Here is a 56,417-nt window from a genome sequence, read left to right on the forward strand (position 1 = left end):
AACCTGCTCAAACAACACCGCGCCATGGCCACCCGCTACGACAAACTCGCCGTCCGCTACCAAGCCACCACCACCATCGCCGCCATCAACATCTGGCTACGCCACATCTGAAACACGGCCTAGCTCACCCATGCTGCCGAGCGAAGGAAACCCCAGCTCCACCGATGAACACGCCCCATCAGCCATCGGAGCGGCCCGCTGCGCGGACCGGGCGCGCGGCGCCCGACAGGCAACCCTCCTCCCCGTGGGAACATCACCACCGACTCCACCGAGCTGCGGACGCCACGATGGCTGAGCCGTTCCGGCGTCCGTGGGCCCCTCACCACGCCGCCCCCGAGACCACCGATGACCACGCGCCAGCCATCAGAGCCGCCCGCTGCGCGGGCCGGGCGCGCAGCGCCCGGCAACACCAACCCGGCGCGAACACAGGCACCGAGCTGACCTGCACAACCGCGACCACGAGGCCGCGCCAACCGGTCAGCTGCCCGACTCGAGGTCGCCCTCCGTCTTCAGGTACAGCGCTTGCACGGCCCGCAGGGTCTCCTCGTCCGGCGCTGCCCACAGCTCGCGCTCCGCGGCCTCGAGCAGTCGCTCCGCGATGCCGTGCATGGCCCACGGGTTCGACTCGGCGAGGAACTTCTGGTTCTCCTCGTCGAGCAGGTACGTCTGCGCGAGCTGCTCGTACATCCAGTCCGCCACCACCCCGGCGGTGGCGTCGTAGCCGAACAGGTAGTCGACCGTCGCGGCCAGTTCGAACGCGCCCTTGTAGCCGTGTTCGCGCATCGCGGCGAGCCAGCGCGGGTTGACCACGCGGGACCGGAACACCCGCGCCGTCTCCTCGGTCAGCGACCGGGTGCGAACCGACTCCGGCCGGGTGCTGTCGCCGATGTACGCCGCCGGGGCGCGGCCGGTCAGCGCGCGGACGGTGGCGATCATGCCGCCGTGGTACTGGAAGTAGTCGTCCGAGTCGGCGATGTCGTGTTCGCGGGTGTCGGTGTTCTTCGCCGCCACCGCGATCCGGCGGTACGCGGCCTCCATGTCCTCCCGCGCCGGGGCGCCGTCGAGCGAACGGCCGTACGCGAAGCCGCCCCACACGGCGTACACCTCGGCGAGGTCCTTGTCGTCGCGCCAGTTGTGGCTGTCGATCAACGGCAGCAGGCCCGCCCCGTACGAGCCCGGCTTCGAACCGAAAACCCTTGTGGTGGCACGGCGTTCGTCCCCGTGGGTGTCCATGTCGGACCGGACGTGGGCGCGGACGTAGTTGTCCTCGTCGGGCTCGGCCAGCGCGGCGACCATGCGCACGGCGTCGTCGATGAGGTAGACCACGTGCGGGAACGCGTCGCGGAAGAAGCCGGAGATCCGCACGGTCACGTCGATCCGGGGCCGGCCGAGCTCATGCAGCGGCACGACCTCCAGGCCGCTCACCCGCCGGGACGCCTCGTCCCACCGGGGCCGGACCCCCAGCAGCGCGAACACCTCCGCGATGTCGTCGCCCGCGGTGCGCATGGCCGACGTGCCCCAGATGGACAGCCCGACCGACCGCGGCCACTCGCCGGTGTCCGTGCGGTAGCGCGCCAGCAGCGACTCCGCCATCGCCTGGCCGGTCTCCCACGCGAGCCTGCTGGGGATCGCCTTCGGGTCGACGGAGTAGAAGTTGCGGCCCGTCGGCAGCACGTTCACCAGGCCCCGCAACGGGGAACCGCTCGGTCCCGCGGGCACGTAGCCGCCGTCGAGCGCGTGCAGCACGTGGTCGATCTCGTCGGTCGTGCGACCGAGCCGGGGCACGATCTCGGTGGCGGCGAACGTGAGCACGTCGGCGACCGCGGGTTCGACGCGGCCCAGCACCTGCTCGCACACCTCGGGAACCGCGTCCGGTGACCACCCGCGTTCCTCCATGGTGGACACCAGCGACATCGACACCGCTTCGACCGCGTCCACATCGGACCGTGTGGCGGACCCGTCCTCCGCCAGCCCCAGCGCCTCCCGCAGGCCGGGCAGCGCGTTCGCCGTGCCACCCCACACCTGCCGGGCCCGCAGCATCGACGAGACCAGGTTCACCCGCGCCGCACCGGCCGGTGCGGCGCCGAGCACGTGCAGGCCGTCGCGGATCTGGGCGTCCTTCACCTCGCACAGCCAGCCGTCGATGTGCAGCAGGAAGTCGTCGAACTCCGCGTCGTGCGGGCGATCGGTGACACCGAGGTCGTGGTCGAGCTTCGCGGCCTGGATGAGCGTCCAGATCTGCGCGCGGATCGCGGGCAGCTTCGCCGGGTCCATGGCGGCGATCGACGCGTACTCGTCGAGCAGCTGCTCCAGCCGGGCCAGGTCGCCGTAGCTCTCGGCGCGGGCCATCGGCGGCACCAGGTGGTCGACGAGCACGGCGTGTGCGCGGCGCTTGGCCTGCGTGCCCTCGCCGGGGTCGTTGACGAGGAACGGGTAGATCAGCGGCAGGTCACCGAGCGCGGCGTCGGTCGCGCACGACGCGGACATGCCGAGGTTCTTGCCGGGCAACCACTCCAGGTTACCGTGCTTGCCGAGGTGCACCATCGCGTGCGCGCCGAACGTGTCGCGGATCCACCGGTACGCGGCCAGGTAGTGGTGGCTCGGCGGCAGGTCCGGGTCGTGGTAGATGGCGACCGGGTGCTCGCCGAACCCACGCGGCGGCTGGACGATCAGCACGACGTTGCCCGCGGGCAGCGCGGCGAGCACGATGTCGTCACCGTCCACGAACAACTCGCCGGGCGGCGGCCCCCAGTGCCGCTCGATCGACGCGCGCAGGTCTTCGGGCAGCGTGTCGTACCACGCGCGGTACTCGGCTGCCTTGATGCGGACGGGGTTCCGCGCGAGCTGCTCCTCGGTGAGCCAGTCCGGGTCCTGCCCGCCCGCCTCGATCAGCGCGTGGATCAACGCGTCGCCGTCGCCGTTCGCCATGCCGGGGAGGTCGCCGACGTCGTACCCGTTGTCCCGCAGGGCGTTCAGCAGCGCCAGCGCGCTGGCCGGCGTGTCGAGGCCGACCGCGTTGCCGATCCGCGCGTGCTTGGTCGGGTACGCCGACAGCACCAGCGCGATCTTCCGCTCGGCGGGCGGGGTGTGCCGCAGGACGGCGTGCCGCACGGCGATCCCGGCGACGCGGGCCGCGCGTTCGGCGTCCGGCACGTACACCGACAGCCCGTCGGCGTCGAGTTCCTTGAAGGAGAACGGGACCGCGATGAGGCGGCCGTCGAACTCCGGCACCGCCACCTGCGTCGCGGTGTCCACAGGCGACAGACCGTCGTCGCTGTCCGCCCACGCGGCGCGGCTGGAGGTGAGGCACAGGCCCTGGATGACCGGCACGTCGAGGGCCGCGAGCGCGCCGACGTCCCACGCGTCGTCCGCGCCGCCCGCGCCGACGGCGGCCGGGGTGGTGCCGCCGGCCGCGAGCACGGTCACGACGAGCGCGTCCGCGGTGCCCAGCAACGCGATCAGGTCGTCGGGTGCGGTGCGCAGCGAGGCGCAGAACACCGGCAGCGCCTGCCCGCCCGCGTCCTCGATCGCGTCGGACAGGGTCTCGACGAACGCGGTGTTGCCCGCCATGTGGTGCGCGCGGTAGTACAGCACCGCGACGGTCGGGCCCTCGGCGCGCCGCGGTGTGCGCGCCAGCCGCCCCCACACCGGTGTCGGCGCGGGCGGCGCGAAGCCGTGCCCGGTCAGCAGGACCGTGTCGGACAGGAAGTGCGCCAGCTCACGGAGGTTGTCGCGACCGCCGTGCGCGAGGTAGGCGTGCGCCTCGGCCACCACCCCGCCCGGCACGGTGGACAGCTCCATCAGTTCCGCGTCCGGCGCCTGCTCACCACCGAGCACGACGACCGGCCGCGGTCCGGCGAGCAGCGCGTCGAGGCCGTCCTCCCACGCGCGGCGCCCGCCCAGCAACCGCACGACCACCAGATCGACGCCCTCGACGAGGGCAGGCAGGTCGGCCGCGGTGAGCCGCGCCGGGTTGCCGAGCCGGTAGCCCGCGCCACTCGCGCGTGCGGAGAGGAGGTCGGTGTCGGAGGTGGAGAGCAACAGGATCACGGGATCCGACCTTATAGTCGGTCCGTGCCACCACGGAACCGTCAGACGGATGCCTGTCCCGGCGTGCTCGCCGTACACCGAGCGGCGGATGGCGGTGTGGCGCGGATTCGTGTACCGGGCGGGCAGCTGTCCTCGGCCGCGTTCCGCGTGATCGCCGAGGGCGCGGCCGAACTCGGCGACGGCACCGTCGAGCTGACCTCGCGCGCCAACCTCCAGGTGCGCGGGCTCGCCGACGGCGCGGAGACCGAACTCGCCGCCCGGCTGTTCGCCGCCGGGCTCCTGCCGTCCGCCACGCACGACAAGGTGCGCAACATCCTCGCGTCCCCCCTCACCGGCCGCGACCGGCGCGGACTGGCCGACGTGCGGCCGTTCGTGTCCGAACTGGACGCCGCGCTGCGGGCGAACGCCCGGCTGGCGGCGCTTCCCGGCCGGTTCCTGTTCGCGCTGGACGACGGCCGGGGGGACGTGGCGTGGCTCGGTGCGGACGTGGCCGCGCTCGCGACCACACCGGACACCGCCGCGATCCTGTTGGGTGGCACCGACAGCGGTCTGCGCGTGCCGCTGGCCGACGTGATCCTTCTCATGCTCGCGTGCGCGGAGGCGTTCCTGACCGAGCGTGCCGACGAGTGGCGACTCGCCGAGCTGGACGAGCGCGCCCGTCGGCGTGTCGCGGCCCGGCTCGGCGCGTCGGTCGCCGAACCCGTTCCCCCGCAACCGGTTCAGCCCGGGCCGCTCGGGCAGGTCACCGGCACCGCACTGGTCGCGGGCGCCCCGCTCGGCTGGCTGGACCGCGTGCAGGCCGCCGCGCTCGCGGACACCGGCGCGCCGCTGGTGGTGACGCCGTGGCGCGCGATCGTGGTCGCCGACCTGGCCGATACCGCGGCTGTGTCAGATGATCGCTACGCAAGCTCCGCGAACGTGGCGCAGCGGCTACGGTCTGCCGGGCTGCTGCTCGACCCGGACACGCCGAGGGTCACCGCGTGCGTGGGACGGCCGGGCTGCGCGAAGGCGCTGTCCGACGTGCGTGCCGACGCGCGCCCGGTGCCCGGGGCCGACGTGCCGGTGCACTGGTCGGGGTGCGCGCGCCGGTGCGGGCGGCCGCGTGGTGAGGTGGTGGACGTGGTGGCGAACGGGGCCGGGTACGTGACGACACGAGGTGATCGATGACCGACTACGTCCGCGACGGCGCCGAGATCTACCGGCGCTCGTTCGCGACCATCCGCGCGGAGGCGGACCTGGCCGCGTTCCCGCCGGACGTCGAACGGGTGGTCGTCCGCATGATCCACTCGTGCGGCATGGTCGACCTGACCGCCGACGTCGCGTACTCCCCCGGCGTCGTCGCCGCGGCCCGCGCCGCGCTGCTGGCGGGCGCACCGGTCCTGTGCGACGCGCACATGGTCGCGTCCGGCATCACCCGCGGCAGGCTGCCCGCGGCCAACGAGATCGTCTGCACGCTGTCCGACCCGCGCGTCCCGGAACTGGCGGCGTCGCTGGGCACCACGCGCAGCGCCGCCGCGCTCGACCTGTGGGGCGACCGGCTCGACGGGGCGGTCGTGGCGATCGGCAACGCCCCGACCGCGTTGTTCCGGCTGCTCGAGCTCCTCGACGCGGGCGCACCCCGGCCCGCGGCCGTGCTGGGGCTGCCGGTCGGGTTCGTCGGCGCGGCGGAGTCCAAAGTGGCCCTGGCGGAGTCCGGGGTGCCGCACCTGGTGGTGCACGGCAGGCGCGGCGGCAGCGCGATGGCCGTGGCCGCCGTCAACGCGATCGCGAGTGAGCGGGAGTGAAGTCGATGACGGGCACCCTCTACGGCGTCGGCCTCGGGCCCGGCGACCCGGAACTGATCACGCTCAAGGCGGCGCGGCTGATCGCGGCCGCGGACGTGATCGCCTACCACAGCGCGCGGCACGGCCGGAGCATCGCCCGCGGCGTCGCCGCGGCGCACCTGCGTGGCGACCAGATCGAGGAGCAGCTGGTCTACCCGCTGACCGTGGAGACGACCGACCACCCCGGCGGCTACCGCGGCGCGATCGAGGACTTCTACACCGAGAGCGCCGCCAAGCTCGCCACGCACCTCGACGCCGGGCGCGACGTGGTGCTGCTGTGCGAGGGCGACCCGCTGTTCTACGGGTCCTACATGCACATGCACACCCGGCTCGCCGGCCGCTACCCGACCGAGGTGGTGCCGGGCGTGACCTCGGTGAGCGGCGCCGCGGCGGTCACCAGGCGGCCGCTGGTCGAGGGCGAGGAGGTGCTGACCGTGCTGCCCGGCACGCTCTCGCCCGAGGCGCTGGCGGAGCGGCTCGCGGGGCCGGGGCCCGCGGCGGTGCTGAAGCTGGGCCGCAACTTCGAGAAGGTGCGCAAGGCGCTCACGGACGCGGGCAGGCTCGACGAGGCCGTGTACGTGGAGCGGGCGACGTGGGCGGCGCAGCGGGTGGCGCCGCTGTCCGAAGTGGACCCGGACACGGTGCCGTACTTCGCGCTGGCGCTGCTGCCGAGCGGGCTGGCCGTCGACCCGGCGCCCGCGCCGGTGCGGCCAGGCGGGCCGGGTGAGGTGGCGGTGGTGGGACTCGGCCCGGCGGGCAGGCCCTGGCTGACACCGGAGGCGCAGGAGGCGCTCGCGTGGGCGGACGACCTGGTCGGGTACGGCCCGTACCTGGACCGGGTGCCGCCGAACCCGCGGCAGCGCAGGCACGCGTCGGGCAACACGGTGGAGGCCGAACGGGCGGCGCTCGCGCTGGAACTGGCCCGCGGCGGGTCGCGGGTGGTCGTGGTGTCGTCCGGTGACCCGGGGGTGTTCGCGATGGCCAGCGCCGTGCTGGAGGTGGCGGACGACCCGAGGTGGGCGGACGTGCCGGTGCGCGTGGTGCCGGGGTTGACGGCGGCGCAGGCGGTGGCGAGCCGGGCCGGTGCGCCGCTGGGGCACGACTTCTGCACGATCTCACTGTCGGACCGGCTCAAGCCGTGGGACGTGATCGCGGCCAGGCTGGCGGCGGCCGCGGCGGCGGACTTCGTGATCGCGATCTACAACCCGGCGTCCCGCACGCGCAGGGAACAGCTGGTGGCGGCGCGGGACCTGCTGCTCGAGCACCGCGGCGGCGACACCCCGGTGATCGTCGGCCGCGACGTGGGCGGCCCGGCGGAGACCATCGAGATCGTGCGCCTCGCCGCCCTCGACCCATCCACTGTGGACATGCGCTGCCTGCTCATCGTGGGGTCGTCGCAGACCCGTCTCACCGAGCTGCCCGACGGCACGCGACGGGTGTTCACGCCCCGGCACTACCCAGCCAGCTGAGCACCTCGTCGACGGTCGCCACGACGGGCACGTCCGGCAGGGCGGGCCTGCGCACGACCACGACCGGGACGCCCAGCTCGCGGGCCACGGTGAGCTTGGCCGCGGTGTGGTCGCCGCCGGAGTCCTTGGTGACGAGCAGGTCGATGTCGTGGCCGGTCATCAGCGCGCGCTCGCCGTCCACTGTGTACGGTCCGCGGGCGAGGACCAGCACCTTGCGTGCGGGGAGCGGCAGGCCGGGCGGGTCGACGCAACGGATGAGGAACCACCGGTCGGACCGGGCGAACGCGGCGAGGCCCTGGCGGCCGGTGGTGAGGAAGACCCGCGTGCCGAGGCCGGGCAGCATGGCGGCGGCCTCGGGGAGGGAGTCGGCCCAGTGCCAGTCGTCCCCCGGCTGTGGTGTCCAGCCGGGGCGGCGCAGGAGCACGTGCGGGATCCCGGCATAACGGGCGGCTTTGGCGGCGGCGGCACTGATCCGCTCGGCGAACGGGTGGGTGGCGTCGACCAGGTGGGTGACCTGTTCCGCGGCCAGCCAGTCGGCGAGTCCCTGCGGACCGCCGAACCCACCGACGCGAACCTCCCCGGCGGGCAACCGGGGGCGCTCGACCCGCCCGGCGAGGGTGGAGATCACGCGGTGGCCGCGCCGCCCGGCCAGCTCGGCGGCGAGGTCGCGAGCCTCCGAGGTGCCGCCGAGGATGGCAACGCAACGGTTCACCGGCCGGCCCCCGCCCCGCTGAGCCGGACGAAGGCTCCCTTCATCACACCCGGCGGCCCGTCTCCCGTCGGCGTGTCCCGCAGCGGCCGGAATTGTCGGTGCCCGCCGGTAGCATGAAAACCGGGGGTCCCCCTGGCCGATTGAATGGACCGTTCAATCGGCTGCGTCTGGCAGGCCGGGTGTCCTGACAGGCGCGTCGAGGACACCGCAGCCGGGTGGGTGGGGCGGCAGGCGGGCCGAGGGGGTGGCAGGCTGGGCCCGTGAGCACTCCCCTGCGCCGTGGCTGGACCACCGGCGCCTGCGCGACAGCGGCCGCGAAGGCCGCGTGTGCCGCGCTGCTCACCGGTGAGTTCCCCGACCCCGTCCGGATCGTGCTCCCCAAGGGCCACACGCCCTCCTTCGCGCTCTCGCAGACCGACCTCACCGCCGACGCCGCCATGGCCGCCGTGGTCAAGGACGCCGGGGACGATCCCGACGTCACGCACGGCGCCACCATCCGCGTGACCGTCCGGCACGGGCCGCCGGGCAGCGGCGTGACCTTCCGCGCCGGTCCCGGCGTCGGCACGGTCACCAAACCCGGCCTGCCGCTCCCCGTCGGCGAGCCCGCCATCAACCCCGTGCCGCGGCAGCTGATCCGGGCGGCGATCGCCGAGGTGGGCGGCACCGACGTGGTCGTCGAGGTGTCCGTCGACGACGGGGCGGAGCTGGCGCGGCACACCTGGAACCCGCGCCTCGGCATCCTCGGCGGACTGTCCATTTTGGGCACGACCGGGGTGGTGATCCCGTACTCGTGCTCCGCGTGGATCGACAGCATCCGCCGCGGGGTCGACGTCGCCCGCGCGGCCGGGCACCGGCACGTCGCCGCGTGCACCGGCAGCACGTCGGAGAAGGCCGTCGCGGAGCTGTACGGGCTGCCCGAGGACGCCCTGCTCGACATGGGCGACTTCGCGGGCGCCGCCCTGAAGTACCTCCGGCGCCACCCCGTCGACCAGCTCACCATCGCGGGCGGGTTCGCGAAGCTGTCCAAGCTCGCCGACGGGCACCTCGACCTCCACTCGGGACGGTCGCAGGTCAACCTCGACCGCCTCGCCGAACGCGCGGGCCTGCCTCATCTGGCCACCGCCAACACCGCGATGGAGGCGCTGCAGCTCGCGCGGGCCGCCGGGGTGCCGCTCGCCGACCGGGTCGCCGAGGCCGCCCGCCACGAGGCCGGGAAGGTCCTCGCGGGGGCGCCTGTCGAGGTCGAGGTGCTGGTCATCGACCGGTCTGGGCGCCTGGCCGGACGCGCGCCGTCGAGTAGAGGTGCGAGTCCGGGAAGCCCTCCGCCGTGAGCACCTCGCCCACGATGATCACCGCGGTCCGCCGCACGCCCGCCTCGTGGACCTGCGCCGCGATGGTCGCGAGCGTGCCGCGCAGCACCACCTCCTCCGGCCGCGACGCGTACGCCACCACGGCGACCGGGCAGTCCGGCCCGTAGTTCGGCAGCAGCTCCTCGACGACCTGGTCGATCCGCTGCACGGCCAGGTGCAGCACCATCGTCGACCGCGACCGGCCCAGCGACGCGAGGTCCTCCCCGGGCGGCATCGCGGTGGCACGCGCCGAGATCCGCGTCAGCACCACCGTCTGGCCCACCCCGGGCACGGTCAGCTCCCGGCCGAGCGTCGCCGCCGCGGCCGCGAACGCGGGCACGCCGGGCACGATCTCGTACGGCACACCCTCGGCGTCCAGCCTGCGTGCCTGCTCGGCGACCGCGCTGAACACCGACGGGTCGCCGGAGTGCAGCCGCACCACGTCGTTGCCGCGCCGGTGTTCCGCCACCAGCTCCGCGACGATCCGGTCCAGCGTCAGGTCCGCGGTGTCCACGAGCCGCGCGCCGGGCGGGCAGTCGGCCAGCACCGACGGCGGCACGAGGCTGCCCGCGTACAGGCACACCGGCGTCGTCGCGATCAGCCGCTGCGCCCGCACCGTGATCAGGTCCGCCGCGCCCGGTCCCGCCCCGACGAAGTGCACCGTCATGTGCCCGTCCCCTCTCTCGTCACCTGCCACTGCGTCACCGGCATCATGGGCTTCCAGCCGGTGAACCCGCCCACCAGTGCGGCGCGGCTCACCTCGATCCGGGTCAGCGTGCCACCGACCGCGGCCCGCCACCGCGTCAGCACAGCCTCCGACTCGAGCGTCACCGCGTTCGCCACGAGCCTGCCGCCCGTGCGCAGCGCCGCCCAGCACGCCTCGACCACGCCGTCGCCGGTCAGCCCGCCGCCGACGAACACCGCGTCCGGCCGCGGCAGGTCCGCGAGCGCGGCCGGTGCCCGGCCCTCGACGACGCGCAGGCCCGGCACGCCGAGCAGGCCCGCGTTGCGGCGGATCCCGTCGGCGCGGTCCGCCCGTGACTCCACGGCCACCGCCGCGCAGGACGGGTGCGTGCGCATCCACTCGATCGCGACGCTGCCCGCGCCCGCGCCCACGTCCCACAGCACCTCGCCGGGCAGCGGCGCGAGCGCGGCGAGGGTGATCGCCCGGACCTCGCGCTTGGTGAGCTGCCCGTCGTGGTCGTACGCGTCGTCGGGCAGGCCGGGCGTGCGGCCGAGCGGGACGACACCGGGGGTGGCGCGGCAGTCGAGCGCGATCACGTTCAGCGGGCCCGCGGTCGCCGACCAGGTCGCGGCGGTGCCGTCCTGCCTGCGTTCGCCGGGGCCGCCGAGATCGTCGAGCACGGTCATCGCGGTCGGCCCGAACCCGCGGTCGGTCAGCAGCGCGGCCACCTGTCCCGGCGTGTCCGCACCGGCCGACAGCACGAGCACCCGCCGGTGCGGCACCACGAGCAACGACGTCACCGGCCGCCCGACGAGGCTCACGACGTCGACGTCCTCGACCGGCCAGCCCAGCCGCGCGCACGCGAGCGACACCGACGACGGGTGCGGCACCACCCGCACCCGGTCCGCGCCGAGCAGCCGCACCAGCGTGCCGCCGATGCCGTGGCACATCGGGTCCCCGCTCGCCAGCACGCACACGCGCCGCCCGGCGTGCTCGGCGAGCATTGGTTCGACGGCGGGCAGCAGCGGCGACGGCCACGTGACACGCGTCGCACCGCCGTCCGGCAGCAGCGCGAGCTGGCGCGCGCTGCCGATGACGACCTCGGCTCCGGCCACGGCGTTCCTGGCCTGCTCGGCGAGCCCGGCCCAGCCGTCCGCACCGATGCCGACCACGGTGATGGGTTCCACGACCGGGCACCGTAATCGACTTTCGGCGCGGTGTCTGACACGATGCGAGGGAACCAACAGCGAGGTGTGCGAGGAAACCAGCGCGAATCTGGTGCGGTCCCGCCACTGTGAGCCGGAGAAAACCGGTGAGCCAGACACTCGGCCCCCGCTGCAGACCGATCTCGGGCGCGGACCCGGGGAAGGATCGCGCATGACCGCGGGCTACCCGTTCTCGGCCGTCGTCGGCCACGACGACCTGCGCCTCGCCCTCCTGCTCAACGCCGTCCACCCCGCCATCGGCGGGGTTCTCGTGCGTGGTGAGAAGGGCACCGCGAAGTCGACCGTCGTGCGTGGACTCGCCGCGTTGCTGCCCGCCGTCACGGTGGTCGACGGCTGCCGGTTCAGCTGCGATCCCGCCGCCCCCGACCCCGCCTGCCCGGACGCACCGCACGACGGTGCCGCCACGACGAGGCCCGCGCGGCTCGTCGAGCTGCCGGTGGGCGCCACCGAGGACCGGCTCGTCGGGTCGCTCGACCTGGAACGCGCGCTGACCGCCGGGGTGCGCGCCTACCAGCCCGGTCTGCTCAGCGCGGCGCACCGCGGCGTGCTGTACGTCGACGAGGTCAACCTGCTGCACGACCACCTGGTGGACCTGCTCCTCGACGCTGCGGCGATGGGCCGGGCGCACGTCGAACGCGACGGGGTGTCGGTGTCGCACGCGGCGTCGTTCCTGTTGGTGGGCACCATGAATCCCGAGGAGGGCGAGCTGCGGCCGCAGCTGCTCGACCGGTTCGGCCTCACCGTCGAGGTGGCGGCGGCGCGGGACGTGGAGGTGCGCACCGAGGTCGTCCGGCGGCGGCTCGCGTTCGAGGCCGACCCGGCCGGTTTCGCCGCGCGGTGGGCGCCCGAGGACACCGCGCTGGCACAGCGGATCGCCACCGCGCGCGCGGCACTGCCGTCGGTGCGGCTGCCGGACGCCGAGGTCCGCCGGATCGCCGCGCTGTGCGCGTCGTTCGACGTGGACGGCATGCGTGCCGATCTCGTGGTGGCCCGCACGTCGGTCGCGCACGCGGCGTGGCGCGGCGCCGAGGAGGTCACGGCGGCCGACGTCGAGGCCGCCGCGCGGCTGGCGCTGCCGCACCGCAGGCGCCGCGACCCGTTCGACGAGCCGGGCATCGACGAGGAGCAGCTCCAGCAAGCCTTGCGCGACGCCGATCCCGGTCCGCCGCCACCGGACGACGACCCCGGCGGTGGCCCCGGTTCCGGCGGCGCGCCCCTCAAGTCCGACGTGGACACCGCGGACGGTCCGCCCGCCGGGAACGGCGGTGCCGCGCCACAACCGGCAGGGGTGCCGGATCCGGCGTTCCGTGCGCGGCTCCTGTCCGTCGACGGCGTCGGCGAGGGCGCGCCGGGCCGGCGGTCCCGCGCCCGCTCGGGGTTCGGCCGCACGCTCCGCGCCGCGCAGGGCCGGGGTCATGGCCTGCACCTCGCAGGCACGCTCGCCGCCGCCGCGCCGCACCAGCTCGCGCGCGGCAGGAGCGGGCCGGGCATCGTGCTGCGGCGCGACGACGTGCGCCGTGACGTGCGGGAAGGCAAGGAGAGCAACCTCGTGCTGTTCGCCGTGGACGCGTCCGGGTCGATGGCGGCGCGAAAGCGGATGTCGGCGGTCACGGGCGCGGTGCTCTCGCTGCTGCTCGACGCCTACCAGCGCCGCGACAAGGTCGGTCTCGTCACCTTCCGCGGCGACTCGGCGGACCTCGTGCTGCCGCCGACGTCGTCGGTCGAGGCGGCCGTGGCACGACTGCGCCGCCTGTCCACCGGCGGCCGCACGCCGCTCGCGACCGGGTTGCTCCGCGCACACCGGACCCTGGCCACGGAACGGTTGCGGGATCCGCGACGACGGCCGCTGCTCGTGGTCGTCACCGACGGCCGGGCCACCGTGCCGCTGCGTGCCGACCCGGTGGCGGACGCCCTGCGCGCCGCCGGTTTGCTGGCGGCGGACGGGGTCGCGAGCGTGGTCGTCGACTGCGAACGCGGCCCGGTGCGGCTCGGCATCCCCGCGCGGCTCGCGGTGGCGTTGCGGGGCACGCACGTGCGGCTCGACGAGCTGTCCGCCGGCCACGTCACCGGCGTGGTGCGTGCCGCGCGGAGCGCTGCCTGATGCCGCGGGGGAAACCGGAGGCGGTCCCCGACGACGGGCTCACCACGCGTCAGCGCCGCAACCGCCCCCTGCTGATCGTCCACACCGGACCGATGAAGGGCAAGTCGACGGCCGCGTTCGGGCTCGCGTTGCGGGCGTGGAACCAGGGCTGGCCGATCGGCGTGTTCCAGTTCGTCAAGTCCGCCAAGTGGAAGGTCGGCGAGGAGACCGCGCTCCTCGCGCTCGCCGAGACGCACGCACGGACCGGGCAGGGCGGGCCCGTCGAGTGGCACAAGATGGGCGCGGGCTGGTCGTGGTCCCGCAAGCAGGGCACCGAGGTCGACCACGCCGAGGCGGCGCGCGAGGGCTGGCGGGAGATCACCCGCCGTCTGCGCGAGGAACGTCACACCCTGTACGTGCTCGACGAGTTCACCTATCCCATGACGTGGGGCTGGGTCGACGTGGGCGAGGTCGTCGAGGTGCTGGCGAACCGGCCGGGGCACCAGCACGTGGTGATCACCGGCCGGGACGCGGCGCCGGAACTGGTCGCGGCCGCCGACCTCGTCGTCGAGATGACGAAGGTCAAGCACCCCATGGACACCGGCGCGAAGGGGCAGAAGGGGATCGAGTGGTGACAGCGTGGTGACACCGGCGATCGTGATCGCCGCACCGTCGTCGGGCAGCGGGAAGACCGTCGTGGCAACGGGTCTGATGGCCGCGCTGCGCAGGGCGGGGCACCGGGTGGCGCCGTTCAAGGTCGGCCCCGACTACATCGACCCCGGCTACCACACGCTCGCCGCCGGGCGGCCCGGCCGCAACCTCGACCCGGTGCTGGTCGGCGAGTCCCTCGTGGGAGCGCTCTTCGCGCACGGGTCCGCAGGCGCGGACATCGCGGTCGTCGAGGGCGTGATGGGGTTGTTCGACGGGAAGGTGGGCGCGGACGGCTTCGGCTCCACGGCCCACGTGGCGGAGCTGCTCGGCGCGCCGGTGGTGCTGGTCGTCGACACGCGCGGGCACAGCTCGAGCATCGCCGCGCTGCTGCACGGGTTCCGCACGTGGCGGCCCGGGGTGCGGCTCGCCGGGGTGGTCCTCAACCAGGTCGGGTCCGACCGGCACGAGGCGGTGCTGCGTGACGCGTGCGAGGACGTCGGGCTCGCCGTGCTCGGTGTGCTGCGCAGGAACGCGGCGGTCGACGTGCCGTCCCGCCACCTCGGCCTGGTCACCGCCGCGGAACACGGCCCGGCCGCGGTGCGTGCCGTCGACGCGATCGCCGACCTGGTGGCCTGCGGGGTGGACCTGTCCTCGATCGTCCACTTGGCACAGTCGGGTGCCGGGTTCCCGCCGTGGGAACCGGACATCGAACCGGTGCCGGGCAGGCCGGTCGTCGCGGTGGCGGGCGGACCCGCGTTCACGTTCGGCTACGCGGAGCACGTCGAGCTGCTGCGCATCGCGGGCGCGGAGGTCGCGGTCGTCGACCCGTTGCGGGACGCGGACCTGCCCGACGGCACCGCGGGTCTCGTGCTGCCGGGTGGTTTTCCCGAGCAGTACGCGGCGGAACTGTCCGCCAACAGGGCGTTGCGGCAGGCGGTGGCGGCCGCGGCTCTGCCCGTGCACGCCGAATGCGCGGGCATGCTGTACCTCACGCGGTCGCTCGACGGTCACCCGATGTGCGGGGTGCTGCCGGCGGACGCGACGATGACGAGCCGCCTCACCCTGGGCTACCGGGACGTGGTGGCACCGCACGACTCCGTGCTGCACCCGGCCGGTACACGGCTCACGGGGCACGAGTTCCACCGCACCACCGTCACCCCGGCCCACGGCGACCAGCCTGCGTGGCGGTGGCGTGGCGGCGCGGACGGGTTCGCGGGTCCGCGCCTCCACGCGTCCTATGTGCACACTCACCCGGCGGCGAGCCCGACCTCCGTCGCCCGTTTCGTTGCGCGCTGCGCCATGCGCTCCAGCAGCACCGCGAACGCGACGCCGAGCCCCACCCACAACACGGCCTGAGTGCCGAGCGAGGCGACGCGGAAGTCCCACAGCGTCCGCGCCGGGAAGCCGGCGGGGAGCTCGTCGAACCGCGGCAGCAACGCGGCGACGACGGCCACCGCGACGACGTATCCCGCGCAGGCGCCGACCCGTGCGAGCCACCAGGAACGGGCGGCGGCGCGGACCGCGACCACCGCGAGCGCCAGCGACAACGTCATCATCGCGAAGTACGCGGCGGTGCGGTCGCCGATCGTCTCGGCGCGCCCGACCGCGGGCGGGTTGGGCGGGTAGACGAGGAACGGCACGAACGCGACAGCCACGAAACCGATGGCGGTCAACGCGAACGCGGTCGCGCGCGGTGTCGCCGTGCCGATCCGCCCGTGGGCGAAGGCGAACGCGAGCGAGAACAGCCCGCCGAGCGCGGCGCCGAACGCACAGGTGGCGATGGCGAGCCCGACGGTGCTCTGCACGTCCCGGCTGACCTCGGCGGCGCCGTGGTCGTGGCTGTGCTCGCCGGATTCCTCGATCGAGATGGCGACCTCGACCGGCGGTTCCCCGGCCACGGCGGCGAATCCGAACGCGAACACCCCGCCGATCAGCCCGGCGAGGAGGCCCCAGACCAGCAGGGAGCGCATCAGTGGCACGGGAAGCCGAGCAGGTGGCGACCGTCGTGCACGAGTTCGTGCAGGTAGGTGCCGTCGAACACGGACAGGGCACCCTGTTCCGTGCTGACGAAGTACATCACGATGACGAACAGCAGTCCCGCGAACACCGCCCACGGCAGGATCTGCCGGACCGGGATGACGGGGATCTGAAGGGGGACGGGCGCGTGCGCGGCCTGCGTCATGTCGCCTCCTCGGGCTCGTGCGGCCCGGTCAGTGGAGCGTTTCGACGGCGGAGGGTCTGACTCGTGGCCCGGGGGACACATACAGCGGCGCGACCGTGCCGGGTTCTCACCGGCTTCCTCGTACCATCAGGTCCCTCGCAACGTATTCAGCCCGGTCGTCCCTTGTCAACAGGAGAACGATGACGATGCGTCTCGTCCTGGTCTGCCACGGCGCCACGTCGGCGACACGCCGTGCCGCGTTCCCCGCCGACGAGCCACTGGCGGAGCCGGACGTGGTCCTCGACCCGCTGCGCGCCGACGTGACGTTCTGCACGCCCGAGCTCCGGTGCCGCCAGACCGCGGCCGCGCTGGGCCTGGACCCGGTGCCGGACAACGGACTGCGCGACCTGGCCCACGGCGACTGGCGCGGCCGCACCCTCGACGAGGTGGCCGCCGACGACCCGGCCGCGGTACACGCGTGGCTGACCGATCCCGACGCCGCACCCCACGGCGGTGAGTCCATTCGGGACTTCCTCGACCGCATCGCCGCGTGGCTGGACGCGTTGCCCCTCGACCACCACCGCGTGGCCGCGATCGTCACCCCGGCCATCGTGAAGGCGGCCGTCGTGCACGCGGTGCTGGGCACGCCGGGGTCCTTCTGGCGGATCGACGTGCCCCCGTTGTCGCGGACGGTGCTGTCGGGCCGCCCCACGTCGTGGACACTCCGGTTGCCCGTCAACGGGTGAGGGACCGGCGCGAGCGCGGGAACGGTGCTCGTCGAGCACGCACCTCGCGGACGCTCCGATGGCCGGTCACCCGTCGGGAACGGCGCAGCCGAGGGCCATGGCGCGGCCGATCCGGGTGGCAGCGGACCGCATCAACCACGCACCCGACCATTCGGCGCATGCGACCAGGTACCCGCGCGCTGATCACCACCCGGGAGTCTCGCCGAGGAGCTGCGCCACCTCCGACGGTCAACCCGCCCCGCGCAAGCGCGGTAACACGGCCCGACCCAGCAGGCCGACGCCGTAGCGGTCGGTAGCGCCCGCCCGCGGAAAGCGTCCGGAACAAGGCTCCTCGCCGAGGACCCGCGCTCGACCAGCACCGGCTCGGGCTTATCCGGACGCGTGGTGCCGCGCCGCGGGAAGCGAAAGATCCATCCGGTGGAAGCGGACCGCATCAACCACGCCCGACCATTCGACGCAAGCTCAGATCACCACCCGGCGTCTCGCCGAGGAGCTGCGCCGGTCAGCCCGCCTCGCGCAAGCGCGGTAACACGGCCCGGCCCAGCAGGTCCACGCCGTGGCGGTCGGTGGTGCCGTGCGGGGTGCCGAACTCGACCCGGGTCGCGCCTGCCGCGAACAACGTCTGCGCGTGCTCGGCCACGTCGTCCGGCGTGCCGGCGAAGCAGAACCGGTCGAGCAACTCATCGGGGATGAGCCGGCCCGCGTCCTCGTGCGCGCCTGCGGCGACCAGTTCCCGCAGCCGCGCCGCCAGTTCCGGATCCACCGCCACCGTGCGGTCCAGCGCGGCGACCACGTCCACGTACATGGCGACCTCCGCCCGTGCCCGCGCTCTCGCGACGGCACGGTCCTCGTCCACCACCGTCACGGCGCCGGCGACCACGCCGACCTCCGCCTCGCCGAGCCACGACCGCATCAACGCCACCATGTCCGGGTTGGCGCAGCCGCCCAGCTTCACCTCGTCCGCGCACCCGGCGGCCACCTCGGCGCCACGCGGTCCCCACGTGCCGATGAGCACGTCCACCCGCTCCCGGTGGACCGGGTACCGCGCGAACCCCGGCGCGACCCGGAACACCGCACCCTCGTAGGCCTCGCCGCGCAGCACCGCGCCGACCACGGCGACCGCCTCCCGCAGCGTCCGCAGTGGACGGTCGGCGGTGACGCCCGCGCGGTCGAGCCACGAACCGCGCGTGAGCCCGAGGTAGGCACGGCCCCGGGACACCAGGTCGAGGGCCGCGACCTGGCCCGCGATCTCGACGGGATGGGTGAGGTACGGGTTGAGGCACGCGGCGCCGAGCCGGACCCTGCTGGTGTGCGTGGCCATCACGAGCAGCGGGCACAGCGACGGCTGGTACCCCAGGTCGTTGAACACCGACACCCCGTCGAACCCGAACGACTCGGCCGCGACGGCCAGCGCCGCGTACTCGGCCTCGGTCTTGTCGGTCTGGAACGCCAGGCTGACCGCGCGTGTCACGTCAGGTCCTGTGTGGACATCCGGGACACGCCGGTGCGCTCGATGCGCATGATCAGCCGCTCCTCCGGGTCGGGGCAGGCGACCTCGCTGTCGGCCGCCAGCCAGTCACCGGCGGCGAGCGCCCGCTGCTTGGCGGGCAGCAGCGGCAGCACGGCGGCCATGGCGTACAGGCAGAAGTGCCGCCCATCGGGAATCGTCACGTGGCTCGACTCGCGCACCTCGAAGAAGTCACCCGGCCGCAGCCCGCACACCGACCGCCCCTCGATCCGGTCGACGACGACGCGCAGGTCGTACAGCTCCATCTCCCCGCTCACCGGCCCACCGCCCTGCCGAGGTCGTCCCGGTACACGACGCCGTCCTTCATCACGAACCGCAGCGTCCGCAGCGCCGAGACGCTCCTGGTCGGGTCGTCGCGCATGGCGATCAGGTCGGCCCGCTTGCCCGGTTCGACCGTCCCGGTGCGACCGTCCACACCGAGCCACCCGGCGGGCCGGATCGTCGCGGACCGCAGGGCGTCCAGGACCGGCATCCCCGCCTCGACCATGAACTCCAGCTCCCGCACGGTCGCCGTGGTGTCGTCGAACGGCGCGTGCGGCGGCATGTCGCTGCCCATCGCGATGTCCACCCCGCTCGCGAGCGCGTGCCGGAGGCTGTCCCAGTGCGCGGGGCCCGCGCTCAACGCGCGGTCGATCATCCACGTTGGCACGCCGTTGGCGACGAAGAACTCCGCGCACCGGCTGACCACGATGGTCGGCACGTACCAGACCCGCCGCGCCGCCATCAGCTCCGTCACCTGTCCGGTGAGCTGGTAGCCGTGCTCCACGCAGTCCAGGCCCAGCTCGACCGCCCGCGCGACGACGTCGGCGGGCCCGGCGTGCGCGGTGACCTTGCGGCCCCAGTCGTGCGCGACGCGCAGGACGGCGGCCATCTCGTCGTCGTCGAGCTGCGGGGTGTCGAGGTGCTCGTGCTCGCCCGCGATGCCCCCGGACACGCAGACCTTGATCAGGTCCGCGCCCGCCCGCAGCTGCTCGCGCGTGGCGCGGCGGAACCCGTCGGCGCCGTCGGCCTCCAGGCCGTCGGCGTCCCACCCGTGCCCGCCGGTGCAGCACAGGGCGTGCCCGGCGGTGAAGATCCGGGGCCCGTCGACGGCACCGGCGTCGATCGCCTTGCGCAGCGCGAAGTCCGCGTAGCCGCGCTCCCCCACCAGCCGCACGGTGGTGACCCCGGCCCGCAGGGTGCGGCGCGCGGAGTCGGCCATCAGCAGCACCAGCTCGGCCGGGTTCGCGCGGTGGACGGTGTCGGCGAGCGGACCGGGCAGGGCGAGTCCGAAGTGGACATGCATGTTGGTGAGCCCGGCCATGACGTGGTCCCCGTCGAGGTCGACGACGCGGGTGCCGCGCGGCGCCTCGGCGCGCACGTCGTCGGAGCCACCGACCGCGCGGATGGCGCCGTCCCCGCCCACCCAGATCCCGGTGTCGTGCCGGACGTCGTCACCCCGGCCGTCGAACAGCGCGCAGTTGACGAGAACCAGGTCCACAGCGGCCATCCTAGGCCGGGACACCGTGGTGCCGTCCCCCCGGCGCGAGGGGACGGCACCACGAGTGGGTCAGCTGCGCACGTAGTTCGCGATCGACGCCAGGACCGACGTGTCGGTCAGGAAGCCGATGTGCGTCGTGCAGGCCACCAGGTTGTTGGTCGCCCCGTCGAGCCGCGTGCTGGTGTACGGCAGGATGACGCCGTCACACGGGGAGTACCACGTGGCGTAGCGCGTGGCGCCCGGCGTCTCGTCACCCGACGAGATCTGGGCGATGAACGCCGAACCCGGGTACATCTGCTGGCACGTGATGAACACCAGGCACGCCCCGGCCGCGGTGGTGCCGTGGTTGGCACCGGCGATCGACGCGAGGTGGCTGACGTTGGCGTTGCCGCCCAGCACCTTCAGGTAGTACTGGCTGACCAGACCGCCCATCGAGTGGTTGACGATGGCGACCTTGCTGGCACCGGTGCGCGTCTTGACCTGGTTGACGTAGCTCGCCAGGCCGCGGGCGTTGGTGACGTTGTCGCCGTAGGAGTTGTACTCGTAGGCGAACAGGTTGCTGCTCGACCAGCCCGCCGCGCGGAACACCGACATGGCGGTGACCCAGTTGGACGCGCTGCCCGTGTACCCGTGCACGAACACCACGGGTGTGGTGGTGGCCGCGTTCGCCGTCGGCGTCGGCGAGAACACCGAGAACGCGACGACGAAGGCGAGCACGGCACCGATGATCCTGCGCATGAAGCCCTCCAAGCAGGGGTGGGAGGTGGGGACCCATTCAGGCTTACGCGCACCGACTCGCCGGTAACATCGGCGAAATCACCAGTCCGCGCCGCGTTCTGTGCGCGGCGCCCAACGAACCGCCCGGCTCACGCCCGCTTCGTTAGCACGAAGATCCGGAATTCGCGGCCTGCCATCCGCCGCTCGACCTCGTAACCGGGCCAGCCGCGGACGGCCAGCGCCCAGACCTCGTCCCGCTCCGGCCCGGTGACCTCCTCGGCCACGACCGGCACGGCGCGGCCGCGGACCACCACCGTGGCCTCGGGGTGGGCGCGGAGGTTGTGCGTCCACGCCGGGTGGGCCTGCCTGCCCCAGCCGGAGCCGACCACCACGTACCGGTCGCCGTACGGGGTGTAGAGCAGGTCGTTCGTGCGGGTCAGGCCGGTCTTGCGGCCCGTGGTGACCAGCCGCAGCGACGGCAGCCCGGCCAGGCCGACCAGCGTGCCGCGGCCCCTGGTCAGCCGGTGCAGCAGCCGGTCGGCGGGGAGGATCACCGGCGCGAGCCGCATCAGCCAGGCGTGCCTGCCGAGTGCTCTGGCGACCCTCGGCAGGGGGTTCAGCCCCACCAGCGGACCGCCGCGGCCACCGTCGCACCGGCCTGGGCGAGCCCGGCCCGCGCGGCCGGGGTGCGGACCGCCGGGTCGAGCGGGTCGCCCGCGAAGATCGCCGCGGTCCGCTCGTCCGGGGTGACCACCTCGACGTGCGCGCCGCGTTCGGTCAGCGCCGCCACCTGCGCCGCGGTCTGCGGGTCGGTGACCGGTGCGACGACGAGCACCCGGTCGTACCCGGCGGCCAGGTCGGCGTTGTTGAGCGACCGGACCCCGCCGTCGACGTACCGGGTGCCGCCGATGGTCACCGGCGGCCACACCCCCGGCACGGCACAGCTGGCGGCGACGGCGTCCACCAGGTCCACACCGGACTCCCGGTCGAACACGGCAGGCTCCCCCGAGACCGCCTCGACCGCGACCACCGCGAGCCGGCGCGCGGGCCACTCGTGCACCGGGAGCCGGGCGGCGATCACGGCCCGCCGCTCTGCCTCCGGCACGGTGTCGGCGGCGAGGGCGAACCTGCCCTGCCGCCGCCGCGCCTCCGCCGGGTCGGCCGGCTGCTCGGTCGCGCTCGTCAGCTCCTCCCACAGCGCCAGGTGCGAGAGGCCGGCCGGGGCCAGCTCCCGGTTCTGGCGCGCCGGGTCGACCTGCCGGTCCAGCAGGTCGGGCAGCGGGACGCCGGTGGCGAGCTGTGTGGCCACCACCGACCCGGCCGACGTGCCGAGCAGGAAGTCCGCACCCGCCACGTCGGTCCCCGCCGCCGCGAGCCCGGCGAGCAGCCCGGTCTCCCAGGCGATCCCCGCGAGACCGCCACCGCCGAGGACCAGCGCACGCGTCGTCATGCCGCGATCATGTCACGCGGACCGTCAGTCGGCGTGCGCCCAGGCCTTCGCGAGCCGCACCTTGCCGCCGGTGTGGAGCAGCGAACCCGAGTACACCCTGCTCGCCAGCAGGACGATCAGGACCACCGAGACCGCGAGCAGGCCGAGCGACGCGATCGGTTCCCACACCTGCGCCTCGCCCGCGAACAGCCGGACCGGCATCGCGATCGCGGCGGAGAAGGGCACATAGGACAGCACGGTCATCACGGTCGCGTTGTCGGAGAAGAACATCACCGCGAAGTACGGCCCCATGACGAGCATCATGACGACGCCCATCGTGGACCCGAGGTCCTCCTGCCTGCTCACGAGTGACCCGGTGACCGCCCACATCGCGGCCAGCAGCACGAAACCCAGGCACAGGAACGGCACGAACCAGCCCAGTGCGGGCGCCATGACGGCCAGCAGCACGCTCTGGCCGCCGAGGTGCAACGCGATCGGCGCGGCGACGGCGATCACCACGACCTGGCCGAGCGTGAGCAGCGCGTGCCCGATGATCTTTCCGGCGAGCAGGGCGCGCACCGGGATCGTCGCGACCAGGATCTCCACGATGCGGGTCTGCTTCTCGGTGACCGTGCTCTGCGCGATGGCGGCCCCGCCGATGCCGAACAGCAGGAACAGCAGCGAGAACACCATGATCACGACCTGCCGCTCCCCCTGCCCGACCTCGGCCGGGTCCAGCAGGTCGACCGGCGGCGCGACGGCCAGCTGCTCGACGACGTCCTCCGGCGCGGAGTCCAGCGCGATCACCCGCAGCCCGGCGGGCGCGTCGCCGGTGGTGTCCGGCACGACGGCCGCGTCGACCTCGCCGTCACGCACCAGCTCCTCGGCCGCCGCCACGTCGCCGACCTCGCGGACCTCCAGGTCGGTGCCGGCGAGGGCCCGCACCACGTCCGGCCCGACCGCGGCGACCTTGTCGGGGTTGCCGCCGAACACCGACGGCAGGATGGCGAACGCGAAGATGCCCGCCACGGTGACGATCAGGCCGATCCAGAACCCCTTCGTGCTCAGGAAGGCCTTGATCTCCCGCTCGGCGACCAGCCGGGTCGCCGAGGAGAACGAGGTGGCTGCCATCAGATGACCTCCTTGAAGATCTCGTCGAGCGTCGGCACGACCGGGGTGAAGCTGCGGACCTCGCCACGGCGCAGCGCGGCGGCGAGCACCTGCTGGTCGGTCTTCGCGCCGTTCGTGTCCGCGAGGTCGAACACCGCGCGCGGCCCGTCCAGGTCCACGATCCGCACGCCGGGGTGGTCCCGCAGCCAGCCGGCGTCGGCGTCGACGACCAGCTCGTACCGCGACCCGCCGTGCCGGGCACGGAGCTCCTCACGCGCACCGGCGGCGGCGATCGTGCCGCCGGAGAGGATCACCAGGTCGTCGCAGAGGCGCTCGACGACGGCGAGCTGGTGGGAGGAGAACAGCACCGGCACCCCGGCCGCGGCGCGTTCCCGCAGCACGGCGAGCACGGTGTCGACGGCGATCGGGTCCAGCCCGGAGAACGGCTCGTCGAGGATCAGCGCCTCGGGCTCGTGCACCAGCGCGGCGGCCACCTGCACGCGCTGCTGGTTGCCGAGGGAGAGCGCCTCGAGCTTGTCGCCCGCCCGGTCGGTCAGCTCGAGCTGGTCGAGCAGCCGGGTCGTGCCGGCCCGCGCCTGCTCGGTCGTGAGGCCGTGCAGCCTGCCGAACCACTCGATCTGCTCGGCCACCTTCATCTTCGGGTAGAGCCCGCGTTCCTCGGGCATGTACCCGAACCGCTGCCGCACCGACTGCGTCACCGGCTCGCCGCGCCAGGTCACCGTCCCACCCTGCGGGGCGAGCACCCCGAGGATGATCCGCATCGTCGTCGTCTTGCCGGACCCGTTCGCCCCCAGGAACCCGGTCATCCGGCCGGGCCGCACGTCGAACGACACACCGTCGAGCACGCGGTGGTCGCCGAAACTCCGGCTGATGGTCGTCACCGTCAACATGACGGGAAGGTTAGGGAACGATCAGGTGCGCACGCGTCCGGCGCGAGACCGACGGGCGGGTCCCCCGCACGATCTACCTTCGGCACCGGTCCGGGATGTGGCGTCCGGCCACCCGCCGCGAGTTCGCGGGCATCAGCCATCGGGAGGGTTCGGCATCGCCCGGGCCTCGCCAACAGAAACCGGGTCCACCGCCGCGGCTCGGGACACCCCGTTCCGCCGGGCGGCGTCCCGAACGGCACGTTCATGCCACCCACCGATCTCAACGCGCCTTCCAGGACAAGCGCCCACCGAACGCCCAGGTCCGCAGGCACCGCACCACCCGAAGGACTCGGCACCGTCACACCACCAACCCCGGAGCCACCAACAAGTCCAGAACCCGCCACTCCCGGGGGTGCGGCGTCCTGAACGCGCCTTCCAGGACACGGGTCCCCCGCGCGAGCTACCCCAGTGGCTCCGCGCCGCCCGGTGCCACGATCCCCCGCTCGTACGCGTACACCACAGCGTGCGTCCGGTCCCGCAGCCCGAGCTTGGTCAGCACGCGCGACACGTGCGTCTTCACCGTCGCCTCCCCGAGGTACAGCTCGGCGGCGATCTCCGCGTTGCTGGCGCCCCGGGCGAGCTGCACCAGCACCTCGAACTCGCGGTCGGTCAGCTCCGGCGGCCGGTGCGCGGGAGCGGGCGCGCCGGTCGCGAACCGGGCGATCACGCGCCGCGTGACCGACGGTGACAGCAACGCGTCCCCGCGCGCGACCACGCGGACGGCGTCCACGAGGTCCTCCGGGGACGCGTTCTTCAGCAGGAACCCGCTCGCGCCCGCCCGCAGGGCCTCGAACAGGTAGTCCTCGCGGTCGAACGTCGTGAGGATGACCACCTTCGTGTCCACCGCGGCCAGTACCCGGCGCGTCGCCTCGAGACCGTCGATCCCCGGCATCTGGACGTCCATCAGCACCACGTCCGGCCGCAGCCGTGTCGCGAGGTCGACCGCCGCGAGCCCGTCGCCCGCCTCGCCCGCGACCTCGATGTCGTCCTCCATCCCGAGGATGACCCGGAAGCCCGCGCGGACGAGGTCCTGGTCGTCGGCCAGCAGCACCCGCAACATCACGCCTCCCGCACGCCGACGGGCAGGCTCGCGCGGACCCGGTAGCCGACGTCCCTGCGCGGCCCGGCCTCCAGCTCACCGCCGTGCACCGCGACCCGCTCCCGCATGCCCGCCAGCCCGAACCCGCCGCCGTCCGCGCCCCGGGTGCCGCCGTGGCCGTCGTCGGTGATCTCGACCTCCAGCGCGGTGTCCAGGTAGCGGACCCGCACCTCGGCGCTCCGTGCGCCGGCGTGCTTCACGACGTTGGTCAGCGCCTCCTGCACGACCCGGTACGCCGACACCGCGACGCCGTCCGGGACGGGCCTCGGTTCGCCGTACACGCCGTGCCGCACCTCGAGCCCCGCCGACCTGGCCGACGAGACCAGCTCCGGCAGCCGGTCGAGGCCCGGGGTGTCCTCGCGCTGGTCGGTGTCCTCCGCCCGCAGCACGCCGAGCAGCCCGCGCAGGTCCGAGATGGCGGTCCTCGCGGTCTCCTCGACCGTCTGCAGCGCCGTCCGCGCGAGACCCGGGTCCTTGTCCAGCGCCCGCCGCGCCGCGCCCGCCTGCACCCCCATCACCGAGACGTGGTGGGCGACGACGTCGTGCAGGTCGCGGGCGATCCGCACCCGCTCGGCCACGATCGCGCCGCGCGTGTTCTTCTCCTGCGACTCACGCAGCTGCTCGGCACGCCACGCCAGCTCCGCCTGCCGGTGCGCGGACAGCCACGCGGTGTTGCCGAACCAGTACGCGGCGAAGAAGTACATGACGTTGAACACGACGCCGTACAGGAACGACGCGAGCCTCGGGTCGAGCGGCCCGGCCGCGTCCTCGAACTCCGAGATGTCCGGCCACGGCAGGGACAGCACGATGGACACCGCGAGCCAGCCGAACATCACGGCGATCACGCCGATCCGCGACCAGCGGGCGAGCGTCCGGTTCCGCTCCCACGCCCCCTCGGTGTAGATCGCGAGGAAGAGCACGATCGACGGGACCAGGTTGTCGCCGATCTGCCGTGTCTGCGCGGCGATGAACAACGCGCCGACCACGAGCAGCACGGCGAACGGGTACCGGCGCCGCACCGCCAGCGGCAACGGCAGCGCCGCGCTCCAGACGAGCTGCTCGGTCAACCCCGGTGCGGTGCCGAACGCGAACGCGCCCATGCTGTTGATGAGCACGGTCATGCCGATGGCGCCCGCGAGCACCCCGGCCGCGATGACGACGTCGATCCGCTGCTGCGCGGGTGTCGGACCGGGGCGCCGCCACCTGCTCCAGTCCGGTTCGTCCCTCCCCATGCGGGCCAACGTAGCCCATCCGGGTCAGGTCACCGCGCAGGTGGCGGTCGGCGGCTGGTTGGTGCCCGACCAGCTCCCCAGGAAACCGAACGCGGTCGACGCGCCGGGCGCGAGCGCGCCGTTCCAGCCCACGTCGCGCGCGGTCACGTCGGCGCCGTTCTGCGTGACGGCCGCGTTCCACGCCTGCGTGACGCGCTGGCCGCCGCCGAAGGTGAACGTGACGGTCCACCCGGTCAGTGGCGCGGTCGTGCCGTTGCGCACGGTCACCTCGCCCTGGAACCCGTCCTGCCAATGGCCGGTGATCCGGTACTCGGCGGTGCACGCGCCCGCGGGCGGCGGGTCGTCGGGCGGGGTGGTGCCGCCGATGGCGGCCACGACCGCCGGGTACCAGCGGTCGGCCATCTTCTGGAAGCCGGAGTCGACGGGGTGCACGCCGTCGAAGGTGTCGGTGGCGGCGGAGAACCCGGTCCACTGGTCCACCACGGTGATCGGCGAGCGGGTCGTCGACAGGCCGGCCGCCCAGCCGGGGATCGCGGCGTTGAGCGCGACGACCCGCTGCGCGCACCCGGTGCAGTTGGCCGGTGCCATCGGGATGAGCTGCGCGACGACGATCTTCATGTCCGGGTTGTTCGCCCGCATCTGACCGACCAGCTTGGTGTACGCGGCGAGGATCGCGTCGGTGGAGATCGTGCCGCCCCACAGGTCGTTCGTGCCGAGGTGCATCAGCACGACGTGCGGGTTCGTGGCCGAGAGCCAGCCGGGCAGCTGGTTCTGGCCGGCGATGCCGGTCGCGGTGAAGCCGCTGTGGCCCTCGTGGTCGCCGTCGTGCGGCACGGCACACCCGCCGCCGGCCTGTGTGCCGACGAAGTCGATGCCGGTGTGGCCGGTGCGCTGCAGCCGGTCCCACAGCAGGGCGCGCCAGCAGCCGGGGCCCGCGGTGATGGAGTCGCCGAGCGGCATGATCCGCACCGGCGCCGCCGCGGCGGAGGGCTGGACCACGAGCAGCGTCAGCACGAGCGCGGCGATGAGCGCGAGCAGCCTTCTGGACATGGTTCTCCTTGGGAGCGCTCCCAAACCGGGCGGCTCGGACGTTGCCCACTGAACGCCGGTAAGTCAATCCCCGCCACCTGTTCGGCCCAACGGGCACGATCGCCGATGCCTTGTGCCCGTTGACAAACCACCGGAACTACCGGAGTCTGGGAGCGCTCCCAGACACCGTCGTCGACGAGGACAGCCATGAGACGATCACGCCCTGCCGCGTTACTGGTGCTCGCGCTCACCGCCACGGTGCCCGTGGCCGCTCCGCCCGTCGCCGCTGCGGCCGCCGACGTGACCGTGGTGGTCAACGCCCTGGCGGGGCTGGAGAAGGTCGCGCCAGCGGCGATCGGGGTGAACCACGCGATCTGGGACGCGCAGCTGGGCACGCCCGCGGTCGCGGACCTGATGCGGGACGCTGGCGTGCGCACCATGCGCTACCCGGGCGGCTCGTACTCGGACATCTACCACTGGGAGACGCACACCGCGCCGGGCGGCTACGTCGCGCCGGACACCGACTTCGACCACTTCATGGCCGGCGTGCGGCGGGCGGGCGCGCAGCCCATCGTGACCGCCAACTACGGCACCGGGACGCCGGAGGAAGCCGCGGGCTGGGTGCGGTACGCGAACGTCGAGAAGGGCTACGGCGTCACGTACTGGGAGATCGGCAACGAGAACTACGGCAACGGCCACTACGGCGCCGACTGGGAGGCCGACGACCACCCCGACAAGAGCCCGGCCCAGTACGCCACGCTGGTCCGCGACTACGCGCGGGCGATGAAGGCCGTCGACCCGTCGATCAAGATCGGGGCGGTGCTCACCACGCCGGGCGAGTGGCCGGACGGCATCACCGCCGAGGGCGACGCGGGTCCGTGGAACCAGGTGGTGCTGTCGATCGCCGGCGCCGACATCGACTACGGCATCGTGCACTGGTACCCGACCGGCGAGACGGCCGAGGAGGTGCTGCCGAAGACGAACCGGATCGCCGACCAGGTCCGGCTCGTGCGCGAGCAGGCACGCCGGTACGCGGGCAAGGACATCGGCATCGCGATGACCGAGCTGAACACCTCCTACGGCCGCAACACCCAGCCCGGCGCGCTGTTCGCGGCCGACGCGTACGCGACGCTGATGGCGAACGGCGTGTTCACCGTCGACTGGTGGAACGTCCACAACGGAGTCGAACGCGCGTCGACGATCGCCGGCCAGCCCGACTTCCACGACTTCGGCCTGCTCTCCAGCGGCGGCTGCACGGGCGACGGTTCGGTCTGCCAGCCCGCCCTGAACACGCCGTTCGCGCCGTACCACGCGCTGGCGATGCTGTCGAGGTTCACGCGGCCGGGCGACCAGCTGGTCGCGGCGAGCACGTCCGATCCCCGCGTGGTGGCCCACGCGGCCCGCCACACCGACGGCGGCCTCGCGGTGCTGCTGCTCAACCAGCACGCGGACGCGGCGCGAACGGTGGCCGTGGACTACGCGGGCTACACCCCGGCCGCGACGGCGCAGGTGCTGACGTACGGCAACGGCGCCACCGCCATCGCCACCACGACGGGCACCGCGGGCGCGGTGACCCTCCCGCCGTACTCGCTGACGACGCTGCTGCTGCGCCCGTCCGCCCAGACCACCCCGCCCGCGACCCCGGCCCGCCCGTCGGCGACGTCCGTCACCGACCGCACGGCCACCCTGACCTGGCCCGCGACGACGGCGCGCGTCAAGTACGAGATCCACCGCCAGAACGGCACCACCACGGAACAGTGGGGCGAGACGACGGGCACGACGTTCACCGTCGCCAACCTGACACCCGCCACCCGCTACACGGTCAACGTGGTGGCCCGCGACCGCGCCGGCCGGGTCTCGTGGGCCTCTCCCCCGCTGACGTTCCGGACGGCCACCCCCGCGACGTCCACGTGCGCGGTCCGCTACACGGAGACCACCAACTGGGGCAACGGTTTCGTCGCCAACGTGGACATCACGAACACGGGCACGCACCCGCTCGACACGTGGACCCTCACGTTCACCTGGCCGACGACGTGGCAGCACGCGGACAGCGGCTGGAACGCAGGCTGGAGCCAGTCGGGCCGCACGGTCACGGTCACCAACGTGGACGGCAACCGGGTGCTCGCACCGGGCGCCACCACGACGGCGGGCTTCGTCGGCTCCTACCAGGGCCCGGACGTCCAGCCGGTCGCATTCACCCTCAACGGCACCCTCTGCTCGACAGGCTGACCCGCGCACCGGCGCGCCACGTTAGGCTGCCGCACCCGCGCTCGACGAAAGGGTGTGTGCTCGGTGTTGGCGGCTCTGGCGAGGTGGTGTGCACGGCACCGCGGCCTCGTGGTGGTGCTGTGGGTGCTGGCGGCGGTCCTGCTGCTGGCCGGCGCCCGGCTGGCGGGCGAGGACACCCCGGACGAGGTCGAGGTGCCCGGCAGCGACAGCGCGGCGGCGAACTCGGCGCTCTCCGGTGCCGGGCAGTCCGACCCGAAGAAGGCCGACATGATCGTCACCGGTCCGGTCGGCACCCCGGCCGGGCGGGCGGCGCTCCAGGAGACCGCCGACGCGATCTCCGCCGTGCCCGGGATCGGGACGGTGCCGCGGCAGTGGGCGCCCAGCCCGGACGGCACCGCCGTGCGGCTCGCCATCCCCGTCGAGGACGGCGTGACCGTCGACCGCACGCTCGCGCAGGACGTCCTCGACGCCGCGGCACCGGCGGAGGACGCGGACATGGCCGTCGCGCTCGGCGGCTCGCTCGGCCGCCAACTGTCCAAGGTGGACTCCACGACCAGCGAAGTGATCGGGATCGTCACCGCGTTGCTGGTGCTGCTGCTCGCGTTCGGGTCCGCGGTGGCCGCGCTGCTGCCCGTGGTGACCGCGCTCGTGGTCGTCGCGGGTGGGCTCGGTGGGCTGCGGATCCTGTCGGCGGAGGTGAACATCCCCGACGTCGCGCCGACGCTCGCGGCGATGATCGGGCTCGGCGTCGGCGTGGACTACGCGTTGTTCCTGGTCAACCGGCAGCGCAGGCTGCTGGCAGCCGGCCGGTCCCCCGCCGACGCCGTGCCCGTCACCGCTGCGACGGCCGGGTGTCGCTGCGGGTCGTGCCGGACACGGCGCCGTCCGACGAGGCGACCGCCCGCCTCGTGCACCGGCTGCGTGCGGACGTGCTGCCGGCGTTCGGCGAGGCGCACGTCGGCGGCGGCGTCGCGACCAAGATCGACCTCGCGGAGCGGATCGGCGACCGCCTGCCGTGGCTCGTCCTCACCGTCGTCGGTGTCGCGTGCCTGTTGCTGCTGCTGGCGTTCCGGTCGCTGCTGCTGCCGGTGAAGGCGGCGCTGATGAACCTCGTGTCGGTGTGCGCCGCGTACGGCGTGGTCACCGCGGTGTTCCAGTGGGGCTGGGGCGCGTCGCTGCTCGGGCTCGACGGGCCGGTGCCCATCGACAGCTACGTGCCGATGGTGCTCTTCGCCGTCCTCTTCGGACTGTCGATGGACTACGAGGTGTTCCTGTTGTCCGCGGTGCGGGAACACTGGCTGCGCACCGGGGACAACCACGCGGCCGTGCGCCGCGGCACGGCGGAGACCGGCGGGGTCATCACGTCCGCCGCGTTGATCATGGTGTGCGTGTTCGCGAGCTTCGTGCTGGTCGGCGACCCGGTCGTGAAGATCTTCGGACTCGGCCTGGCCACGGCCATCATCGTCGACGCGACGGTGGTCCGCTGCCTGCTGGTGCCCGCCACCATGGTGCTGCTCGGCCGCTGGAACTGGTGGCTCCCCCGGTGGCTGGACCGGGCGCTGCCACGCGTGCTGGACCACGCGCCGCCGTCGCCCGCCACCGAACGCGTGCCGAGCATGGCCGACGGCTGAGTGCCGCGGCACGCTCCTCCCCTACGGCAAGCCCGCCGCCCCGGTACCGGGCCTCGCCGCACGGCAACCACACCACCGCGTGCGGCTAGGTGATCTGCCGGTATGCCCATTCGGTTTGCAGGGTGTGGTTGAGGCGTTCGACCTTGCCGTTCTGCCAGGGACCGTCCTGGTGGGCACGCCCATCTCGGCACCGATCCAGTCCGGCCCACACCGCCGACCGTGCCGCAGCGCGAGGATCCGCTGCTCAACTTCCACGCTGGTCCGCCGCGGCGAACGATGCGGTCGCGACGACCAGGCCCGACCAAACGGCACCAACGGCCGACCGTTCCCGTCGACGAGGGCCAAGGCCCTTGTCGGACACGCTCTAGACCATGGCCTCCACGGGTACCCACGTCTCGTGCTTGCCGGTGCGCGCGTCGCCCGACGAGCGGCCGCGGAGCCTGCGGTTGAACCACGGGACCACGTGCTCGCGGTAGAAGCGCGCCTCCTCGGCCACGCTCCTGCGCCCGGGCGGCGCCGGCGCGACGACGTGCGCGGTGACGGGGTGGCCGAGCGCGGCGAGCACGCGGGACGCGACCCGGCGGTGCCCGTCGCCGTTGAGGTGCAGGCGGTCCGCCGACCAGTAGCCGGGCTTGCGGATCTCCTCGTCGTTGAACATGTCCACGAACACCAGGTCGTGGCGGTCGGCCAGGTCGGCGACCGCCGCGGTCAGCTCCGTGCCCCTGCGGTGGATCATCCGGCCGAACGGCAGGCGCGCGGACGGGTCGGCGCCACTGAGCAGGACCAGCCGCACGCCGGCGTCGGCACACCGGCGGACGACGTGCTCGGTGAGCCGCACGAGCCGGGCCAGGTCGACGCCGGGGCGCATCATGTCGTTGCCGCCGCCGTTGAACGTGAGCAGCGTCGGCGCGGGTGCGAGTGCGAGCGCCGCGTCGAGCTGGGTGGTCGCGATCGGTTCGAGCAGCCTGCCGCGGATCGCGAGGTTGGCGTACTGCACGGTCTCGCCGGTCGCGCTCGCCAGCCCGGTCGCGACCAGGTCGGCCCACCCCCTGGTCGTGCCGCCGGGCTGTTCGTCGCCGACGCCCTCGGTGAAGCTGTCGCCGATCGCCACGTACCGCGTGCTCACGCCGCCACCACCGCACCGGCCTGGATGACCGTGCGGCCCGGCCCCCACAGCACGGACGGGTCGGTGAACGGGTCGCCGTCGACGATCAGCAGGTCGGCGGCGGCGCCGGGCCGCACCCGGCCGAGGTCGGGACGGTTCAGCAGGTCGGCGTTGACCGAGGTGGCCGAGCGCAGCGCGTCGAGCACGCCGTCGACCTCGACCTGCAGCCGCAGCCCGTTGAGCTGCTCGTCCTCCAGCCCGCCCATCAGGTCGGTGCCGAACCCGACGCGGACCCCGGCGGCGCGGGCCAGCTCGATGGCCTTCGCGCCGGCCGCCAGCACCTCGCGGTTCTTCGCCAGGCCGACCTCGGCGAGCCCGAACTCCGGCCCGCGCCGGGACATCGCGTCGTAGGTGGCGAGCGTGGGCACGAGGAACGCGCCGCGCTCGGCCATGAGCGCGGCGGTCTCGGCGTCCATCAGGTTGCCGTGCTCGATGGAGCGGACCCCGTTCTCGACGGAGTGGCGGATGGCCTCCGGCGAGTAGGCGTGCGCGGCGACGTAGCTGCCGCGGCGGGCCGCCTCGTCGGTGACGGCGCGGATCTCCTCGGCCGAGTACTGCGGGACGCGGATCGGGTCGGCGAGCGACATCACGCCGCCGGAGGTCATCATCTTGATCGCGTGTGCGCCGCGCCGGAACCGGTCGCGTGCCGCGGCCCGCACGGCGTCCACGCCGTCGACGACCTCGGAGGTGAAGGCGTGGCACCCGCACACGTCGGTGTCGACACCACGGGGGTCGCCGTGCCCGCCGGTCTGGCTGAGCGCGGCGCCGGTGTAGAAGTAGCGCGGCGCCGCCACAGTGCCCTCGGCGATGGCGCGTGCGAGGCCGGGGTCGCCGCCCGCGACATCACGCACGGTGGTGAACCCGCGCTCCAACGCCGCCTTGAGCCTGCGCGCGCCGGTCAGCGCGAGGTAGCTCAGCGGGCTGGACTCGATGGCGAGCATGTCGAGGGAGACGCCGTAGGCGTGGCAGTGCGCGTCGATCAGTCCGGGTAGGACGGTCCGGCCGCGCGCGTCGACGACCTCGTCGGCGCTCGCCCGGTCGCCGACCGCGACGATCCGGCCGTCCTCGACGTGCACCGGCCCCTCGACCAGCTCGGCCGACTCGCCGTCGAACACCGCCGCGTTGATGATCGCGAGACTCACCCGCATGCTCCCTTCCGCCGTGACCTTGAGCACCGTACCCAGCCGAAACCGGAACCGGGTGGGCGCCTCGATCGTTCTCCGCGAAACGGACACCCGTCGAAAAGAGGCACTGTGGAGCTCGTCTACCCGCCGGTGATCGCGGCCTGCAAGACCATGCTCCGGGTCCTGGACCTGAAACTGGACGTGCGTGGCGCGGAACACATCCCGGCGTCCGGCGGGGCGGTGCTCGCCTGCACGCACGTCAGCTACCTGGACTTCATCTTCTGCGGGCTCGGTGCGCTGCCGTCGGGGCGCAAGACCCGCTTCATGGCCAAGGAGCAGATCTTCCGCAACCGCGTCGCGGGCCCGCTGATGCGTGGCATGCGGCACATCTCGGTGGACCGGTCGGCGGGCCAGGCCTCGTACCAGGAGGCGGTGGCCAGGCTCAAGGCGGGCGAGGTGGTCGGGGTGTTCCCGGAGGCGACGATCAGCCGCTCGTTCACCGTGAAGGCGATCAAGACGGGCGCGGTCCGCATGGCCGCCGAGGCAGGCGTGCCGGTGATCCCCATGACGGTGTGGGGCAGCCAGCGCCTGTGGACCAAGGGCAGGCCGAAGAACCTCACGCAGCGCCACGTCCCGATCCTGATCCGCGCGGGCGAGCCGTTCCACCCGGCCCCGGACGACGACGCCGAGGCGCTGACCGCCGACCTGCGGAAGCGGATGTCGGCACTGCTCGACGAGGCGCAGCGCGACTACCCGGAGCAGCCGTCGCCCGGCGCGTTCTGGCAGCCCGCGCACCTCGGTGGCGGCGCTCCGACGCCGGAGGAAGCGGAGTCGCCGACGGCCTGACGCCGGGACGGGCCGAAAGGCCGTGGAATCGATCTCCGCCGAGGGGTAAGCCGGAACGGGTCCGCATCACCTCATCGAGGAGGATCGCGTGAGACTCCCTTCACGGCTACGGCACGGTGTGCTCGGTGCCGTCACCCTGCTGGTGGTCGCCGTACCACCTTCGGCGTCCGCGACCACGCCGTACCTGGACGCGGCGCGACCGGTCGAGGCACGAGTGGCCGACCTGCTCGGGCGGATGACGCTCGAGGAGAAGGTCGGCCAGATGACGCAGGCCGAGCGCGGCGCCGTCGACGGCGACCAGGCGCAGATCACCACGCTCGCGCTCGGTTCGCTGCTGTCCGGCGGCGGCTCGACCCCCGCGACGAACACCCCGGCGGCGTGGGCCGACATGGTCGACGGCTACCAGTCGCGGGCGCTGGCGACCCGGCTGCGCATCCCCCTGCTGTACGGCGTCGACTCCGTGCACGGGCACGGCAACCTCGTCGGCGCCACGATCTTCCCGCACAACATCGGGCTCGGCGCGACCCGCGACGCCGGGCTGGTGCGGCGGGTCGAGCACATCACCGCGACCGAGACCAGGGCGACCGGGCCGCAGTGGGTGTTCGCGCCGTGCGTGTGCGTGGTGCGGGACATGCGGTGGGGCCGCGCGTACGAGAGCTTCGGCGAGGACCCGGGGCTGGTGAGCCGGATGGCCGCCGCGGTCGCCGGGTTCCAGGGCGACGGCCGCGGCGACCTGCGGCGACCGGACCGGGTGCTGGCGACCGCGAAGCACTACGCGGGTGACGGCGACACCGAGTTCGGCTCGTCGACCACCGGCACGTACACGATCGACCAGGGCGTGACGGTCACCGACCACGCCGCGTTCCGGCGGATCGACCTCGCCCCGTACGTCACGGCGGTGCGCCGGTACCGGGTCGGCAGCATCATGCCGTCGTTCTCCAGCGTCCAGTGGACCGACGTGCCGGGCAGCGCGCCGGTGAAGATGCACGCCCACGAGGAACTCCTCACCGGCGTGCTGAAGCACGAGATCGGCTTCGACGGGTTCCTGATCAGCGACTGGGCGGGCATCCAGCAGCTGCCCGGCGACTACGCGACCCAGGTGCGGACGGCGGTGAACGCCGGCATCGACATGTTCATGGAGCCGTACTCGGCGCCCCGGTTCGTCACGACGCTGCTCGGGGAGGTGCGGGCGGGCCGGGTGCCGATGGCGCGGATCGACGACGCGGTCAGCCGCATCCTGCGGGCCAAGTTCAGGCTCGGGCTGTTCGAGCACCCGTACACCGACCGGCGGTTCATCGGCACCGTCGGCTCCCCCGCGCACCGGGCGGTGGCGCGGGAGGCGGTCGCGAAGTCGCAGGTGCTGTTGAAGAACACGCACCACGCGCTGCCGCTGCGGTCGTCGCAGCGGCTCTACGTGGCCGGGGTGAACGCCGACGACCTGGGCAACCAGGCAGGCGGCTGGACGGTGACGTGGCAGGGCCAGTCCGGCAACGGCCACTTCCCCGGCACGACGATCCTGCGGGGCATCCGCAGCAAGGCGGCGGACGTGACCTACAGCGCCGACGCGTCGGCCCCGATGGCCGGGTACGACGCGGCCGTGGTCGTGGTCGGTGAGACCCCGTACGCCGAGGGCGTCGGCGACGTCGGCAACGGGCACACGCTGAACCTGTCGGCGGCGGACCGGTCGAACGTCGAGCGGGTGTGCGCGGCGATCCGCACGTGCGTGGTGCTGGACGTGGCGGGCCGCCCGCAGATCGTGACGGACCTGCTGGGGCGGGTGGACGCGTTCGTGATGTCGTGGCTGCCCGGCAGCGAAGGCGCCGGCGTGGCGGACGTGCTCTTCGGCGACCGCCCGTTCACCGGCAGGCTCCCCGTGAGCTGGCCGCGGTCCGAGGACCAGGAGCCGGTCAACGTCGGAGACCGGGACTACGACCCGCTGTTCCGGTACGGCTTCGGGCTGACCACCGGCCGCTGACCGCGGCGAACGAGTGGGGCTCAGGGGCCGAACGGGTGAAATCTCGTTCGGCCCCGCCCGTCGGATCCGATCATTCGTAATGTCCGGTTCCATGAGCATTCCGACCGAGCCGATCGGTAGCATCCCCCGGCCGCCTGCCCTGCAGGCCGCCCTCGCGGCCCACGCGCGGGGCGAGACCAGCGACGCGGAACTCGCGGCGCTGCAGGACAAGGCCACCGCGGACACCCTGACCAGACTGGAGCAACTCGGCTGCCCCGTGCTCGTGGACGGTGAGCAGAGCAAGCCGAGCTTCGTCACCTACCCCATCGCGGGGCTGACCACGCTCGACCCGAACGGCGCGGTGATCCCGTTCGCCGACGGGCACACACGGCAACTGCCGGTGCTGACCGAGGGCCCGTTCCGGTACCAGACCCACGCGGACACCTACCTGCGTGCCGCGCGGGAGCACACCACGCTGCCGGTGAAGCAGGCCGTGATCGCACCGTCGGCGCTGAGCCTGCTGTACCCGGCCGACGGCATCGACGGCTACGAGCGGGAGAAGTTCCTCGCCGACCTCGCCGACGAGGCGGAGGCCGACATCCGCGGCTGCCTCGACGCAGGCGCGCACTCGGTGCAGCTCGACTTCACCGAGGGCAGGCTGTCGCTCAAGCTGGACCCGTCCGGCGGCGTGCTGGACGACTTCGTGGCGCTGAACAACGAGGTGCTCGGCCGGTTCGACGACGACGAGCGCGCGCGGATCGGGGTGCACACGTGCCCCGGCGGGGACCACGACTCGACGCACAGCCTCGACGTGGACTACGCGGAGCTGCTGCCGAAGCTGTTCTCCTTGCGAGCGGGCAACTTCTACGTCCAGCTGGCGAGCGAGGCCGACCCCGAGCGGGTGCTGCGGATCATCGCAGGCCGGCTGCGGCCGGGCGTCCGGGTGTTCGTGGGCGTGACCGACCCGATCGGCGCGACGGTCGAGACACCGGAGGAGGTGCGGGACCGGGTCCTGCTCGCGGCGCGGTACATCCCCGCCGACCAGCTGGGCACGTGCGACGACTGCGGGTTCTCCCCGTTCGCGGACGACACGTCGACGTCACGGGACCTCGCGTTCGCCAAGATCGAGGCGCGGGTGCAGGGCACGGCGCTGGCCGCGGCACAACTGGGCCTCTGAGGTGACCTCCTGGCCGGTGCCGCCACCGGCCAGGAGGGTCAGCCCGTGCGGACGGCGGCGAGCACGAGCGTCGTGTAGCTCATGGTGAAGCCGTCGCCGTCGATCGCGTCGGCCATGCCGGACAGCACGGCGGCGAGCGTCTCGCGCGGGAGCCGGGTGTTGCCGCCGAAGGTGGGGACCTGGTCGAGCCACTCGTCCTTGGTGTAGGGCTGGGTCCACTCGAACCGCCACCGCTCGGGTTCGGCGAACGCGTTCGTCGGGCGGATGCCGTCGGCCGCCCGGTCGAGGAACAGCGTGTACCCGCCGGCCTGCTTGGCCGCGTCGTAGGCGGGGGCGCCGGGCAGGACGCGGCGGTAGACGTCGGCGAACCGGGCGCTGAGGTCGGCGGGCGGGACGGCCACGTTCCAGAACACGGCGAGCAACCCGCCGGGGCGGAGTGCCTCCGCCGCCTTGGCCGCGCCCTCGGCCGGGTCGATCCAGTGCCAGGTCTGCCCCGCGGTGACGATGTCGAACGTGCGCCCGGCGGTCCGCCACGACTCGAACGGCGACACCTCGACGTCGATCCCGGCGCGGCGGGCGACCTCGGCCATCCTCGGGTCGATCTCCACGCCGAGCACCCGCGCGCCCGCGGCCTGGAACTGGCGCGCGGCGATGCCGGTGCCGCAGCCGACGTCGACGAGGTCGCGCCCTGGACCTGCGGCGACGATCCGTTCGATCATGGCGTCGGGGTAGGTGGGCCGGGTACGGTCGTAACGCTCGGCGTCCGCGCCGAACGACTCCGCCACGTCCCGCAGCCGGTGCGTCTCGGGGGCGGGCTCAGCAGGTTGAGTGGGCATGCGCCCACTCTAGTGGGCACGCGCCCACTCGAACAAGGCAGGAGGCACGGTGCCGACAGGAGTGGCCCTCCGCGACGTCCGCAGGCAGCTGTTCGACGCGGCCGAGCGGGTCCTGCTGCGCGCGGGACCCGCGGCGCTGACCAGCAGAGCGGTCACCGAGGAGGCGGGCTGCGCGAAGGGCGTGCTGCACCGGCACTTCGCCGACTTCGACGCGTTCCTCGCCGAACTGGTCCTCGACCGCATCGACCGCATGGACCCGCAAGCGGCCGCCCTGCGCGAGGCGGCGGGCACGGGCACGGTGACCGGCAACCTCACCACCGCGCTGACCGCCCTGTTCGAGTCGGCCGCCGTGCGGCTGGTCAGCGTGATCACCGCCCGCGACGGCCTGCGCGCCCGCCTGCGCGAGACCATCCCCGCCGGCGTCCCGGTACTGACCGAGGCCTCGGCGATGATCACCGCTTATCTCGCCGCGGAACGGGACCTGGGCCGCATCGCCGAGGACGCGGAGCCGGAGATGCTCGCCTTCCCGCTGATCGGCACGGTGCACCTCCTGTACGCGGGCCGCGACGACGGGCCCCCGGAAGAAGGCGCGGTAGCACGCATCGTGACGACGATCGTCGGTGGCGCCCTGCGCTGAGCGGTGCCGCGCGTCGTCAGACCCGCAGCAGCATCCCCGCGGGCACTCGCCCGGTCGCGGCCATGCGCGGAGTGCGCTGGTCGTCCCGTGTCGGCGGGCGGCTGCGGACCGGGCGCCGGCCGTGGTCGACGCCATCCCGGTACACGACCTCAGGCGCGGTCCGCGCCGGGACCTCGTCCGGCGCACCGCCGGACAGCACGGCGATGCCGATCATGCTGGCGACGATCGACAGGTGCACACCGACGTTCGCAGTGTGGAACGGCACCAGCGTCGGGTCGACGACCGCGCCGAACTGCCACAGCAGGAAGTACGCGACGCCGCCGCCGATGAGGAACACCTGCGCGCCCCTGCGGTCCCGGCTCAGGGCGAAGCCGGCCAGCCCGAACGCGAGGTGCACGATGTTGTCCAGCACCCCGACCCCGGCGTCCAGCACCGCCGCGAGCACGAACAACCCGGCCACGACGAAGGTCGCGACCTGACCCGGCTCCTGACGCGTGCGCTCGTACTCCCTCATTCCCGCCTTCCCCTCTGCCGACGCGGCTGGGACGCCCCACCCCGGTGGTGCCCCTACACCATGCCCCTGTACCCACGGATGTGCGCGGCGACGCGCCGGTTCCCACCCGAAGATCAACGAATCGGGGTGATTAGCATCGCTCTGGTGATCACCGTCGCGACCTGGAACCTGCTGCACCGGGTGCACGCCGAGAACTGGGACGCGGACGTGCCCCGGCGGTGGCCGGACGAGGACGCGCGGATCGCCGCGATCACGGACCGGATCGCGGCCCGCACCGAGACGGTGATCGCGTTGCAGGAGGTCAGCGGCGACCAGCTCGCGAGCCTGCGGGACGCGCTGCCCGGCCGCGCCGTGCACTCGTTCCGGTATCCGCGCGTCCCTGCCCCGCGCCGGGGCCGGGACCTGCTGCGGGACCGCACCGAGCACCTCGTGCTGCTGGTGGACGGAGCCGGCACGACCGTCACCGCGGAGTCGTTCGCCGACGACAAGGGCAAGGGTGCGCTGGTCGTGGGCATGGGTGACCTGCTCGTGATCGCCACGCACGTCAGCGGCGACCGGCGCCGCACCGGTCAGCTGGCCCGGCTCGCGGAGCTGTCCGGGCCCCGGACCGTGCTGCTCGGCGACTTCAACACGGTCCGGGGCACCATCGCGACCGGGCTCGGCGACGGGTTCACCGTCGCCGGGTTCCGCGCGGACAGCCCGCCGACCCGTCCTGGCACCGGCCGGGGGTTCATCGACCACGTCGTCACCCGCGGTGTCACGGCAGGCACCGCCACCGTGGACGACTCCGGCGGCCTCTCGGACCACAACATCGTCCACGCGACCGTCAGCCGGCCGGGCGGTACGGCGTGATCCCGTCCCCGGCGCTCAGTTCGCGGTCCGGCCGCCGCCCTCGTTCGACTGCGCCATCGACGCGGCGATGCGCGCGCGGACCTGCGCTGTGCGCCTGCGCGCGGCGTGGACGCGGCGTCGCGCCGCGGCCGTGTTCCTGATGCTGTTCCCGACGAGTTGTAACCGGTGCTCGTTCATGGCTGGCCCCAACCGCGTTCCCCGACTGACCCGACCCACATCGACTACCCGCACCCAGCCAAGATCACGCCTGGAAGAGGAGAAAAATCCAGTTTTGTCCATTGTGGACGACCAGCACCCGTCAGGGTGCTGCTCGGTGTTCCACCGGGGGACACCCGGCGCGCGCCGCGCCGTTCGGGTGTCCACTTGGGACATGACGAAACACAACCGCGGGCCTTCTCGTCGACCTTGACCTTGCTGTCCAGCAGCGTGGCGTGGAGCTCGGCCTTGGCCTCCGGCTCCTGGGCGGCCGACGCGGTGGCCGACGAGGTGACGACGGTGGCCAGGCACAGGCACGAGCGCGAGCACGCCGCGGGCGATCCGGTCTTGTCGGTGGTCGCCGCTACGCTGGGTTCCGGGGGGCCGGAGGCCGCCGTCGATCTTGGGCCTGGCCGTGACTCCCCCACCGTTGGACCGTGGTTGTTCGGGACCTTGTGCCCTACGCCCCCGCACACGCGCCTGCTTTCGTGGACACCATGTCTTGGCAGGCATCGCCGGTGTGCGGGCACTGGCGGATCGATGCGACCGGGGGCACCGTGCTGATCACGGCCGTGCCGCCGGACCACGCGGTCGCCGACCACGTCTGGCAGCCGAGGGTCAGTCCGAAAGTGGGCCTCGGCGTGCCGCTGGCCGGGGTGCCCTCCCTCGTGGCGGCCATCGCGAACGCCGCGGCCACCGGCCCGGGGGCGAACCCGTGGTCGCCGCCCGGCATCGACCACACCGAGGGGTTCGTGTACGTGCAGGGGCCGGTCGGCGCGCTCGAGGAGTTCACCGGGTACCGGCCGCTGCGGCGGTTCGTCGTCACCCCGCACGACCTGTTCGGCCTCGGCCAGCGGTTGTCCGCGCTGATCACGGCGTCGACCGGGCGAGCATGACCGCCAGGGCCTCCCCCGCCCGCGGCCACAGCCGGGCCGGGGCCGCCGCGCGGACGAAGTACTCGCGGCCACCGTGGCGCCAGTGCACCGACCGGACGTGCCTGCGGCCGTCCGCCGCGTCGTACTCGAACTCCCAGTCGACGGCCGGGGCGCCGCGCACCACCGTCCTCTCCAGACGTACCTGCGCGTAGCCGTCCCTGGTCGCGGCCAGGCGGCGGGCGCAGTCGGCGCGTGCCGCGTAGGCGTCCCGCCCCTCGGGGACCGAGCTGCCGAACCACAGCTCGGTGGACGTGCCCGCCGGGTCGGCCACCCTCGTCACGCCCGGCGCGGTGGTGACCCGCCAGCCGGCCGGGACGTGGGTCGTCATCCCGTCCGGGCCCGTGACCTGCGTGAACCCGTCCCCGCGGGCTCCGCTGACGGCGGCCACGACCGCCGCGCAGACGACCAGGTTGCCGACCGCCACCAGGACCGCGAGCGTGCGACTGCTCGGCCGTCGCCGTTGTTTGTCCGCCAACTGTCCCCCAGTTGATTCTCGCTTTCCCGTCGCGCGCGTGGGTAGCATCCGCCTGTCCCCACGGCACCGCGAAAGGAAAACACGGTGTACGACGAGGCCGACCAGCACCGAATTGCCATGGATATCCGCGCGGAGGCGTTCGCCGCCTTGAGCGTGACCCACGACGACCACGTGGAAATCACCAGCGCGCGCCAGTTGCGGATCGTCGAGGACGCGGCGCACCGAATTCTCGCGATGGGCCTCGCGGACGAGACGGTCAACGACCTCGCGCGGTCGATGCTCGACCGGGTGGCGCACGCCAAGCGCTGGACGTGGGTCGACGTGCCCGTCGCCACCGCGCTGGCGATCGTGGCACTGACCGTGGGAATCGGTGCCGCGGTGCTCGGCGGAACGGATGGGAACATGGTTCTCGCGGTTGTCGGCGGGATTACCGGCAGCGTGCTGCTGGCTATTGTGGTGCTCCGGCACCGTCGCGAGTACTGGCGAATACGTGCCGAGCAGATCGCGCCGAAGATCCGGCACCACGGCGTGTAGGGCGCAATCCTACCCCGGGAAGTCCCGGCCGATTGTGGCGATTAGGCCGAATGCGCATGACAAATCAAGGACAATTCCGCGGACCGCGACCCGCCCGTCCACAATGGATGATCACCGCGACCGCCCGGTGGCGGTCCCGGCGATCGCCACTGGTAGAAGTACGCCGTGCGCGATTTCATCACCGGTGTCCGGTTTTTCGGGCGTGGGCTGGGCATCCTGCTCCGGTCCCCGCGACTGCTGCTGCTCGGCGCCCTGCCCGCCGTGCTCACCACGCTCCTGCTGACCGGCGGGCTGGTCGCGCTCGCCGTCTGGATCGACGACCTGGCCGCGCTGGTCACCCCGTTCGCGGACGACTGGGCGTCGGGCTGGCGGACGGCGGTGCGGATCACGGCGGGCGTCATGCTGTTCGGCGCCGCGCTCACCATCGGCCTGATCGGCTTCTCGGCGCTGACCCTCGCCGTCGGCGCCCCGTTCTACGAGGCGATCGCGGAGAAGGTGGAGGACGACCTCGGGCTCGCGCCCGGTGCGGACCTGCCGTTCTGGCGGGCGCTCGGCCTGGGGCTGCGCGGCGGCCTCGCGCTGGTGCTGCGGTCGCTGCTGTTCACGATCCCGCTGGTGATCGCCGGGTTCGTGCCCGTGCTGGGCCAGACCGTCGTGCCGGTGCTGCTGGCGCTGGTGACCGCGTGGTTCTTCGCGCTGGAGCTGGTCGCGGTGGCGTACTACCGCCGCGGCATGACGCTGAAGGAGCAGCGCACGACGCTCGCCAAGCGCCGGGGTCTGGCGCTCGGGCTCGGCCTGCCCGCGTCGCTGCTGTGCGCGATCCCGCTGGTGGCGATCGTCGTCATGCCGGTCGCGTTCACCGGCGGTGTGCTCGTCGCCCACGAGGCGCTCCGGAATGAACCCAGGTAGTTGAACGTTGAACCGCCCGTGATGGACAACTTCAACGACTTCCTGCCCACCGGCGAGGTCACCCCCGACCGGTGGGTGACCGCGACCCACCTGTTCGAGGAACCGCACGAGGAGACCACCGCCGAGCGCTGGGAGCGGGCGCTGGCGTTGTTCGACGCGAAGGACTACACCGGCGCGGCGCGGCTCCTGGCGGACGTGGTGGCCGAGCACCCTGGCCAGACCGGGCCGAGGCTGCTGCTGGCGCGCGCGTACTTCCACTCGGCGCAGCTGCGGCGGGCCGAGGACGAACTGCGGGTCGTGGTCGACCGCGACCCCGCGGACCACTACGCGCACCTGCTGCTCGGGCGCACGCTGGAGCGCCAGAGCAGGCACGACGAGGCGGCGCCGTGGCTGCGGCTGGCGGCCGCGTTCGCCGGGGAGGCCGAGCCCGCCAAGTAGGGTGACGACCGTGCCAGAACCAGTCCTGCGCGCGGCGACACCCGACGACGTGCCGGCGATCACCGCGCTCATGCGGCGCTCGGTGCTCGACGTGTTCCCCCGGTTCCACACCGAGAGCGAGACGGCCGCCGCCGCCCGCTACCTGACGGAACCGGACACGGTCCTCATCGACGACGGCACGTACTTCGTCCACGACGTCGACGGCGAGGTCGTCGCGTGCGGCGGCTGGAGCAGGCGGGACAAGCTGTACACCGGCTCCGGCGCCGCACCGACCGACGACCGCGTCCTCGACCCGGCCACCGAACCGGCCCGCGTACGGGCGATGTTCGTGCACGGCGACTGGACCCGCCGCGGCCTGGGCCGTGCCATCCTCGCGCGGTGCGAGGAGGCGGCACGGGCCGAGGGCTTCAGGTCGCTGGTCCTGATGGCGACGCTCCCGGGCGTGCCGCTCTACCGCGCGTACGGCTTCCGCGAGGTCGCGCGCACGGACATCCCGTTCCCGGACAGCACCGTCATCGGTGGTGTGTCGATGGAGTACCTCCTCGAACCGTGAGCGTCAGCAGGCGCGCTCGTACTCGACCTGGGCGAGCGGGTTGCCGTCGCCGAAGTCCCGGGTCGTCGTGGCCCCGGTCTCGGTGAAGCCGCACTTGGTGTAGAAGCGGCGCGACTGCGGCGTGTCCCGCAACGTCCAGAGATGCACCCGGGTGAACCCGGTGCCGCGTAAGTGTTCCAGCGTGCCGGCCATGAGCGCGGCGGCCGCGCCCGTGCCCCAGCTGTCGGGGTGGCCGTAGAAGCTGACGATCTCCGCCGACCCGGGCCGCGTCTCGGAGGGGACGGAGTAGGAGAGCACCAGAGGCCGCCCACCAACGGCGGCGAGCAGGACCGCCCCGCGCCCGTCGGCGAGCACCCCGTGCCACCGCGCGAGCCGATCCGCGACGGCACGCTCGGCGAACTCCGGCCCGAAGAAGGGCGCGTAGGCAGCGGCCCATGCGGCGGCGTGGACCTCCCCGAGCGCATCCCCATCGGCCGGGGTCGCCTGTCGAACGTCGATCATGCCGCCACGGTACCGACGACCACCGACATCATCGGGCGACGAGGCACCCAAGCCGCGTGCGGAAGGACCCCTTCATGGGGAAGCCACCCCGTCGAGAAGCCGAACCCGCGGGAATGGTTCGGCAGCGCCCTTGACCCGCGAGTGCGCCGCCCGCACAACCCGCCGCCACCACCGAACACCACGGAGTGCAGACCCCGGAAACCCCGGCACCTACCCAAGCCGCGCCGCAAACGCACCCCGAACCCAGGCAGCGCACCCAGGCAGCGCAAACGCCAGCCCCAGTCAAGGCCAGCGAGATCAACCGCGGCCTCCGGCCCCCCGAAACCCAGCGTACCGAGCACCACCGACAACGAGGACCGACAAGACCCGAGTTGTCCACAGGCCACGGCCTCCGGCCCCCGAACTCCAGCCTGGTGGCCGCCACCGACAAAACCGGTCCGCAGCAACCGAACCATCCACCAGCACAAGCCGCGGTGACGAACGGCCAGCCGGGCCAGGTCCGCGCAGAACGCCACTACTACATCTTGTAGTATCTCCGCCGCGCCGGACTTGCCGGCCGGAGAGGAGGCGGTCCGATTCCTGGCACCCGCACGAGAACAGCCCTGTACGCCACGGTCTTCGTCGACGTGCTCGGGTTCACCATCGTCCTGCCGTCGCTGCCGTTCCGGGTGGCCGAGCTGGGCGGTGACGCGTTCTGGCTCGGGGTCGTGCTCACCGCCTACTCGGTGTGCCAGGCGGTGGCCGCGCCCGTGCTCGGCGGACTCGCGGACCGCTACGGCAGACGCGGCCTGCTCCTCCTCAGCCTGACCGGTTCCGCCGCGTCGCTCGCGTTGATGGGAATCGCGGGCGCGCTGTGGCTCCTGCTCGTCGCCCGCGCGCTGGCCGGGTTGTGCGGCGGCAGCATCGGCGTGGCACAGGCCTTCGCGGCCGAGCTCGCGGGACCTGCCGGGCGCACGAAGGCGATGGGCCGGGTCGGCGCCGCGATCGGGCTCGCCTTCACGCTGGGTCCCGCACTGGGCGCGCTGTCGGCACCGTGGGGCTTCGCCGCGACCGCGTTCATCGGTGCCGGTCTCGCCGCCGCGAACGCCGTGGCCGCCGCCATCGTGCTGCCGAAGGGCACCCCGGTGCGGGCGCACCGTCCGGCACCACGCCGGGTGGCAGCGCCGTGGCCCCTGCTGGCGGCCGGTTTCGCCGCGATGGCCGCGTTCGTCGGCATGGAGACGACCGTCGCGTTCCTCGCCGCCGCCCGGTTCGGTGCCGGGCCCGCGCTGGTCGGGGTGCTGCTCGCGGGCGCGGGTCTCGTCCTGGTGGTGGTGCAGGGTTTCCTGGTGGGCCCGGCCGCGCGGCGGTGGGGCGAGGCCCGGCTCGCGGCCGCCGGCGCGCTGCTCATGGCGGCCGGGTTGCTCGCGCTGCCGTTCCTCGCCGGGGTGCCGTTCGTGGCCGCCGTGCTGGTCGCCGCCGCCGGGAACGGCCTCGTGACCGCGACGACCGCGAGCCTGCTCGCCGCGGCGGGCCCACCGGAGGAGCTCGGTGCCCGGATGGGCCGGGGCCAGTCCGCCGCGTCGGCCGCGCGCGCGTCCGGGCCGCTCGCCGCCGGCGCCTTGTTCGAGGTCGCGATGGTCGCGCCGTACCTGCTCGGCGGCGCGCTCTCGCTCGGCGTCGCGTTCCTCGTCAGCAGGCACGGCGCGCGCGCCGACGTCGGCGGCTGACCCCGCGGACGGACGGACATGCGCTCCGGTTCCCCGCGCATGGCGCCGTCCGGCCGCCGCGTGTTCCATCGAGGCCGTGACGAATGCGCTGACCGCCGATGACCTCGAGTTCCTCCGCCGCCCCCTGCACGGGTTCCTGACCGTGGCCGCGGGCCCGGTCCCGCCACAGCCCCGGCCGGTGTGGTTCGAGGTCACCGCCGACGGCACGATCGAGCTGTTCACGGCCCCCGGCTCGCTCAAGGTGCGGCGCCTGCGCCGCGACCCGCGCGCGTCGATCGTCGTCGCCGCCCCGGTCGGTGAACGCGAGCGCTGGGTGTCGGTCACCGGCCGCACCACGGTCGAACCCGGCGGCGCGCACGACCTGTGCGCCCGCCTCGCCGCCCGCTACTGGGACCTCGACGACCCGGCCCGCGCCGACGAGCTCGCCGGGCTCCTCGCCGGGGAGTGGGTGCGGGTCGTCATCCACCCGGAGGCCGTGCGCCGCTACGCGCTCTGACCCGGGTCAGTCGCGCGCCCGCCACCGGTGCCGGCCGACGAGCGTCAGCGCCGCGGCGACGACCAGGAACGCCATCACCGGCGGGTAGGTGGCGAGCGCCCCCTGCGGGTCGCCGTCCCGGTCGAACGCATAGGACGCGCCGATCGCGGCGGTCCCGGCCGCGACGGCGCCGGCCACCCCGGCGAACGTCGCGGGCGCCGCGCCGGACGGGAGCACGACCACGCCCAGCGACGAGAACAGCGACAGCACCGCGATCACGGTGACCGCGAGCAGGACCGGCGTCAGCACGTTCGTGACGTCCTGGTCCCTGACCGGCTCGCCGGCCGAGTACATCAGGTACAGCGCGAGCAGCCCGGCGACCAGCAGCCCGAGACAGCTCACGCCGGTCACCACGCGGTACCGCGGCAGCGCGCACACGACACCGACCGCGAACGCGCCCACCGCGAGGAACACCTGCACGTACCCGGGCACGTCCTGCAGGTCCGACGCCGCGGGCGCGGTCAACGTCGCCACCGCGCCGAGCAGCAGCCCGGCGGCGACGCCGGCGACGAACACCCGGGCCCCGGCCGCGATCGCCGCCACCACGCCGATCCCCAGCACCAGCAGCCCCACGAGCAGGAAGTACGCCTCCGCCTCCAGGAAGTACGACTCGATGTCGCCACCCCGGCCGTAGGGGTCCGGCCCGGGCCACCACCGGAACACCACCGGTGCGAGCGCCGTGGCGACACCCGCCAGCGTCACCCGCCACTCCGGACGCGGTTCCGGTTCGGCGAGCGGCGGCGCGGTCACGGCGGCCACCACGGCCACGCCGGTACCGACGACCACCAGCACCAGCCCGGCCACCGGCATGACGACGTTCCCGCTGAACATCGCGGGCCCCATGACGAACGTGGTCAACGGCGGCACGGTGAGCGTCGCGCCGACCAGGACGCCGCCCGCCCGCCTGCGCCCCGACCGGTACACCGCGGTCGCCGCGCCGAGGAGACCGACGACCAGCAACGGCCGCGAGGCGGCGTCGACCGCGACGAACGGGTCGCTCAACCGCTCCAGATCACGCGGCGAGAACAGCGACGCCAGCTGGTTCGGCAGCGTGCACACCGCCCCGGCGACCACCAGCACCACCCACGACCGGCGCGGGAACCGGTGCCACACGGGCACAGCGAGCGCGAGCACGACGAGCGGCGTGTACACCAGGAGCTCGACCATGGTGCCCCCGCCCATGCCCGCGGTGACCACCCCCAGCTGCGCCATCACGCTGAACTGGGCCGCGACCAGTACCCCGAGCCCGGCGACCGCGCCGGCCACCAGCGGCACCCGCTGCCGTGTCCCCACCTGGACCACGTTCGCCCCCTCGATCCCGTTTCGGGCGATGTTCCCGGAGCGGACGCGCCGACCCGGCCGGGTTCGCGGGGGCGATACCGAATCGAAACCGGGACGGCTCTAGGGTGCGCGCATGCTCGACCGCATCCGGAACCACCCGCGCGCCGCGGCGTTGCTCGCCGACGTCTTCGACTTCGACGTCACCCGCACCGACCCCGTCGAGCCGGTGCGGCTCGCGTCCGGTGTGGCGCCGGTGCCGATCGCGGGTGACGCGTCCGGCGGGACGTTCTTCGACTGCGGCGGCCCGGTCGGCTACGCCTCGTCCGAGGGCTCGGCCGGGCTGCTCGGCAAGGACCTGGCCTCGGCGCTCGAGCTGGTCGTCGGCATCCCGGTGTGGCACGACGTGGCGTCGGCCGCCCCCGACCTCGACGCGATGCGGGCGGAGTTCGAGGCCGCCTTCGCCGAGTACGCCGCGGAGTTCGAGCCGGAGATCGCGGAGCACCAAGCCGAGGTGGTGGCGGCACTGGGCATCGCCGCCGTCCCCGCCGAGGAGCTGCTCGCCCGCTTCCGCGACTGCCTCGCGGACCGGGACCACGTGCTCCGCAACGCGGACGGCGACGAGTTCGAACCCCTCTGAGCCCGGCGGGCGGTCCGCTCACCCGCCCGGCCGCGGGTACGTCAGGCGGCGCTGCCGCTCCTGCCGAACGACGGGTCGTGGCGGCGCAGTTCGGTGAGGGCCAGCGTGCGCTTGTGGATCTCGTCCGGGCCGTCGGCGATGGCGAGTGCGCGCGCCGACACGTACAGCCGCGCCAACGGGAAGTCGTCGGTCACGCCGCCCGCGCCGTGGACCTGGATGGCGCGGTCGGCGATCTGCTTCAGCATCGCAGGCGCCGCGATCTTGATGGCGGCGATCTCCACCCGGGCCGCGCGGTTGCCGACGGTGTCCATGAGCCACGCGGCCTTCATGGTCAGCAGGCGCGTCCGCTCGATCTCGATGCGGGCCTCGGCGATCCAGTCCTGAGTCCCACACGTTCACCGGCGCCGACAGCCGGTAGCGGCCCTCCGGCACCAGCACCACCCCGCCGCCGTCCCCGTGCGGGAAGTCCCGCGCGCCGCCGAGGATGTCGCCGAGCATGTCGCCGAGCTTGGTCGCGATGCCGCGCCGGGACACGGAGTGACCCATGGGAACTCCTCGAGGTCAGCCTTTCAGCCCCGTCTGCGCGAGGCCCTGGACGAACTGCCGCTGCGCGAACAGGAACACGACGAGCACGGGCACGACGGTCAGCGTCGTCGCGGCGAGCTGGACGTTCCACATCGGACCGCCGTACGCGTCGACGTACTGCGTGAGCGCGAGCGGCAACGTGAAGTTGTCCTTGCTGGACAGGAACACCAGCGGCTCGAGGAACAGGTTCCACGAGTGCAGGAACGTGAAGATCGCGACCGCGGCGATGGCGGGCCGGGCCAGCGGGAACGCGATCCGCCAGTACATGCCCGCCCGCGTGAGGCCGTCGAGCCGGGCCGCGTCCTCCAGTTCGCCGGGCAGCGCGAGGAAGAACTGGCGCATGATGAACGTGGCGAGCACGCTGGGCGCGCCGATGATCGGGATGACGATCAGCGGCCAGTGCGTGTCGATGAGCCCGAGCGAGTTCACCAGCCGGAACAGCGGCACGATCGTCACCTCGGACGGCACGAGCAGCCCGCCGAGCACGACCACGAACAGCACGTTCGCGCCGGGGAAGCGAATCCTCGCGAACGCGTACCCGGCCATCCCGGACACCAGCACGGTGCCGACGGTCACGAGGACCGCGATGTAGGCGCTGTTCCAGTACTGCTCGGCGAACGGCTGCAGGTCGAACACCCGCCCGTACGCCGACGCGGTCGGGTGCTCGGGCCACAGCGTGGGCGGCACCCGCAGGATCTCGCTCATCGGCTTGAAGCTGGACGTCACCATCCACCACGTGGGGAAGACGAACGGCACCGCCAGCACGCACAGCGCGACGAACAGCGCGACCCGGCCGGCCCGGAACCGGGGCCTGCGGCGCGGTTTCGGCGGTGGTGCCGGGACTCGCGGCGCGACCGTCACCCGTTCGACCACATCAGACCTCATGGAACACCCACCGCTTCCTGGTCTGCCACTGGACCAGCGTCAGCACCGCGACGAGCACGAACAACGCCACGGACACCGCGCTCGCGTAGCCGAACTCCTTGAACTGGAACGCCTGCTGGTACAGGTAGTAGACGAGCACCGTGGTCGACGTGCCCGGCCCGCCCTGCGTGAGCACCGCGATCTGCGCGAACACCTGCAGCGAGCCGACGATGGTCAGGATGGTGACCAGCAGGATGGTCGGGCTGATCAGCGGGACCACGACGGACCGGAACGTCCGCCACGCCGACGCGCCGTCCACCCGCGCCGCCTCCCGCAGCTCGGCGGGCACGCTCTGCAGCGCGGCGAGGAACAGCACCATGTTCAGCCCGACGTTCTTGAACACCTGCACGACGATCACCGACGCCATCGCCGTCGGCCCCTCGCGCAGCCAGTTCGGGCCCTCGATCCCGGCCTGTGCGAGGAACCCGTTGATGCCGCCGTCGGCCTGCAGCAGGAAGCCCCACACGATCGTCCACGCCACCAGCGACACCACCACCGGGGAGAAGAAGAACGCCCGGAAGGTCGCCGTGCCACGCATCTTCTGGTTGAGCATCACCGCGAGCGCCAGCGCGAGCGCGATGTTCAGCACCACCAGCCCGGCCGAGAAGATCGTGCTCACCGTCAGCGCGTCGGCGAACCCGGGATCGGAGAGCATCCGCTGGTAGTTCTCGCCGCCGACGAACGTGAACTTGTTCGCCAGCACGTTCCAGTCGTGCAGGCTGTACCAGAACACGGCGATCAGCGGGCCGATCACGAACGCGGCGCTGCCGACGAGCTGCGGGAGCACGAAGGCGTACCCGGTCAGCGCCTCACCTCTGCTGCCCGGCAGCCGCCGTGTCCTGGTCCTGGCCACGGGTCAGGCCTTCAGCAACGGGGTCATGGCCGCGCACACCGACTTCGCGACACCTTCGACATCGGCGTCCGCGGTCCACAGGGCGTCCAGCTCGGCCCGGACGGCCTGCTGCAGCTGCGCGAAGTTCCGGTGCGCGGGCTTGGTCACCGCACCCGGGATGCCCTCGACCACCACGGTCTGCAGCTGCGTCTCGGTCAGCTTCGGGTTCGCGGCCTTCAGCGTCTGCGCGTTCAGCAGGGACGTGCGCGGCGGCGGGAAGTACGCGGCCAGCTTCTTCGCGTTCTCCGGGTTGGTGAAGTACGCGAGGAAGTCCGCGGCCGCCTGCGGGTTCTGCCCGTCGGCGAACACCCCGATCGCGGCCTGCCCGATCACGTTCGCGTGCCCCTCCGGACCGTCCGGCAGCGGCACCAGGTCCCAGGCGAACGAGTCGTCCAGCCCGGACGCGCGGCTGATCTGGGTGACGGTCATCGCGGCGTCACCGGCGAAGAAGTCGGCCGTGGTGCCCGGACCCGGCATCGCCTTCTTCGTGAACACCTGGTCGTGGATCCACGTCAGCGCGCCGATCATCTCCGGCGAGGTGAACTCGCACGTCGTGCCGTCGGCCGACCACGGCTTCGCGCCGAACGACGACCACACCGTCGCGAGGTTCTCCCACAGCGCGAAGTCGAAGTCACGGACGACCAGCCCGCTCTTGCCGCTCTTCGCCGCGGTGGCGGCGCTGATCTCCGCCGCCCTGTCCCACGTCCACTGGCCGCTCGCGATCAGCTCGGCCGGGCTGGGCTGGCCCGCCGCCGCGAGCTGGTCGGTGTTGACGAACACCCCGAACGGGCTGTTCGAGAACGGGTACCCGTACAGGCCGTCCTCGTTCTCCCACAGCGTCAACGCGTCCGGCTGGAGGTCGTCGAAGTCGTAGCCGTCCGTGCCCGTCAGCGTCGGCCGCAGGTCGGCCAGCGCGCCGCTGTGGACGAACTCGGGCGCGTTGCTCTCGAAGATCCACGCCAGGTCGGGTGCGTTGCCGCCCGCGATCTGCGTGGTGAGACCGGTCGTGTACTCCTCGAACGGCATCGTCTCGAAGGTCACCTTCGACACGGCGTCCTCGTGGCCGGCCACGTAGGCGTCCGCGATCTCCTGGAACATCGCGAGCTGTGCCTCGTCGGCGGTCCACACGGTCATGCGCAGCGCGACCGGGCCGCTCGCGGCCTCCTCGTCACCGCACGCGGTCAGGGTCAGCGCGGCGGTGGCCGCGAGGGCGACGCCGAGTCGCCATGGTGTGGTCATCGTTGACTCCCGATGGGTTAGTAGCCGGTGACGCCGTCCGGCCAGCGCAGCTCGACGCCCTCGGCCGTGAGCAGGGCCTGGAACTGTTCGAGCAGCGCGGACTTGGCGTGGATCTCGTGGGGCAGCCGGCCGTCGTCGAGGCAGCTCGCGGCGAGGTGGCCGGCCACCTCGCCGATGTTCCACTCGACCGGGTGCAGCCGGTAGCAGCCGTTGGTGATGTGCGTGGTGCCGATGTTCTTCGCCGCCGGGAGCAGGTTGCGCACCCGTTGCGGCAGCAGGGATCCGAGGGGTAGCTCGAACGGTTCCGCACCCACGTCGAGGTAGTTGTCGCCACCGGTCGACGGGTGCAGGTCGATGCGGTACATGCCGATGCCGACGCTGTCCGCGTGGTGCCGGGCGCCGCCGGGGCCGCGGACCGCGCGGGACACGTCCTGCTCGACGATCGTGGTGACGGCGCGGATCCGCCGCCCTTCCCGGATGTACGGGGCCTGCGCCAGACCGTGGTCCGTGCCCATCACGTCCGGCCGCAGCCGCAGGCCGGGGAACCCGGTGCCGCCGTCCGGGCGGGGCGCCTCGGTCTGCATCCAGTACAGCATCGAGAGGCTCAGCTGGCGGGCGTCCTCGAGCCGCCGCTGTGCCGTCTCGTCGTCGACGCCGATCACCGGCGCCTCGAAGTAGTCGATGTTCGGCCAGTTCACCAGCGTGATGTCGCTGGCGTAGTGCCCCGGTGCGAACAGGTCGCGCGCGGTGATGCGGCGGAAGGTCCACAGGTTCCCGTCGCCGGGGTTGACGCTCTGGTCGGCGTTCACGGCGAGCGCGTCGTCGCCCGGGTTGGGGTCGAACACGCGCGGCTTCGGTTCGCGGGTGCGCGGGTTGGGCGCGGAGAAGCTGAGGAGCGGCGAACCCCAGAACGACGGTTCCACGGCGCGCCAGTGGTCGTAGCGGGCGGGCCGGTCGATCGTGTGGTCGCCGTCGACGTGCTCGATGGCGAAGCAGAAGCTGATGGCCTGCATGTTGTCCGGCTGCGCGACCTCGGGCGCGCTCGGCTCGCCGGTCTCGCCCCGCGACTCGAAGCCGGTCACGAACTCGGTGCCCGTCAGCGGGAGCAGCTCGCCGGTCTCGGTCGCGTCCAGCACGTACGGGGCGGTGACCACGGTCCGCGCGCCGTCGCGGAGGTCCTCGACCGTGACCGCGCGGACCACGTCACCGTCCACATCGGCCGCCACCACGCGGGCAGGCTGGAGGACCGTCAGGCGGCCGTTGGAGATCCACGGCGCGAGCAGCTCGTCGATGACCGCGACCGCGACCCTCGGCTCGTGGCACAGCTTCGACACCCAGCCCGCGCCCGGGTTGAGCGCCTTCCACGCGCGGGCGTCGTCGGTGAGCGGGTAGGCGCGGCGGTAGTAGTCGCGGATGCCGTCCCGCAGCGCGCGGTACGTGCGCGTGGCGCCGAACTCCTCGATCCACGGGTGCTCGTCCGGCGGCACGGCCTGCGCGGTGAGCTGCCCGCCGAGCCACGGGAACTCCTCGGTGAGCGTCACCCGCCTGCCGCGCCGCAACGCGGCGAGCGCGGCGGCGACGCCGCCGAGGCCACCGCCCGCGACCAGGATCTCGGTCTCGATCTCGCGCACAGGACTCCCTTTTACTTCTTGGGCGGGACAACGGTCTCCCCGCGCGTGACCGCGCAGGGCAGCAGCCGGTGGCGGTCGGTCTGCCGCCCCGGGTCGTCGATCAGCTCGATCAGCAGCGCGAGCGCCTGCTCCCCCATCTCCTCGCGCGGGATGTGGAAGCCGGTCCAGGTGAGGTCGCTGTCGACCGGCACCTCCGACTGCCCGAGGTTCGCGATCGACAGGTCCGCCGGCACGACCAGCCCGCGCTCGGCGGCCGCGACGCGGATGCCCTCCGCGCGGTGGCCCTCGGCGAGCACGAGCCCGGTCAGGTGGTTGTCGACGACGAGGTCCACGATCTCGGCGGGCGTCAGCTCGTCGGCGTCGAAGGACATCGGCCGCAGCCCGGCGTCGCGCATCGCGGTGCGGTACCCGGTGACGCGGTCGGCGACCGACTCGCGTTCGCTGCGCTCCCCGACGAAACCAACGCGTTCGTGGCCCTGCTCCAGGAAGATCCGCACCACGTCCCCGGTGGCGCGGACGTAGTCGGCGCCGACGTAGGGCAGGTCCGCGGTGCCCGGCAGCTCGCGACGGCCGACGAACACGAACGGAAACCCGTCGTTGATCAGCGCGACCAGCTCGTTCTTGTCCTCGGCGCGACCGAGCAGGACGCACCCGTCGGTGATGCCGAGGTGCGCGCGGGCCTTGCCGGAGAGGCGGCGGCGCCCGTGCTCGACGGTGGCGCTGGTGAACAGCAGCAGGTCGCAGCCCCACCGCTCGGCCTCGGCCTCGATGCCGACGAGGAACGGGTGGTAGAAGTCCGCGCCACCGCGCGGGAACACCGGCTCGTAGGTGAACACGCCGAGGATGTGGTTGCGCCCCTTGGCGAGCCGCTGCGCGACCGGGTTGGCGGAGTACCCGGTCCGCCCGATCGCGTCGAGCACGCGCTGCCGGGTCGCCTCGCCGATGCGCGCGTTGTCCCCGTTGAGCACGAGCGAGACCGTCGCCTGGCTGACCCCCGCCATGCGGGCCACGTCAGCCTGGGTCACGCGCCTCGTCGTCATCACCACTCCGTTGTAATGCGCATAACTGCAACTCGTTGCGGTGGATCCTGACGGTGCCGCGCCACCGCTGTCAAGGTAGTTATTCGTATTACTTCAGGAGTGCCGATGTCGCAGCGCGCACGAGCGGGCACTGCCCGTTGACGAGCGGCAACGCATGGCCGACGATGAGCTGACTTACCTACTCGTGAGTAGTGTCCGTCACCGATGCCGGAAGAGGAACCATGCCTCGACGTCTACTCGCGGCCGCCGCAGCGGCGGTCGTCGCGCTGAGCCTCGTCACGACCTCGTCCGCCGCGCAGGCCGACACCGGGCCGCTGAACTACGTGGCGCTCGGCGACTCCTACAGCGCCGCGTCGGGGGTCCTGCCGCCCGACCCGGCCGCGCCGCTGCTGTGCCTGCGCTCCACCCGCAACTACCCGCACGTGCTGGCCGCCGCCACCGGCGCGCGCCTGACCGACGTGACGTGCGGCGCCGCCGAGACCAAGCACTTCACGACCGCCCAGTACCCCGGCGTGGCACCGCAGGTGAACGCCGTCGGCGCGGACACCGACCTCGTCACGATGACCATCGGCGGCAACGACAGCGGCGTGTTCATCAGCGCGATCCTCGCGTGCGGCGCGGCGGGCATCCTGACGCTCGGCAAGGGCAGTCCGTGCAAGGACACCTACGGCACGAGGTTCGAGGACACGGTCCGCACCACCACCTACCCGGCACTGGTGTCGGCGCTGAACGCGGTGCGCGCCAAGGCGCCGAGCGCCCAGGTCGGCATCCTCGGCTACCCGTGGATCCTCCCGGCGACCGGCGGCTGCTTCGACAAGATGCCGGTCGCCGCCGGTGACGTGCCGTACCTGCGTTCGCTGCAGGCCACGCTCAACGACGCCGTCAGCCGCGCGGCCGCCGCCACCGGTGTGAC

At 73.2% G+C, this 56,417-nt stretch carries 55 protein-coding genes, 1 pseudogene and 2 riboswitches (1 of these 58 running past the window's edge); of the genes and pseudogenes, 25 read left to right on the forward strand and 31 right to left on the reverse strand.

What is annotated here, in order from left to right:
- Window positions 1–477 precede the first annotated feature (477 nt).
- Window positions 478–4,050: a cobaltochelatase subunit CobN gene (cobN, locus tag ACYQ77_RS43060; RefSeq protein ID WP_459723155.1), complete on the reverse strand. Its 3,573-nt coding sequence runs from the start codon at window positions 4,048–4,050 to the stop codon at window positions 478–480.
- Window positions 4,051–4,146: 96 nt separating this feature from the next.
- Between cobN and ACYQ77_RS43065 the strand changes: the two genes are divergently transcribed.
- Genes ACYQ77_RS43065 through ACYQ77_RS43075 form a run of 3 tightly spaced genes read left to right on the forward strand, consistent with a single transcriptional unit; the run spans window position 4,147 to window position 7,342 of the window.
- On the forward strand, window positions 4,147–5,217 hold the full coding sequence (locus tag ACYQ77_RS43065; RefSeq protein WP_459723156.1) for a precorrin-3B synthase: 1,071 nt from the start codon (window positions 4,147–4,149) through the stop codon (window positions 5,215–5,217).
- On the forward strand, window positions 5,214–5,834 hold the full coding sequence (locus tag ACYQ77_RS43070) for a precorrin-8X methylmutase (RefSeq protein WP_459723157.1): 621 nt from the start codon (window positions 5,214–5,216) through the stop codon (window positions 5,832–5,834). The genes ACYQ77_RS43065 and ACYQ77_RS43070 overlap by 4 nt, the downstream gene beginning before the upstream one ends.
- 5 nt (window positions 5,835–5,839) lie before the next feature.
- Window positions 5,840–7,342: a precorrin-2 C(20)-methyltransferase gene (locus ACYQ77_RS43075; protein ID WP_459723159.1), complete on the forward strand. Its 1,503-nt coding sequence runs from the start codon at window positions 5,840–5,842 to the stop codon at window positions 7,340–7,342.
- On the opposite strand, the gene ACYQ77_RS43080 is transcribed toward ACYQ77_RS43075, so the two are convergent.
- A complete protein-coding gene (locus tag ACYQ77_RS43080; RefSeq protein WP_459723160.1) occupies window positions 7,314–8,054 on the reverse strand; it encodes a cobalt-precorrin-6A reductase in 741 nt (246 codons plus the stop codon). The genes ACYQ77_RS43075 and ACYQ77_RS43080 overlap by 29 nt on opposite strands.
- 260 nt (window positions 8,055–8,314) lie before the next feature.
- Between ACYQ77_RS43080 and ACYQ77_RS43085 the strand changes: the two genes are divergently transcribed.
- Complete coding sequence (locus ACYQ77_RS43085) at window positions 8,315–9,385, forward strand: cobalt-precorrin-5B (C(1))-methyltransferase (protein ID WP_459723161.1); 1,071 nt, start codon at window positions 8,315–8,317, stop codon at window positions 9,383–9,385.
- Here the strand turns inward: ACYQ77_RS43085 and cobM are convergent.
- Window positions 9,309–10,070, reverse strand: a complete 762-nt coding sequence (gene cobM, locus ACYQ77_RS43090; RefSeq protein ID WP_459723163.1) for a precorrin-4 C(11)-methyltransferase — start codon at window positions 10,068–10,070, stop codon at window positions 9,309–9,311. The two genes, ACYQ77_RS43085 and cobM, sit on opposite strands and share 77 nt — an antisense overlap.
- Window positions 10,067–11,275 (reverse strand): precorrin-6y C5,15-methyltransferase (decarboxylating) subunit CbiE, encoded by a 1,209-nt coding sequence (gene cbiE, locus ACYQ77_RS43095; protein WP_459723164.1) that lies wholly within the window; start codon window positions 11,273–11,275, stop codon window positions 10,067–10,069. Before cbiE ends, cobM begins: the two co-directional genes overlap by 4 nt.
- A gap of 31 nt (window positions 11,276–11,306) precedes the next feature.
- Window positions 11,307–11,436, forward strand: a riboswitch (cobalamin riboswitch).
- A 29-nt stretch (window positions 11,437–11,465) separates the two neighbouring features.
- Between cbiE and ACYQ77_RS43100 the strand changes: the two genes are divergently transcribed.
- The 3 genes from ACYQ77_RS43100 to ACYQ77_RS43110 are packed head-to-tail and all read left to right on the forward strand — an operon-like array spanning window position 11,466 to window position 15,401.
- Window positions 11,466–13,415, forward strand: coding sequence for a putative cobaltochelatase (locus tag ACYQ77_RS43100; RefSeq protein WP_459723166.1), 1,950 nt, complete (start codon window positions 11,466–11,468; stop codon window positions 13,413–13,415).
- Window positions 13,415–14,029, forward strand: coding sequence for a cob(I)yrinic acid a,c-diamide adenosyltransferase (gene cobO, locus ACYQ77_RS43105; protein ID WP_459723167.1), 615 nt, complete (start codon window positions 13,415–13,417; stop codon window positions 14,027–14,029). The genes ACYQ77_RS43100 and cobO overlap by 1 nt, the downstream gene beginning before the upstream one ends.
- Window positions 14,030–14,036: 7 nt before the next feature.
- Window positions 14,037–15,401, forward strand: a complete 1,365-nt coding sequence (locus tag ACYQ77_RS43110; RefSeq protein WP_459723241.1) for a cobyrinate a,c-diamide synthase — start codon at window positions 14,037–14,039, stop codon at window positions 15,399–15,401.
- Here ACYQ77_RS43110 and ACYQ77_RS43115 read toward each other — a convergent pair.
- Together ACYQ77_RS43115 and ACYQ77_RS43120 are read right to left on the reverse strand one after the other, a co-directional pair.
- Window positions 15,293–16,015 (reverse strand): CbtA family protein, encoded by a 723-nt coding sequence (locus tag ACYQ77_RS43115; RefSeq protein WP_459723169.1) that lies wholly within the window; start codon window positions 16,013–16,015, stop codon window positions 15,293–15,295. The two genes, ACYQ77_RS43110 and ACYQ77_RS43115, sit on opposite strands and share 109 nt — an antisense overlap.
- On the reverse strand, window positions 16,015–16,227 hold the full coding sequence (locus ACYQ77_RS43120; protein ID WP_459723170.1) for a CbtB domain-containing protein: 213 nt from the start codon (window positions 16,225–16,227) through the stop codon (window positions 16,015–16,017). The genes ACYQ77_RS43115 and ACYQ77_RS43120 overlap by 1 nt, the downstream gene beginning before the upstream one ends.
- Window positions 16,228–16,259: 32 nt before the next feature.
- Window positions 16,260–16,406: riboswitch (cobalamin riboswitch) on the reverse strand.
- Here ACYQ77_RS43120 and ACYQ77_RS43125 point away from each other — a divergent pair.
- Complete coding sequence (locus tag ACYQ77_RS43125) at window positions 16,407–16,952, forward strand: histidine phosphatase family protein (RefSeq protein WP_459723171.1); 546 nt, start codon at window positions 16,407–16,409, stop codon at window positions 16,950–16,952. It begins immediately after the preceding riboswitch.
- Between the two features lie 502 nt (window positions 16,953–17,454).
- Here ACYQ77_RS43125 and ACYQ77_RS43130 read toward each other — a convergent pair.
- From ACYQ77_RS43130 to ACYQ77_RS43180, 11 genes are all read right to left on the reverse strand, one after another.
- Window positions 17,455–18,423, reverse strand: a complete 969-nt coding sequence (locus ACYQ77_RS43130; RefSeq protein WP_459723173.1) for an LLM class flavin-dependent oxidoreductase — start codon at window positions 18,421–18,423, stop codon at window positions 17,455–17,457.
- Window positions 18,420–18,737, reverse strand: a complete 318-nt coding sequence (locus ACYQ77_RS43135) for a TIGR04076 family protein (protein ID WP_459723174.1) — start codon at window positions 18,735–18,737, stop codon at window positions 18,420–18,422. Before ACYQ77_RS43135 ends, ACYQ77_RS43130 begins: the two co-directional genes overlap by 4 nt.
- Entirely contained in the window at window positions 18,734–19,960 is a 1,227-nt protein-coding gene (locus tag ACYQ77_RS43140) for an amidohydrolase family protein (RefSeq protein WP_459723175.1), read from the reverse strand. Before ACYQ77_RS43140 ends, ACYQ77_RS43135 begins: the two co-directional genes overlap by 4 nt.
- 69 nt (window positions 19,961–20,029) lie before the next feature.
- On the reverse strand, window positions 20,030–20,698 hold the full coding sequence (locus tag ACYQ77_RS43145; protein ID WP_459723177.1) for an esterase/lipase family protein: 669 nt from the start codon (window positions 20,696–20,698) through the stop codon (window positions 20,030–20,032).
- A 128-nt stretch (window positions 20,699–20,826) separates the two neighbouring features.
- Window positions 20,827–21,303 carry a nitroreductase family deazaflavin-dependent oxidoreductase gene (locus tag ACYQ77_RS43150; protein WP_459723178.1) on the reverse strand — a complete coding sequence of 159 codons (477 nt, stop codon included), beginning with the start codon at window positions 21,301–21,303 and terminating at the stop codon, window positions 20,827–20,829.
- Complete coding sequence (locus ACYQ77_RS43155; RefSeq protein ID WP_459723179.1) at window positions 21,294–22,127, reverse strand: patatin-like phospholipase family protein; 834 nt, start codon at window positions 22,125–22,127, stop codon at window positions 21,294–21,296. Before ACYQ77_RS43155 ends, ACYQ77_RS43150 begins: the two co-directional genes overlap by 10 nt.
- 24 nt (window positions 22,128–22,151) lie before the next feature.
- The gene (locus tag ACYQ77_RS43160; protein ID WP_459723181.1) at window positions 22,152–23,237 is read right to left on the reverse strand and encodes an ABC transporter permease; all 1,086 of its coding nucleotides are present in this window, start codon (window positions 23,235–23,237) and stop codon (window positions 22,152–22,154) included.
- The gene (locus ACYQ77_RS43165; protein ID WP_459723182.1) at window positions 23,237–24,127 is read right to left on the reverse strand and encodes an ABC transporter ATP-binding protein; all 891 of its coding nucleotides are present in this window, start codon (window positions 24,125–24,127) and stop codon (window positions 23,237–23,239) included. The genes ACYQ77_RS43160 and ACYQ77_RS43165 overlap by 1 nt, the downstream gene beginning before the upstream one ends.
- A gap of 439 nt (window positions 24,128–24,566) precedes the next feature.
- Window positions 24,567–25,226 (reverse strand): response regulator, encoded by a 660-nt coding sequence (locus ACYQ77_RS43170; RefSeq protein ID WP_459723183.1) that lies wholly within the window; start codon window positions 25,224–25,226, stop codon window positions 24,567–24,569.
- A complete protein-coding gene (locus ACYQ77_RS43175) occupies window positions 25,226–26,497 on the reverse strand; it encodes a sensor histidine kinase (RefSeq protein WP_459723185.1) in 1,272 nt (423 codons plus the stop codon). The genes ACYQ77_RS43170 and ACYQ77_RS43175 overlap by 1 nt, the downstream gene beginning before the upstream one ends.
- A 24-nt stretch (window positions 26,498–26,521) precedes the next feature.
- Window positions 26,522–27,547, reverse strand: coding sequence for a cellulose binding domain-containing protein (locus tag ACYQ77_RS43180; protein ID WP_459723187.1), 1,026 nt, complete (start codon window positions 27,545–27,547; stop codon window positions 26,522–26,524).
- A gap of 186 nt (window positions 27,548–27,733) precedes the next feature.
- On the opposite strand from ACYQ77_RS43180, the gene ACYQ77_RS43185 reads away from it, so the two are divergent.
- From ACYQ77_RS43185 to ACYQ77_RS43195, 3 genes and pseudogenes are all read left to right on the forward strand, one after another.
- On the forward strand, window positions 27,734–29,755 hold the full coding sequence (locus ACYQ77_RS43185) for a cellulose binding domain-containing protein (protein ID WP_459723188.1): 2,022 nt from the start codon (window positions 27,734–27,736) through the stop codon (window positions 29,753–29,755).
- 267 nt (window positions 29,756–30,022) lie between these two features.
- Window positions 30,023–30,595 (forward strand): annotated as a pseudogene (locus tag ACYQ77_RS43190) (MMPL family transporter); the annotation flags it as partial.
- 68 nt (window positions 30,596–30,663) lie between these two features.
- On the forward strand, window positions 30,664–31,386 hold the full coding sequence (locus ACYQ77_RS43195; protein WP_459723190.1) for an MMPL family transporter: 723 nt from the start codon (window positions 30,664–30,666) through the stop codon (window positions 31,384–31,386).
- A gap of 364 nt (window positions 31,387–31,750) precedes the next feature.
- On the opposite strand, the gene ACYQ77_RS43200 is transcribed toward ACYQ77_RS43195, so the two are convergent.
- Window positions 31,751–32,512: an SGNH/GDSL hydrolase family protein gene (locus ACYQ77_RS43200; RefSeq protein WP_459723191.1), complete on the reverse strand. Its 762-nt coding sequence runs from the start codon at window positions 32,510–32,512 to the stop codon at window positions 31,751–31,753.
- Complete coding sequence (locus ACYQ77_RS43205) at window positions 32,509–33,699, reverse strand: metal-dependent hydrolase family protein (protein WP_459723192.1); 1,191 nt, start codon at window positions 33,697–33,699, stop codon at window positions 32,509–32,511. The genes ACYQ77_RS43200 and ACYQ77_RS43205 overlap by 4 nt, the downstream gene beginning before the upstream one ends.
- A gap of 147 nt (window positions 33,700–33,846) precedes the next feature.
- On the opposite strand from ACYQ77_RS43205, the gene ACYQ77_RS43210 reads away from it, so the two are divergent.
- The 3 genes from ACYQ77_RS43210 (at window position 33,847) to ACYQ77_RS43220 (ending at window position 37,652) form a co-directional block, all read left to right on the forward strand.
- On the forward strand, window positions 33,847–34,521 hold the full coding sequence (locus ACYQ77_RS43210) for a lysophospholipid acyltransferase family protein (RefSeq protein WP_459723242.1): 675 nt from the start codon (window positions 33,847–33,849) through the stop codon (window positions 34,519–34,521).
- An 88-nt stretch (window positions 34,522–34,609) separates the two neighbouring features.
- Window positions 34,610–36,496, forward strand: coding sequence for a glycoside hydrolase family 3 protein (locus ACYQ77_RS43215; protein ID WP_459723194.1), 1,887 nt, complete (start codon window positions 34,610–34,612; stop codon window positions 36,494–36,496).
- Between the two features lie 91 nt (window positions 36,497–36,587).
- Window positions 36,588–37,652, forward strand: coding sequence for a cobalamin-independent methionine synthase II family protein (locus tag ACYQ77_RS43220; RefSeq protein ID WP_459723195.1), 1,065 nt, complete (start codon window positions 36,588–36,590; stop codon window positions 37,650–37,652).
- A 38-nt stretch (window positions 37,653–37,690) separates the two neighbouring features.
- Here ACYQ77_RS43220 and ACYQ77_RS43225 read toward each other — a convergent pair whose 3' ends face one another.
- Window positions 37,691–38,488: a class I SAM-dependent methyltransferase gene (locus ACYQ77_RS43225; RefSeq protein WP_459723197.1), complete on the reverse strand. Its 798-nt coding sequence runs from the start codon at window positions 38,486–38,488 to the stop codon at window positions 37,691–37,693.
- A gap of 49 nt (window positions 38,489–38,537) precedes the next feature.
- Between ACYQ77_RS43225 and ACYQ77_RS43230 the strand changes: the two genes are divergently transcribed.
- Window positions 38,538–39,125, forward strand: coding sequence for a TetR/AcrR family transcriptional regulator (locus ACYQ77_RS43230; RefSeq protein ID WP_459723198.1), 588 nt, complete (start codon window positions 38,538–38,540; stop codon window positions 39,123–39,125).
- A 16-nt stretch (window positions 39,126–39,141) separates the two neighbouring features.
- Here the strand turns inward: ACYQ77_RS43230 and ACYQ77_RS43235 are convergent, their stop codons facing one another.
- Window positions 39,142–39,639 carry a DUF4383 domain-containing protein gene (locus ACYQ77_RS43235; protein ID WP_459723200.1) on the reverse strand — a complete coding sequence of 166 codons (498 nt, stop codon included), beginning with the start codon at window positions 39,637–39,639 and terminating at the stop codon, window positions 39,142–39,144.
- A gap of 144 nt (window positions 39,640–39,783) precedes the next feature.
- Here ACYQ77_RS43235 and ACYQ77_RS43240 point away from each other — a divergent pair, with 144 nt between their 5' ends.
- The gene (locus tag ACYQ77_RS43240) at window positions 39,784–40,491 is read left to right on the forward strand and encodes an endonuclease/exonuclease/phosphatase family protein (protein WP_459723201.1); all 708 of its coding nucleotides are present in this window, start codon (window positions 39,784–39,786) and stop codon (window positions 40,489–40,491) included.
- 15 nt (window positions 40,492–40,506) lie between these two features.
- On the opposite strand, the gene ACYQ77_RS43245 is transcribed toward ACYQ77_RS43240, so the two are convergent.
- Window positions 40,507–40,668 carry a hypothetical protein gene (locus tag ACYQ77_RS43245; protein ID WP_459723203.1) on the reverse strand — a complete coding sequence of 54 codons (162 nt, stop codon included), beginning with the start codon at window positions 40,666–40,668 and terminating at the stop codon, window positions 40,507–40,509.
- Between the two features lie 515 nt (window positions 40,669–41,183).
- Here ACYQ77_RS43245 and ACYQ77_RS43250 point away from each other — a divergent pair.
- Complete coding sequence (locus ACYQ77_RS43250) at window positions 41,184–41,582, forward strand: hypothetical protein (protein ID WP_459723204.1); 399 nt, start codon at window positions 41,184–41,186, stop codon at window positions 41,580–41,582.
- Here ACYQ77_RS43250 and ACYQ77_RS43255 read toward each other — a convergent pair.
- Window positions 41,557–42,045 (reverse strand): hypothetical protein, encoded by a 489-nt coding sequence (locus ACYQ77_RS43255; RefSeq protein WP_459723206.1) that lies wholly within the window; start codon window positions 42,043–42,045, stop codon window positions 41,557–41,559. The two genes, ACYQ77_RS43250 and ACYQ77_RS43255, sit on opposite strands and share 26 nt — an antisense overlap.
- A gap of 135 nt (window positions 42,046–42,180) precedes the next feature.
- Between ACYQ77_RS43255 and ACYQ77_RS43260 the strand changes: the two genes are divergently transcribed.
- The 4 genes from ACYQ77_RS43260 (at window position 42,181) to ACYQ77_RS43275 (ending at window position 44,530) form a co-directional block, all read left to right on the forward strand.
- Window positions 42,181–42,630 carry a hypothetical protein gene (locus tag ACYQ77_RS43260; RefSeq protein ID WP_459723207.1) on the forward strand — a complete coding sequence of 150 codons (450 nt, stop codon included), beginning with the start codon at window positions 42,181–42,183 and terminating at the stop codon, window positions 42,628–42,630.
- 165 nt (window positions 42,631–42,795) lie between these two features.
- Entirely contained in the window at window positions 42,796–43,539 is a 744-nt protein-coding gene (locus tag ACYQ77_RS43265; RefSeq protein WP_459723208.1) for an EI24 domain-containing protein, read from the forward strand.
- Window positions 43,540–43,977 (forward strand): tetratricopeptide repeat protein, encoded by a 438-nt coding sequence (locus tag ACYQ77_RS43270; RefSeq protein ID WP_459723210.1) that lies wholly within the window; start codon window positions 43,540–43,542, stop codon window positions 43,975–43,977. It begins immediately after the preceding gene.
- Window positions 43,978–43,987: 10 nt separating this feature from the next.
- Window positions 43,988–44,530, forward strand: a complete 543-nt coding sequence (locus tag ACYQ77_RS43275; protein WP_459723211.1) for a GNAT family N-acetyltransferase — start codon at window positions 43,988–43,990, stop codon at window positions 44,528–44,530.
- A gap of 3 nt (window positions 44,531–44,533) precedes the next feature.
- Here ACYQ77_RS43275 and ACYQ77_RS43280 read toward each other — a convergent pair whose 3' ends face one another.
- Window positions 44,534–45,031 (reverse strand): N-acetyltransferase family protein, encoded by a 498-nt coding sequence (locus ACYQ77_RS43280; protein ID WP_459723212.1) that lies wholly within the window; start codon window positions 45,029–45,031, stop codon window positions 44,534–44,536.
- A 602-nt stretch (window positions 45,032–45,633) separates the two neighbouring features.
- On the opposite strand from ACYQ77_RS43280, the gene ACYQ77_RS43285 reads away from it, so the two are divergent.
- Window positions 45,634–46,740: an MFS transporter gene (locus ACYQ77_RS43285; protein WP_459723244.1), complete on the forward strand. Its 1,107-nt coding sequence runs from the start codon at window positions 45,634–45,636 to the stop codon at window positions 46,738–46,740.
- Window positions 46,741–46,807: 67 nt separating this feature from the next.
- Complete coding sequence (locus tag ACYQ77_RS43290; RefSeq protein WP_459723246.1) at window positions 46,808–47,236, forward strand: pyridoxamine 5'-phosphate oxidase family protein; 429 nt, start codon at window positions 46,808–46,810, stop codon at window positions 47,234–47,236.
- A gap of 6 nt (window positions 47,237–47,242) precedes the next feature.
- Here the strand turns inward: ACYQ77_RS43290 and ACYQ77_RS43295 are convergent, their stop codons facing one another.
- Complete coding sequence (locus tag ACYQ77_RS43295; protein ID WP_459723214.1) at window positions 47,243–48,568, reverse strand: hypothetical protein; 1,326 nt, start codon at window positions 48,566–48,568, stop codon at window positions 47,243–47,245.
- Between the two features lie 121 nt (window positions 48,569–48,689).
- On the opposite strand from ACYQ77_RS43295, the gene ACYQ77_RS43300 reads away from it, so the two are divergent.
- A complete protein-coding gene (locus ACYQ77_RS43300) occupies window positions 48,690–49,193 on the forward strand; it encodes a hypothetical protein (protein ID WP_459723215.1) in 504 nt (167 codons plus the stop codon).
- A gap of 41 nt (window positions 49,194–49,234) precedes the next feature.
- Here ACYQ77_RS43300 and ACYQ77_RS43305 read toward each other — a convergent pair whose 3' ends face one another.
- The 6 genes from ACYQ77_RS43305 to ACYQ77_RS43330 form a co-directional block, all read right to left on the reverse strand.
- Window positions 49,235–49,567, reverse strand: coding sequence for an acyl-CoA dehydrogenase family protein (locus ACYQ77_RS43305; protein WP_459723248.1), 333 nt, complete (start codon window positions 49,565–49,567; stop codon window positions 49,235–49,237).
- A 187-nt stretch (window positions 49,568–49,754) separates the two neighbouring features.
- Window positions 49,755–50,663 (reverse strand): carbohydrate ABC transporter permease, encoded by a 909-nt coding sequence (locus ACYQ77_RS43310; RefSeq protein WP_459723217.1) that lies wholly within the window; start codon window positions 50,661–50,663, stop codon window positions 49,755–49,757.
- Window positions 50,653–51,555: a carbohydrate ABC transporter permease gene (locus ACYQ77_RS43315; protein ID WP_459723218.1), complete on the reverse strand. Its 903-nt coding sequence runs from the start codon at window positions 51,553–51,555 to the stop codon at window positions 50,653–50,655. The genes ACYQ77_RS43310 and ACYQ77_RS43315 overlap by 11 nt, the downstream gene beginning before the upstream one ends.
- Before the next feature lie 3 nt (window positions 51,556–51,558).
- Window positions 51,559–52,833: an ABC transporter substrate-binding protein gene (locus tag ACYQ77_RS43320; RefSeq protein ID WP_459723220.1), complete on the reverse strand. Its 1,275-nt coding sequence runs from the start codon at window positions 52,831–52,833 to the stop codon at window positions 51,559–51,561.
- A gap of 17 nt (window positions 52,834–52,850) precedes the next feature.
- Window positions 52,851–54,464 carry an FAD-dependent oxidoreductase gene (locus ACYQ77_RS43325; protein ID WP_459723222.1) on the reverse strand — a complete coding sequence of 538 codons (1,614 nt, stop codon included), beginning with the start codon at window positions 54,462–54,464 and terminating at the stop codon, window positions 52,851–52,853.
- An 11-nt stretch (window positions 54,465–54,475) separates the two neighbouring features.
- On the reverse strand, window positions 54,476–55,504 hold the full coding sequence (locus ACYQ77_RS43330) for a LacI family DNA-binding transcriptional regulator (protein WP_459723224.1): 1,029 nt from the start codon (window positions 55,502–55,504) through the stop codon (window positions 54,476–54,478).
- 221 nt (window positions 55,505–55,725) lie between these two features.
- On the opposite strand from ACYQ77_RS43330, the gene ACYQ77_RS43335 reads away from it, so the two are divergent.
- Window positions 55,726–56,417: the 5' portion of an SGNH/GDSL hydrolase family protein gene (locus ACYQ77_RS43335; RefSeq protein ID WP_459723226.1), read on the forward strand. It continues 169 nt past the right edge of the window; 692 of the gene's 861 nt are visible here — the first part of the coding sequence; its start codon is at window positions 55,726–55,728; its stop codon lies off the right edge, out of view.

It is taken from the genome of Actinophytocola sp. KF-1, assembly GCF_054661535.1.

Coding starts and splice junctions, on each gene's coding strand:
- ACYQ77_RS43210 (WP_459723242.1), top strand. CDS start 33,847: ATGCTCCGGGTCCTGGACCTGAAACTGGACGTGCGTGGCGCGGAACAC.
- ACYQ77_RS43310 (WP_459723217.1), bottom strand. CDS start 50,663: ATGAGGTCTGATGTGGTCGAACGGGTGACGGTCGCGCCGCGAGTCCCG.
- ACYQ77_RS43185 (WP_459723188.1), top strand. CDS start 27,734: ATGAGACGATCACGCCCTGCCGCGTTACTGGTGCTCGCGCTCACCGCC.
- ACYQ77_RS43330 (WP_459723224.1), bottom strand. CDS start 55,504: ATGACGACGAGGCGCGTGACCCAGGCTGACGTGGCCCGCATGGCGGGG.
- ACYQ77_RS43235 (WP_459723200.1), bottom strand. CDS start 39,639: ATGAGGGAGTACGAGCGCACGCGTCAGGAGCCGGGTCAGGTCGCGACC.
- ACYQ77_RS43175 (WP_459723185.1), bottom strand. CDS start 26,497: ATGGGGAGGGACGAACCGGACTGGAGCAGGTGGCGGCGCCCCGGTCCG.
- ACYQ77_RS43075 (WP_459723159.1), top strand. CDS start 5,840: ATGACGGGCACCCTCTACGGCGTCGGCCTCGGGCCCGGCGACCCGGAA.
- ACYQ77_RS43250 (WP_459723204.1), top strand. CDS start 41,184: ATGTCTTGGCAGGCATCGCCGGTGTGCGGGCACTGGCGGATCGATGCG.
- ACYQ77_RS43205 (WP_459723192.1), bottom strand. CDS start 33,699: ATGCGGGTGAGTCTCGCGATCATCAACGCGGCGGTGTTCGACGGCGAG.
- ACYQ77_RS43170 (WP_459723183.1), bottom strand. CDS start 25,226: ATGTTGCGGGTGCTGCTGGCCGACGACCAGGACCTCGTCCGCGCGGGC.
- ACYQ77_RS43320 (WP_459723220.1), bottom strand. CDS start 52,833: ATGACCACACCATGGCGACTCGGCGTCGCCCTCGCGGCCACCGCCGCG.
- ACYQ77_RS43300 (WP_459723215.1), top strand. CDS start 48,690: ATGCTCGACCGCATCCGGAACCACCCGCGCGCCGCGGCGTTGCTCGCC.
- ACYQ77_RS43100 (WP_459723166.1), top strand. CDS start 11,466: ATGACCGCGGGCTACCCGTTCTCGGCCGTCGTCGGCCACGACGACCTG.
- cobO (WP_459723167.1), top strand. CDS start 13,415: ATGCCGCGGGGGAAACCGGAGGCGGTCCCCGACGACGGGCTCACCACG.
- ACYQ77_RS43120 (WP_459723170.1), bottom strand. CDS start 16,227: ATGACGCAGGCCGCGCACGCGCCCGTCCCCCTTCAGATCCCCGTCATC.
- ACYQ77_RS43180 (WP_459723187.1), bottom strand. CDS start 27,547: ATGTCCAGAAGGCTGCTCGCGCTCATCGCCGCGCTCGTGCTGACGCTG.
- ACYQ77_RS43165 (WP_459723182.1), bottom strand. CDS start 24,127: ATGTTGACGGTGACGACCATCAGCCGGAGTTTCGGCGACCACCGCGTG.
- ACYQ77_RS43145 (WP_459723177.1), bottom strand. CDS start 20,698: ATGCGCAGGATCATCGGTGCCGTGCTCGCCTTCGTCGTCGCGTTCTCG.
- ACYQ77_RS43225 (WP_459723197.1), bottom strand. CDS start 38,488: ATGCCCACTCAACCTGCTGAGCCCGCCCCCGAGACGCACCGGCTGCGG.
- cobM (WP_459723163.1), bottom strand. CDS start 10,070: ATGACGGTGCACTTCGTCGGGGCGGGACCGGGCGCGGCGGACCTGATC.
- ACYQ77_RS43245 (WP_459723203.1), bottom strand. CDS start 40,668: ATGAACGAGCACCGGTTACAACTCGTCGGGAACAGCATCAGGAACACG.
- ACYQ77_RS43115 (WP_459723169.1), bottom strand. CDS start 16,015: ATGCGCTCCCTGCTGGTCTGGGGCCTCCTCGCCGGGCTGATCGGCGGG.
- ACYQ77_RS43220 (WP_459723195.1), top strand. CDS start 36,588: ATGAGCATTCCGACCGAGCCGATCGGTAGCATCCCCCGGCCGCCTGCC.
- ACYQ77_RS43070 (WP_459723157.1), top strand. CDS start 5,214: ATGACCGACTACGTCCGCGACGGCGCCGAGATCTACCGGCGCTCGTTC.
- ACYQ77_RS43155 (WP_459723179.1), bottom strand. CDS start 22,127: ATGACGACGCGTGCGCTGGTCCTCGGCGGTGGCGGTCTCGCGGGGATC.
- ACYQ77_RS43280 (WP_459723212.1), bottom strand. CDS start 45,031: ATGATCGACGTTCGACAGGCGACCCCGGCCGATGGGGATGCGCTCGGG.
- ACYQ77_RS43125 (WP_459723171.1), top strand. CDS start 16,407: ATGACGATGCGTCTCGTCCTGGTCTGCCACGGCGCCACGTCGGCGACA.
- ACYQ77_RS43160 (WP_459723181.1), bottom strand. CDS start 23,237: ATGGCAGCCACCTCGTTCTCCTCGGCGACCCGGCTGGTCGCCGAGCGG.